At 46.5% G+C, this 57,671-nt stretch carries 50 protein-coding genes and 2 pseudogenes (2 of these 52 cut by a window edge); 20 read left to right on the forward strand and 32 right to left on the reverse strand.

All coding sequences use genetic code 11. The features are described from left to right. The 3 genes from E5358_RS01290 to E5358_RS01300 form a co-directional block, all read left to right on the forward strand. Positions 1-1,085: the 3' end of an InlB B-repeat-containing protein gene (locus E5358_RS01290; RefSeq protein ID WP_135938668.1), read on the forward strand. It extends 1,174 nt beyond the left edge of the window; the window shows 1,085 of its 2,259 coding nt (coding positions 1,175-2,259); its start codon lies beyond the left edge, outside the window; it ends in the stop codon at positions 1,083-1,085. A 3-nt stretch (positions 1,086-1,088) separates the two neighbouring features. Then, positions 1,089-1,298: a hypothetical protein gene (locus E5358_RS01295; RefSeq protein ID WP_135938567.1), complete on the forward strand. Its 210-nt coding sequence runs from the start codon at positions 1,089-1,091 to the stop codon at positions 1,296-1,298. Positions 1,299-1,672: 374 nt separating this feature from the next. After that, entirely contained in the window at positions 1,673-2,251 is a 579-nt protein-coding gene (locus tag E5358_RS01300) for an NAD(P)H-dependent oxidoreductase (protein ID WP_135938568.1), read from the forward strand. Positions 2,252-2,471: 220 nt separating this feature from the next. On the opposite strand, the gene E5358_RS01305 is transcribed toward E5358_RS01300, so the two are convergent. The 3 genes from E5358_RS01305 to mnmE all read right to left on the reverse strand — a co-directional run bounded on the left by E5358_RS01305 (position 2,472) and on the right by mnmE (position 5,225). Then, positions 2,472-2,978 carry a DUF4143 domain-containing protein gene (locus E5358_RS01305; protein ID WP_135938569.1) on the reverse strand — a complete coding sequence of 169 codons (507 nt, stop codon included), beginning with the start codon at positions 2,976-2,978 and terminating at the stop codon, positions 2,472-2,474. A gap of 43 nt (positions 2,979-3,021) precedes the next feature. Continuing rightward, the gene (locus E5358_RS01310; RefSeq protein ID WP_338400486.1) at positions 3,022-3,438 is read right to left on the reverse strand and encodes an ATP-binding protein; all 417 of its coding nucleotides are present in this window, start codon (positions 3,436-3,438) and stop codon (positions 3,022-3,024) included. Between the two features lie 506 nt (positions 3,439-3,944). Continuing rightward, a complete protein-coding gene (mnmE, locus tag E5358_RS01315; protein ID WP_135938571.1) occupies positions 3,945-5,225 on the reverse strand; it encodes a tRNA uridine-5-carboxymethylaminomethyl(34) synthesis GTPase MnmE in 1,281 nt (426 codons plus the stop codon). Between the two features lie 273 nt (positions 5,226-5,498). Here mnmE and E5358_RS01320 point away from each other — a divergent pair, with 273 nt between their 5' ends. Beyond that, the gene (locus tag E5358_RS01320; protein ID WP_135938572.1) at positions 5,499-5,726 is read left to right on the forward strand and encodes a DUF3791 domain-containing protein; all 228 of its coding nucleotides are present in this window, start codon (positions 5,499-5,501) and stop codon (positions 5,724-5,726) included. Between the two features lie 452 nt (positions 5,727-6,178). Here the strand turns inward: E5358_RS01320 and E5358_RS01325 are convergent, their stop codons facing one another. From E5358_RS01325 to E5358_RS01350, 5 genes are all read right to left on the reverse strand, one after another. Continuing rightward, entirely contained in the window at positions 6,179-7,621 is a 1,443-nt protein-coding gene (locus E5358_RS01325) for a DNA recombination protein RmuC (RefSeq protein WP_135938573.1), read from the reverse strand. A 399-nt stretch (positions 7,622-8,020) separates the two neighbouring features. Then, a complete protein-coding gene (locus tag E5358_RS01330) occupies positions 8,021-9,037 on the reverse strand; it encodes a lysylphosphatidylglycerol synthase transmembrane domain-containing protein (protein ID WP_135938574.1) in 1,017 nt (338 codons plus the stop codon). Between the two features lie 64 nt (positions 9,038-9,101). Next, positions 9,102-9,626: an NUDIX hydrolase gene (locus E5358_RS01335; RefSeq protein WP_135938575.1), complete on the reverse strand. Its 525-nt coding sequence runs from the start codon at positions 9,624-9,626 to the stop codon at positions 9,102-9,104. A gap of 801 nt (positions 9,627-10,427) precedes the next feature. Next, positions 10,428-10,622, reverse strand: a complete 195-nt coding sequence (locus tag E5358_RS01345; RefSeq protein ID WP_135938577.1) for a hypothetical protein — start codon at positions 10,620-10,622, stop codon at positions 10,428-10,430. Between the two features lie 18 nt (positions 10,623-10,640). Beyond that, complete coding sequence (locus E5358_RS01350; protein ID WP_135938578.1) at positions 10,641-14,564, reverse strand: hypothetical protein; 3,924 nt, start codon at positions 14,562-14,564, stop codon at positions 10,641-10,643. 426 nt (positions 14,565-14,990) lie between these two features. Between E5358_RS01350 and E5358_RS01355 the strand changes: the two genes are divergently transcribed. Together E5358_RS01355 and E5358_RS01360 are read left to right on the forward strand one after the other, a co-directional pair. Next, on the forward strand, positions 14,991-16,130 hold the full coding sequence (locus E5358_RS01355) for a sensor histidine kinase (RefSeq protein ID WP_135938579.1): 1,140 nt from the start codon (positions 14,991-14,993) through the stop codon (positions 16,128-16,130). Positions 16,131-16,234: 104 nt separating this feature from the next. Then, a complete protein-coding gene (locus tag E5358_RS01360; RefSeq protein ID WP_135938580.1) occupies positions 16,235-18,418 on the forward strand; it encodes a DUF5703 domain-containing protein in 2,184 nt (727 codons plus the stop codon). Between the two features lie 155 nt (positions 18,419-18,573). Here the strand turns inward: E5358_RS01360 and E5358_RS01365 are convergent, their stop codons facing one another. Next, positions 18,574-19,776, reverse strand: coding sequence for an MFS transporter (locus E5358_RS01365; protein WP_135938581.1), 1,203 nt, complete (start codon positions 19,774-19,776; stop codon positions 18,574-18,576). Between the two features lie 206 nt (positions 19,777-19,982). Here E5358_RS01365 and E5358_RS01370 point away from each other — a divergent pair, with 206 nt between their 5' ends. Continuing rightward, positions 19,983-20,687, forward strand: coding sequence for a DUF554 domain-containing protein (locus E5358_RS01370; RefSeq protein ID WP_135938582.1), 705 nt, complete (start codon positions 19,983-19,985; stop codon positions 20,685-20,687). A 205-nt stretch (positions 20,688-20,892) separates the two neighbouring features. Next, the gene (locus E5358_RS01375; protein WP_135938583.1) at positions 20,893-21,060 is read left to right on the forward strand and encodes a DUF362 domain-containing protein; all 168 of its coding nucleotides are present in this window, start codon (positions 20,893-20,895) and stop codon (positions 21,058-21,060) included. Positions 21,061-21,142: 82 nt separating this feature from the next. On the opposite strand, the gene E5358_RS01380 is transcribed toward E5358_RS01375, so the two are convergent. From E5358_RS01380 to holA, 6 genes are all read right to left on the reverse strand, one after another. Then, positions 21,143-21,658 carry a DUF805 domain-containing protein gene (locus E5358_RS01380; RefSeq protein ID WP_135938584.1) on the reverse strand — a complete coding sequence of 172 codons (516 nt, stop codon included), beginning with the start codon at positions 21,656-21,658 and terminating at the stop codon, positions 21,143-21,145. 70 nt (positions 21,659-21,728) lie between these two features. Then, positions 21,729-22,373 (reverse strand): hypothetical protein, encoded by a 645-nt coding sequence (locus tag E5358_RS01385; RefSeq protein WP_135938585.1) that lies wholly within the window; start codon positions 22,371-22,373, stop codon positions 21,729-21,731. A 27-nt stretch (positions 22,374-22,400) separates the two neighbouring features. Further along, positions 22,401-22,985, reverse strand: coding sequence for a hypothetical protein (locus tag E5358_RS01390; RefSeq protein ID WP_135938586.1), 585 nt, complete (start codon positions 22,983-22,985; stop codon positions 22,401-22,403). A 1,050-nt stretch (positions 22,986-24,035) separates the two neighbouring features. Next, positions 24,036-25,064, reverse strand: coding sequence for an endonuclease/exonuclease/phosphatase family protein (locus tag E5358_RS01395; RefSeq protein WP_168354557.1), 1,029 nt, complete (start codon positions 25,062-25,064; stop codon positions 24,036-24,038). Between the two features lie 77 nt (positions 25,065-25,141). Then, entirely contained in the window at positions 25,142-25,627 is a 486-nt protein-coding gene (locus E5358_RS01400) for a helix-turn-helix domain-containing protein (RefSeq protein ID WP_135938587.1), read from the reverse strand. Between the two features lie 1,258 nt (positions 25,628-26,885). Continuing rightward, positions 26,886-27,917 carry a DNA polymerase III subunit delta gene (gene holA / locus E5358_RS01405; protein ID WP_135938588.1) on the reverse strand — a complete coding sequence of 344 codons (1,032 nt, stop codon included), beginning with the start codon at positions 27,915-27,917 and terminating at the stop codon, positions 26,886-26,888. Between the two features lie 158 nt (positions 27,918-28,075). Between holA and E5358_RS01410 the strand changes: the two genes are divergently transcribed. After that, positions 28,076-28,537, forward strand: coding sequence for a type I restriction enzyme HsdR N-terminal domain-containing protein (locus E5358_RS01410; RefSeq protein ID WP_135938589.1), 462 nt, complete (start codon positions 28,076-28,078; stop codon positions 28,535-28,537). A 333-nt stretch (positions 28,538-28,870) separates the two neighbouring features. Here E5358_RS01410 and E5358_RS01415 read toward each other — a convergent pair whose 3' ends face one another. Then, entirely contained in the window at positions 28,871-29,188 is a 318-nt protein-coding gene (locus E5358_RS01415) for a hypothetical protein (protein ID WP_135938590.1), read from the reverse strand. 234 nt (positions 29,189-29,422) lie between these two features. Beyond that, positions 29,423-30,445, reverse strand: a complete 1,023-nt coding sequence (locus E5358_RS01420) for a porin (protein WP_135938591.1) — start codon at positions 30,443-30,445, stop codon at positions 29,423-29,425. A 187-nt stretch (positions 30,446-30,632) separates the two neighbouring features. Between E5358_RS01420 and E5358_RS15000 the strand changes: the two genes are divergently transcribed. Continuing rightward, on the forward strand, positions 30,633-32,666 hold the full coding sequence (locus E5358_RS15000; RefSeq protein WP_168354558.1) for a DUF3843 family protein: 2,034 nt from the start codon (positions 30,633-30,635) through the stop codon (positions 32,664-32,666). Positions 32,667-32,812: 146 nt separating this feature from the next. On the opposite strand, the gene E5358_RS01430 is transcribed toward E5358_RS15000, so the two are convergent. From E5358_RS01430 to E5358_RS01460, 7 genes are all read right to left on the reverse strand, one after another. Then, a complete protein-coding gene (locus tag E5358_RS01430; RefSeq protein ID WP_135938592.1) occupies positions 32,813-34,183 on the reverse strand; it encodes a PCMD domain-containing protein in 1,371 nt (456 codons plus the stop codon). A gap of 38 nt (positions 34,184-34,221) precedes the next feature. Next, positions 34,222-34,974, reverse strand: coding sequence for a porin family protein (locus E5358_RS01435; RefSeq protein WP_277821119.1), 753 nt, complete (start codon positions 34,972-34,974; stop codon positions 34,222-34,224). A gap of 7 nt (positions 34,975-34,981) precedes the next feature. Continuing rightward, positions 34,982-36,163, reverse strand: coding sequence for a PCMD domain-containing protein (locus tag E5358_RS01440; protein WP_135938593.1), 1,182 nt, complete (start codon positions 36,161-36,163; stop codon positions 34,982-34,984). A gap of 316 nt (positions 36,164-36,479) precedes the next feature. After that, positions 36,480-37,298, reverse strand: a complete 819-nt coding sequence (locus tag E5358_RS01445; RefSeq protein ID WP_135938594.1) for a zinc ribbon domain-containing protein — start codon at positions 37,296-37,298, stop codon at positions 36,480-36,482. 71 nt (positions 37,299-37,369) lie between these two features. Then, the gene (locus E5358_RS01450; RefSeq protein ID WP_135938595.1) at positions 37,370-38,131 is read right to left on the reverse strand and encodes a Nif3-like dinuclear metal center hexameric protein; all 762 of its coding nucleotides are present in this window, start codon (positions 38,129-38,131) and stop codon (positions 37,370-37,372) included. 858 nt (positions 38,132-38,989) lie between these two features. Continuing rightward, positions 38,990-39,514 carry a septal ring lytic transglycosylase RlpA family protein gene (locus E5358_RS15480; protein WP_135938596.1) on the reverse strand — a complete coding sequence of 175 codons (525 nt, stop codon included), beginning with the start codon at positions 39,512-39,514 and terminating at the stop codon, positions 38,990-38,992. Next, entirely contained in the window at positions 39,498-40,526 is a 1,029-nt protein-coding gene (locus tag E5358_RS01460; RefSeq protein ID WP_135938597.1) for a glycoside hydrolase family 43 protein, read from the reverse strand. Before E5358_RS01460 ends, E5358_RS15480 begins: the two co-directional genes overlap by 17 nt. Positions 40,527-40,658: 132 nt before the next feature. Here E5358_RS01460 and E5358_RS01465 point away from each other — a divergent pair, with 132 nt between their 5' ends. The 3 genes and pseudogenes from E5358_RS01465 (at position 40,659) to E5358_RS01475 (ending at position 43,399) form a co-directional block, all read left to right on the forward strand. After that, the gene (locus E5358_RS01465; RefSeq protein ID WP_135938598.1) at positions 40,659-42,368 is read left to right on the forward strand and encodes a DUF349 domain-containing protein; all 1,710 of its coding nucleotides are present in this window, start codon (positions 40,659-40,661) and stop codon (positions 42,366-42,368) included. A gap of 199 nt (positions 42,369-42,567) precedes the next feature. Next, positions 42,568-43,175, forward strand: a pseudogene (locus E5358_RS01470) (DUF1848 family protein); the annotation flags it as partial. After that, positions 43,157-43,399, forward strand: a complete 243-nt coding sequence (locus E5358_RS01475) for a hypothetical protein (RefSeq protein WP_168354559.1) — start codon at positions 43,157-43,159, stop codon at positions 43,397-43,399. The pseudogene E5358_RS01470 and the gene E5358_RS01475, both read left to right, overlap by 19 nt. 779 nt (positions 43,400-44,178) lie before the next feature. On the opposite strand, the gene mnmA is transcribed toward E5358_RS01475, so the two are convergent. From mnmA to E5358_RS01505, 6 genes are all read right to left on the reverse strand, one after another. Continuing rightward, positions 44,179-45,258, reverse strand: coding sequence for a tRNA 2-thiouridine(34) synthase MnmA (mnmA, locus tag E5358_RS01480; RefSeq protein ID WP_135938600.1), 1,080 nt, complete (start codon positions 45,256-45,258; stop codon positions 44,179-44,181). Between the two features lie 21 nt (positions 45,259-45,279). Further along, positions 45,280-46,650, reverse strand: coding sequence for an alpha/beta hydrolase family protein (locus tag E5358_RS01485; protein ID WP_135938601.1), 1,371 nt, complete (start codon positions 46,648-46,650; stop codon positions 45,280-45,282). 136 nt (positions 46,651-46,786) lie between these two features. Then, complete coding sequence (gene rsgA / locus E5358_RS01490; RefSeq protein ID WP_135938602.1) at positions 46,787-47,758, reverse strand: ribosome small subunit-dependent GTPase A; 972 nt, start codon at positions 47,756-47,758, stop codon at positions 46,787-46,789. Beyond that, positions 47,758-48,318, reverse strand: coding sequence for a ribosome recycling factor (gene frr, locus E5358_RS01495; protein ID WP_135938603.1), 561 nt, complete (start codon positions 48,316-48,318; stop codon positions 47,758-47,760). Before frr ends, rsgA begins: the two co-directional genes overlap by 1 nt. A 21-nt stretch (positions 48,319-48,339) precedes the next feature. Next, the gene (gene secG, locus E5358_RS01500; protein WP_135938604.1) at positions 48,340-48,699 is read right to left on the reverse strand and encodes a preprotein translocase subunit SecG; all 360 of its coding nucleotides are present in this window, start codon (positions 48,697-48,699) and stop codon (positions 48,340-48,342) included. Between the two features lie 3 nt (positions 48,700-48,702). Beyond that, a complete protein-coding gene (locus E5358_RS01505) occupies positions 48,703-49,497 on the reverse strand; it encodes a tetratricopeptide repeat protein (RefSeq protein ID WP_135938605.1) in 795 nt (264 codons plus the stop codon). 192 nt (positions 49,498-49,689) lie between these two features. On the opposite strand from E5358_RS01505, the gene E5358_RS01510 reads away from it, so the two are divergent. After that, complete coding sequence (locus E5358_RS01510) at positions 49,690-50,982, forward strand: MFS transporter (protein ID WP_277821120.1); 1,293 nt, start codon at positions 49,690-49,692, stop codon at positions 50,980-50,982. A gap of 120 nt (positions 50,983-51,102) precedes the next feature. After that, positions 51,103-51,297 (forward strand): annotated as a pseudogene (locus E5358_RS01515) (IS982 family transposase); the annotation flags it as partial. 462 nt (positions 51,298-51,759) lie between these two features. Here the strand turns inward: E5358_RS01515 and prmA are convergent. Continuing rightward, complete coding sequence (prmA, locus tag E5358_RS01520; RefSeq protein ID WP_135938606.1) at positions 51,760-52,626, reverse strand: 50S ribosomal protein L11 methyltransferase; 867 nt, start codon at positions 52,624-52,626, stop codon at positions 51,760-51,762. A 169-nt stretch (positions 52,627-52,795) separates the two neighbouring features. Between prmA and E5358_RS01525 the strand changes: the two genes are divergently transcribed. From E5358_RS01525 to E5358_RS01545, 5 genes are all read left to right on the forward strand, one after another. Further along, complete coding sequence (locus E5358_RS01525; RefSeq protein ID WP_135938607.1) at positions 52,796-53,797, forward strand: Slp family lipoprotein; 1,002 nt, start codon at positions 52,796-52,798, stop codon at positions 53,795-53,797. Positions 53,798-53,851: 54 nt separating this feature from the next. Next, a complete protein-coding gene (locus E5358_RS01530) occupies positions 53,852-55,450 on the forward strand; it encodes an OmpP1/FadL family transporter (RefSeq protein ID WP_135938608.1) in 1,599 nt (532 codons plus the stop codon). A gap of 225 nt (positions 55,451-55,675) precedes the next feature. Further along, on the forward strand, positions 55,676-56,284 hold the full coding sequence (recR, locus tag E5358_RS01535; protein ID WP_135938609.1) for a recombination mediator RecR: 609 nt from the start codon (positions 55,676-55,678) through the stop codon (positions 56,282-56,284). Further along, positions 56,281-56,694, forward strand: a complete 414-nt coding sequence (locus E5358_RS01540; protein WP_135938610.1) for a hypothetical protein — start codon at positions 56,281-56,283, stop codon at positions 56,692-56,694. Before recR ends, E5358_RS01540 begins: the two co-directional genes overlap by 4 nt. Further along, on the forward strand, positions 56,676-57,188 hold the full coding sequence (locus tag E5358_RS01545; RefSeq protein ID WP_135938611.1) for a GNAT family N-acetyltransferase: 513 nt from the start codon (positions 56,676-56,678) through the stop codon (positions 57,186-57,188). Before E5358_RS01540 ends, E5358_RS01545 begins: the two co-directional genes overlap by 19 nt. 153 nt (positions 57,189-57,341) lie before the next feature. Here the strand turns inward: E5358_RS01545 and E5358_RS01550 are convergent, their stop codons facing one another. Beyond that, on the reverse strand, positions 57,342-57,671 hold the final stretch of the coding sequence (locus E5358_RS01550) for a PTS sugar transporter subunit IIC (RefSeq protein ID WP_135938612.1). 684 nt of this gene lie beyond the right edge of the window; only the last 330 of its 1,014 coding nucleotides appear in the window; its start codon lies beyond the right edge, outside the window; the stop codon is at positions 57,342-57,344.

Here is a 57,671-nt window from a genome sequence, read left to right on the forward strand (position 1 = left end):
GTTTCGGCAAACTTGCAGAGAATGCTTGTTCGGTGACAATGTCTGACGGCGCAACTGTGGGCAGCAGTTATCCTTTCGGCACAAAACTCAAACTGAAGGCTGTACCGGCATACGGATATACCTTTGAGCGGTGGGCAATAAATGGAACAACGCTCTCCACAAGCGACGAACTGGAGTACCGGTTGACATCATCCAAAGAGGTTGAATTATGGCAGAAGCCTGACAACTATGACATTGCGGTAAGCAGTTCCAATGGTGGTTCTATAAACGGAGGTTCAGGGCGTTATGAGTATCTTGAGGAGATAGAACTTGTTGCTACCCCTGCCGACGGTTATGACTTTGTTGGGTGGTATGCAAAGAGTGCACAGACAAGCAGCAGTAAGAAGCTGCGTGCTCCTGACAGTGCGACACTACTTGGCAAGGAAATGACACTGCGTTATACCGTTGTCGGTGAAGCTACCATATATCCGGAATTTGCCAAACAGCAGACAGTCATCGACTGTACGATAGCAAGCATAAGATGCGGCACGCTGATACTGCCATTCGACAGTGACATTCCGGAAGGTATGAGCGTTTACTCATGCTCCGGCATTGGCGATGAAAACATTGTCGAGCTTGTTGAGGAGACGAGCATAAAGGCGAACACTCCTTATATAATAGCCGGTACACCTGGAACATATCATTTCTACGGAAACAGGATTATCGAGGAGTACGTTTGGACAAGCGACTATCTGACAGGCACATTTGAGACAATGTATGTTCCGAAAGATGCTTATGTGCTGCAGAACCAGAAGGAATACGGAGTGGGCTTCTATCGTGTAAAGGACGATAACTCTGTGAGAATAACACCGTATCATTGTTATTTCAATGCCTTAAACGGAAGTGGTGCAAAATTCTTCAAGATGTCTTTCGGTTCTATGACAAGTATCAGCAATGTGACAGACAACACAGCCAAGCCTGTGCGAGTGTACAACATTAATGGTCAAATGGTACGCACTGCGGAAAGCATTGGTAAAGCCCTACGTGAACTTCCTGCCGGCATATACATTATAAACAACCGAAAATATTCAATAAACAACAAATAAAAAATGGGAAAGAAAGAATATGTAGCACCGAAAATAGAAATAATAAAGTGTAGCAGCGATGAAGCTTTCCTTGCAGCTTCAATGCCGCGAATACCTATTATTGAAGACCCGGATGACCCAGACAACCCTATATATGCCGACCCGGACGAGGATGTTTTCTCAAAAAGACATGATATTTGGGATAACGACTGGTTGGACGATGAAAAAAAATGACTGCTTTTGAATGATTATGGCTCCATGGTTCACGTAACCATGGAGTTTTTTCATACTAACCAAATGGCATCTGGCGTAATGTCGCAGTTTGCTGTCAAAGTTTTGTCCCATAAAGATTCCTCGGATTCATGTAGGCTATCTTCTATTAATCCGTTACCATATAAATCCGCATGAAGATTAAACAACAAATGGCAAAGTTTGAGTTTTTTCATCCTATCATGTGTTGATTATCAAAAAAAATACATTACCTTTGCATAAGATATGCTGCATCTCGGCTATTTCAAGTAAACTTGATTGCGCTCGATTTGCATTATCTTTGCAACTGTAACCTGTTTAGAAAAAAAACATAAGACAAACATAAAATACAAGAAAATATGAAAAAACTTATAGTCATCGACGCATGTATGCGTGACGGAGAATCACGTACAAGAAGGATTCTTGAACCTTTGGTGAAGGAACTTGGCAAGAAATATGAGATAGAGGCCATCGTGCTTGACGGTGAAGACTACCAGTCGGTGGGCAGAAAAGTGCTTGCTGAACGCAGCAACGGCTATGTGCTGGAAGAGATTGCAGAGCAGGCAAGGCGTATCGCCGAAGCGGACAGAATAGTCATTGCTGCTCCGTTCTGGGACATGAGTTTCCCTGCAATACTTAAGGTTTTCATCGAGAATATGTCCCTGTTCAACATCACGTTCAAGGACAACGGCACATATTTCGAGGGACTTTGCCGTTGCGAGAAAGTCCTCTACATCACCACACGCGGCATGAATGTCCGCACAGGCGACCCTATCGAGGCTGCCACTCCTTACATCAAGGCCATCAGCGCCTTATGGGGACTTGGCGAACTCTTCACCGTCGCTGCCGAGAACCTTGATTACAGCACACCCGAAGAGACAGACGCGCGCATCAACACCGCCATCGCCGAAGGTCTGGAAATCTGCAAAGATTTCTGAGAAATCTGCAATTAGGGATGTGTAGCATTGTAACAAGGTAGGTTGTGTTGTTATGCTCCTTTTGATTGTTCTATAATAAATGAAATCATGCTGAAATGGTTGCATTGGTATAATCATTCCAGCATGATTTTGAAATATTTCAATGACTTGGCTTTGAAGCAACAATGATTAAAGAGTTATGCATTTAATATAGAAGTGCAATTTTCTTGACTGTATACTTTTACAACTTGTCCATCATCAAAAAAGTTCTGAGTCCAAGGTGCGTTAGTCCATTGTTATCACTCTTGGTCACGAGCGGTGTCATTGAGATAACGTACTTCGGGTAATTGTCCTTGATAGATGCCAGATTGCCGAACTCACGTTTATATGTTTCTTCGTCTGCAATTATGTAGGAAGTTTGTACATAAAAACGCTTGCCACCTTTCTTTGAGCAGACAAAGTCGATTTCTCCTGCCTGAAGCTGGCCAACCGTCACCTCATACCCCATTCTTATTAGTTGCTGATAGATGATGTTCTCAAGAATCTTCTCGATATCACCTTCACGATTGCCACCAACAAGTGCATTACGAAGACCATGGTCCTCAAAGTAGAATTTGCCATTGCTGTCAAACAGTTTCTTTCCATGAATATCATAGCGATTGACCTTATGGAGGATATACGCCTCTGAGATGTACTTGATATATTCGATGATGGTCGATGCCGTAATCGACTGTCCTTGCGACTTCATGTACTTTGCTATGCTCGTGGCAGAGATTATCTTGCCGATATTGTCAGCAAGGAAGCGTGCTTAGATCGCTACTCAACATCTTGGCATTAGAGCCTGTTACAATGACTTCGGCATCAGGTTCGGTACAGAAGCTGCGAACTATACGTTCAAACATCTCGATATCTTGAATCTCATCCACGAGAATGTAGTTCATCTTGCCCTTCACCCATTTGCTCTTGATGTACTCGTTCAAATCTTGATAGTTATGAATGAAATCAAACTGTTCCTTCTCCTTATCCACATAGATGATATTGTTGTTATCATCTTCCTCCTTGATAGAACGAATCATCTTCAGCATGTAGCTTTTACCCACACGTCTCTGACCGACAAGAACTATTATGTAGTCCTCTTGCCAAGATACTTCTCTATCTGATTGATGTATTGCTGTCTTGGGAGTATATTCATATCTCTTATACTTAATGTTTTATGCAAAACTACCATTTTTATTCAATATAAAAGATAAAAACATGTTTTTTATTTGTTTCGTACGTTATATTTAACACTTTACACAAACTTTGGATGCCAAAGTTGAATAAAATCATGTTGTAAGTGTTGGTAACAAATTATGTAGATGCCAAATTTATCATTTAATGTTATTCATCTGAATTATTATCTATGGTTTTACGTTTCCCATATAGTCGCTGACCTTATACCATGTACTTATTGATTATGCGTAACAAGTAGATACAGTACTGAAAAATGCTCACTTTCACAATGTCACCAATACAAGAATCATATTGCACATCAACATGCAATTTTCTCTATAATGATTCACTTCCCGATGCAATACATAAGGTTGTAAGTGTATTATATTGATATACAATTATTTGTGGTTTTATTACCTCGTTTTATGCAACAGATTTACAACAGATTTTGCGTAACTGGTGAAAAGTGAGATTTTTATCCTTACTTTCCCACGCAGAATGTTTATTTTCCGATGCAGAAATGTGCAAAGATGTTTCCCAACACCTCGTCGGGAGTGATTTCTCCGCCGACGATTTCGGAAAGGTGGGTGATACATTGGCGGAGGTCCTCCGAAACAAGGTCGCCACTTATGCCGATGGAAAGGGAGTCAAGGGCACGGCAAATGTCTTCTGAAGCGAGGTCAAGGGCAACCTTATGACGCTGGTTGGTAATCAAAAGGGAATCGGAAGTACTGTTCTCCGTGCTGCGGACGGTGGCGACAAGTTGGCGTTCCAACTGCTCGATGCCTACCCCACTAAGCGCGGAGAACTCGTCTGTCTTGTTGACTATGCGGATGATGTGCCGGCCTTCCAAAGGAGAAATGTCGGCAAACGGCACTCCGGGCTCTGTCAGAAGGATGACAATCCGGGCTTTCTCTGATGCTTTCAGTGAACGCTCTATGCCCATTTTCTCTATTGTGTCCTCTGTCTTGCGTATGCCTGCGGTGTCGATAAAGCGGAACAGATGCCCGTCAATGGTGATGGTGTCCTCGATGATGTCGCGTGTCGTTCCCTGTACATCCGAGACGATGGCGCGGTCATCACGCAGAAGAGCATTGAGCAAGGTTGACTTTCCTACATTCGGCGCGCCGATGATAGCGACAGGAGTACCGTTCTTTATCGCATTGCCTTGCTCAAAACTACCTGACAAGCGACTTATTTCCCTGCTTATCTGCCGTGCTATCTCCACCAGTTCCCCTCTGTCCGCAAACTCCAAATCCTCATGGTCAGAGAAATCAAGTTCGAGTTCAAGCAAAGAGGTAAGGTGCAGCAACCTGTCGCGAAGCTCACGCAATTTCTGTGAGATGCCGCCACGCATCTGCTGCATCGCCACACGATGCTGTGCCGCATTCTGTGAAGCGATGAGGTCAGCGACAGCCTCCGCCTGCGACAAATCCATCTTTCCATTGAGGAAAGCACGCTGTGTGAACTCGCCGGGCCCGGCAAGTTCGCAGCCATTATCGACAAGCAACTGCAGGATTTGCTTAAGGATATAGCTCGAACCATGGCACGAAATCTCCACAGTGTCCTCGCCCGTATAGCTCCGTGGCGCACGGCAGACAGAGACAATGACATCATCAATGTCCGTTATCCGGCCATAATGCATCGTATAACCTCCTGCAGAAGAAATATCCTTGCTGAAGATTCTGTTTACTATATTTATAGCCTCAGAGCCTGAAACCCTGACAATTCCGACCGCACCACCTTGTGCCGTCGCTATCGCGCAAATTGTTTTCATTGACATATCAGCTGCTTATCTTTTATTTTTTCTGCTCGCTGCAATCCTCGGCAAACAGGCGACAAAGTTACGAAAATTTTCTCAGATTATGAATTTTTGCTTGTGTTTTTTACTTTTTAGTACTGCGTGTGTAGAGATAAAAATCAAGTATTCCCTCATGAAATGTGTATGATTTGCTTCACATTCCCTCATGAAATGTGTATAAAATCCTTTGCATTCCCACTTAAAATGTGTATCTTTGCACAGCCATTCCCTAATGACAAGTAATAAATCACAGCCATGGACAAGAAAGAAACATTTGACCGAATAGAATACGTGGTGGCGTGCGTTGGAGCGTTTGCCCAACGCTACAAACTATCCAACCAACAAGCTTACGCCTATTTGCGCCGTTTCTCGGGCATAGATTTCCTTCTTGATTGCTATGTTGCCGAACACACTCTCTCCATTGACGATGCGGTCTCTGACCTACAAGTGCTCTGCAGACGGAAAGGAGGCAAAATAAGCTGAACAATTAGAAAACTCACGCTGTTTTTGCCCTCTGAGAATTGCGTGTAGATTTCTTTCATGACACTGAAAGCAGAAAATCGCAGGAATTTTATATTTTATTAGTACATTGAGAATCAATAAATTATAATTGCAATTACATTCACACGTACCAAAAACACTGCAATTCGTTACCTTTTACAGCGTTTTTGGTAACTAATTGCAGTGCTTTTAGTATTGCTTTGCATCATGAAAGGTAACCTTTCACAGTGTTATACGTAACCTTTCGCATGGCGCAAGGTCACGATTGGCATTGTAAAGAGTGTTTTTTCGCCTTGAAAAGCCATGTTTTGCCAATTATGACAAACAAAGCATTAGAAAACTCATGCACATTTTTCGGGCGGAAACATGCCGTCATTACCATGTTGCACCAATGTCCTTTGAGTGCCATAAAAACAGTGTTGCCATGTCACAGATTATTCCTCCTCGTCCTGTTCAAGGAGCTGCGGGTCGGCAGACTTAAGCTGATATTTGCGTTTCGGACTGCTCTGCGCACCGTACTTTATGAGTTTCCTTGCAGCAACCTCTATGCACTGGCCTGACGAAGCAGTCACATTCTTTACATCGTCAAAAGCCTTGCGAGTCCTGTCGAGCTGCTCTTCGACTTTCAGGAAACGCTCATAGAACAGCTGGACACGGTCGATGACGGTGTTGGCAGCCTTGACCATATTCTCCTGATTCTCAACCTGACGCACCTGACGCCATGTCATCTCCAGCACGCGCAGCATCATGTAGAGGTTCTGGCTGCCGGCTATGATGACACCTTTGTCATAAGCCTCTTTCCAAAGTGACGCATCGCTGCCGAGAGCAAGCTGCAAGGCACTTTCCGAAAAGACATACATGAGTACGAAATCCAACTTTCCACGCCCCTCACGGATATAGGAACTGTAATTCTTCTGCGACAGTTCCGTGACATGCTGCCTTACGGAAGCGATATGCCTTGCCAATGCATCCTGACGCGCGGCGTCAGTCTCGGCATTGTGATAATCCTCGAAAGCCTTCAATGACATCTTCGAATCGATGATGACATCCCTTGCATCCGGAAAGTGGAGAATCACATCCGGCACCATCCTGTGACCGTCCTCCTCACTGTAGATGGCTCTTCCCTTGGCATCCTTCATGGTCGTCTGCTCCTCAAACTGAGTGCCTTCCTCCAGTCCCATGTCCTCAAGAAGCTGCTTCAGGCGCAGCTCTCCGAAGTTGCCCTGTGTCTTGTTCTTGCCTGTAAGTGCCTCGGCAAGTTTGTCAGCACGCTCTCCGACCTCACGGCTCTGCGCTATGCTTGTCTTGATTGTCGCATCAAGGCGCACCATTGTCTCGGCATGCTCCTTGCCGCTCTTCTCGACCACCTCACGCATCTGCGTGATGCCGTCCTTCAGAGGATTGAGGATTGCACTGAGCTGCTCCTTGTTATGGATGCTCAACTGCTCGGAACGCTCCTTCAGAATCTTCTCCGAAGCGGTGTTGATTTGCTCCTTGATGAGCGTCATTTGCTGCTCCATCTGCTTCTCATACATGGCTTTCTGCTCCGCAAGACGCTCTGCGGACTCCTGCTTCAGGCGGAGATTGTCTTCCTCGAGCCTCTTTGTCTGTGCCGTCAGTTGCTCCGTGCGCTCCTGCAAAAGATTGCGTGCAGCAGTGTCCATCTGCTCTTTGACAAGCGCAAGCTGCTGCTCCGCCTGCCGTTCATAGAGGGCTTTCTGTTCCGCAATGCGTGCTTCCGCCGATTGGTTGAGCCGCGAAAGTTCGTCTTCAAGAGCAGTGATTTTGGTGTGTTCCCTGTTGTACCTGTTTCTCAAAACAATCCAACCGATTATGAAACCTTTCAGTATACCGACGAGTAAGTAGATTATTTCCATTGTTAATAGAGTGTATCTGAATTGATTAATGTTATATTTTCTTTGATTTTTTCTTATTGAAGCTATTAGCCCATAGCATAAATAATTGTGGCAGCGCCACAGTCCTTACGGTAACCGCCGGCTTTAGCCGTGCGGATAACCAAGACGCACTCTGCTATGTGTGGTGGAACCACACTCCTTTATTCATACTATCAAACCATTTGCAGCATAAAAGAGTGTGGCACTGCCACACAAGTTATTTATGGATTATTGATTATCCCCATGACAAAAGTCTGAGGTTACCATAAGGGTTGTGGCTCCGCCACACTCTCAGAGTATTCTCTGCACGACTTGCAACACTATTACGAACGATGTGTTTTTTCATACGGACATCCCTGTTTTCCACATCACCCGGCAGCGTCAGTCACCCGGCTTCCGAGAATGTTCCTTCATGATGAACAGCATGCCTATGGCTGCCCAGAAGAGCTCGCGCACACGGCAGATGATAGAGATGAACATGCCAACCTCGGTGGTCATGCCCATTTGCGCCGAAGACATCACGAATCCGCCTTCCCTTCCTCCAAGTTGCAGAGGGAAAATGAACAGAAGGTTCGCGAAGAGCGATGTGAATGAGAGTATCAGGAACGAGTGGACGAAGGTCAGCAGACTGGCTTCCCTGCCGAAAACCTGCAGGATGAGGAATATCTCGATGCACTGCAACACTCTTCCGATGTACTCCAGCAGCAGCGAGACATAAAAGCTCTTCCTGTTCTGCCCATGCAGTTCCGCTATCTGGCGGTCTATCTTGTGCAAGTCCTCGCTACGTGCAGAGTAGAATTTCTCTGCCCGTTTGCCAAGGAATGGCAGTCTGCCGAGGATGCGGACAATCTTTGCCACCATACCTGTGCGATAGCCTTTCATGAAGAAATAGACTCCCGCGAGGCAGAACAACGCCATGGGAATAATGACGAGATATGCTGCCGGAGAGAGAAGAATGCCGGGCTCTATGGCAACATAAAGCACCAAAGAGGTGAGCCAAAACAGGAAATGCGAGAACACATGCATCATGGAAAACAGCACCACGGATGATGTAGCCCTCTGCCCACCGATATGCGGCGTCATGGCAAGAATCTTGTACGGCTCTCCTCCAAGCAGCCCGACAGGCGTCGAATAGTTCAGGGCAAAGCCGGTGACGGTGAGCCTCAACAGCCGGAAGAACGACACAGGGCAGTCGCCGGAGCCACGGATGATGACGCGCCACGACATGGTGTTCATCGCATACAGTCCGCCCCATAAGGCAAGGATTGCCACAAGACGGATGCCTGTGCGCTGCATGTCACGGTAGAGTTCGGCGAGGGAAACGTCGAAGGTCAGGCACATGACGATAATGGCTGCTATGCCTATGGTCAGGAATATGTACTTTATCTTGTCGGACATGCTGTTCGGCTGATTGTTTTCCGGTTGTCAGAGAGTGTTCAAAGGATTGCCAAGCAACTGCTTTTCAGACGGAAGTGCCTTGCTTGTCGAGGAAATATCTTCTGTATTCCTCCTCGAAATTCGGTGTGAAGACATCGTGCCCAAGGTTGCTTTCTATGTCCTCTTTCGTCCAGAACCGTCCGCCGTCAAGCTCCCCTTTGTCAGGACAGACATCACCGTCATAGACCGTTGTGTGGACATAGACCAGTTCGCGCTCTATGTCGTTTTCATGCACGTACATGTCAATGCGCTTTGGAACATAGGCCGTCACACCCAGTTCCTCACGCACTTCACGCAGCAGAGCCTCCTCCGGAGTCTCTCCGTAGTCAATATGCCCACCACATGCCGTGTCCCATTTGCCGGGTTGTATGTCCTTCCATTCCGGGCGTTTCTGCAGAAACAGCTCGCCCTTGCTGTTGAAAAGGTGCAGATGGACCACCGGATGCAGCGCCTTGCTGCCATTGTGCGCCTCACCACGTGAGATGCTGCCGAGGACGTTTCCTGCAGCATCCACTATGGGAAAGAGTTCTTTATGGTTGTCTTTGTTCATACATTTATTCATGCTTTCGTTGTTACATCGCAGCTTGTCTTTTGCAAAGATAATGCAAACCGAGTGCATCAAGAGCTTGCTCTTATTGCAGAGGTGCAGCTTATCTTATGCAAAGATAATGCAAACTGAGTACAATAGAGCTTGCTCAAAACTGCCGAGGTGCTGCTTATCTTTTGCAAAGATACGGATTTTTTCTGACAAATATAGAGTAAGGATAAGTATTTTTTTCGTTATTGGTATGTAAAACAACGTGGGTTCGACGAATTTGCAACTATCCGGCAGGATGAAGAAAAACGCTATCAAAGCACCGTGAAACGGTGACTCTTCGTTAACCGCGTATGGAGGCGTAGCCGAACATGGGCGGCAACATCAGTGCGTCAACCTGCACCGTAAGACGGTGCCTCATGGCATAAAAATACGCCAATAACAATCCCTTTCTGTGTGATAAGGGTGTGCCAAAACTCAAACCGATGTTTTCAAAGGTTGCAATTTGCAAGTTTAGTACTACAAACTACCGCATAGCGGTAGAGGCTGAATGTTCGATTGTTTGAGAATTGTTTCTTTTCTATATTGCAGAGGCTGTACTTACAAATTGAAAGTTGGATTTTTGAAAATGGTCATTTTGACACACCCTCTAACGAAGAGTCACCGTTTCACGGTGCTTTTATAGCATTTTGCTTTTTATCAGACACAGCAAATTCGTTGAACTCACGCAAAATAAGAAGTGACCTTTCACTGATGCAAAAGGCCACTTCGGCAAAGATTGTGTTTGTTTTATGGTATTGTATATGCTGCTTCAGCTTATTCTATGAAACCATCATCCCAGATTCCGTCCTTTGACAAAGACTCGAACTCGTCGCCATCGCCAGTATCAGTGTCGCCACCGAAACCCGGACCATTCTCTGTATCATAGCCACCTTTGCCTGATGCGGCAAGAATGGTTGATGGCTCCATAGGTATGATATGAATGGCAGGTGCTATATATTCTTTCTTCATATTGACTCTTGTTTTCTGTTATTTTACTATATATTTCTTTCCGTTTGCCACATAGATGCCCTTTGGCAGGTTGTCCGTGCGTGTTCCCACAAATCTACCATCCAAGCTGTAGACACCCCTCTTGGCATTCTCCTGCGGAACAGATGTGTAGTCCGTGATTCCTGTAGTGCCACCGTGCTCTTCCGCAAAGTCCATTGCAAGGATTGTCTTCTTGCTGTTGCCGTTGATGTCCTCGAAAGCATCATTATCACATTGGAAATCAACATAGACATTGGTCATGTCACCTTCGTTTCTGCTCAGATTCATGTACTGTGCGCTGGAGTTTCCACCTATGATGCTTGTCAAGGCGTTCCACTTGACTCCATCAGTCATGGTTCTGTAAAGCAGGTGACGCGGGTTGCTCTTTGTCTTGGATATGAAGAAACTGTACATTGGCATCTCCTTATACTGCAAGGCTACGCTTTCCACACCAGAATCACTCATATCATGGAAGCCGTAGGTTCCGATGAAATGATAATGATAAAGATCTTCTCCGTCTTTGGCGTACATTTCCTTATCTTCAGTGGAATTGTCAACATCTATGGCATAGACTTGATGTTTTATATATGGGACGCTGACCTTCGCACCGGTTGCTTCGTTAACGACAATGGAGTGACCGCCACCGAGCTCATCCGAACTTTGTGCCGGGATGAAATGCACATCATCATTGACCTTGCCAACAGGAATGTAAGGTCTTATGATATATGGATAGCCTCCCTTTACAATGATAGGGTCGTTGTCAAACAATTCTTCATCTGTTGCTGTCTTAGCATCTACATAATTCCATGGCTTAGTATCCTTTGTCATGTAGCGGTCACCATTCTCTGCCGTCTGGATTTTATCGGAACTTATCTCTACATCCATGCCACCATCCTCTGTAATAAGGTTGTTGCTGAATACGAATGTGATAAGTCCTCCCTCTTTAGAGTAATTGCGGTGTCTCTTCACCTCAACAAGCGTACGTACATCAGGATAGATGTCTTTCTCTGCAGCCACTTCCCTGTCGCCGTCATTGTATGTTTCACCTTGAGACACACCGAAATACTTCAGCAACTGGCTTCGTGTCAGGTTGTAAGGGAAGCAAATGGTGTACCAATCTTGCTCCTTAAACTTGCTGTAATCAGGCGTGATTTCACCCTCGCTTGCCTTACGGTAATAGCTGTTGGCAAGGACAAACTCATGCCAACCGGCATAGTCAAGATTGTATGTATTATCCATGGTCAGTTCACCTTCGAGTATCACTCCATCACCCTCAGACCCTATCAGGTCGCCATTAGCATCATATTCTTTCCACGCGCCCCAGTTGCATCCTCGTTGTTCACCATTAACTTCAACTGTGCATATCGCTTGACGATATGAGCGTCCAAACTCAGAGTGTGTAGGCCATACGAACAGCTCGCCTTTGCCGTTCAATGCTCCCGTTTCGTCGATAAGGGTATATTTGCGTGTGACGTCAGTATAGTTTTTCTCCTCGTCCGTTCCTACTATAACACGCGGATAATGGAGCATGCCGATGACTTTGCCTTCATTGATATAGTTCATGCGCTTGGATGGATGGACATTCGTGAATCCGTTGTTTCCATACAGCATAGCAGCGTCAAAGGCTCCGGATTCACATTTCGGCGCTTTCTCTGCAAGGAGATACACATCGTATATTTTGTTTATTCCCCAGAAAGCATTTTCGCATATATGCCTGAGGTTGGCGGAGAGCACGATGGTCCCTTCTCCACGGTCGGTTATGATTTCAGGGTCATTGTCGGTGGTGGTTATCTTTTTCGCACCTAATTGCCTGAATGCATCTCTGCCGATTTCCTCATAGTTTGCCGGAATACAAAGTTCAGTAACTTTATCAAACAGATTCATGCAACCATCAGGAATGATTGTCATATACGGCGATGTCGGGAGTTTGAAACGTTCGCAATTGCTGCTGTACATGCCGGCAGCACTGAACCTCATGTCGTTCTGTACAGGAAACACTGCATTGGAGAAATCACAGTCATGCAACTCAGTGGCAACCGCTGTAAAACCAGGCACTTGTGGTGTTTCATTGTTACTGCCGTCGGAATAATGTCCTTCAGCATTACATTGTTGGAGGTTTTTGGTTATGTCATAGAAGTTCAGGTTACCGGTCATTGTCAGTTTCTTCACAGGATTATCATTAGAAATCCTATCTCCGTCATTACACAGCATCATGGCGACATGTGCCACAGCACCGCCTTTCTCTGCATAAGACTGTAAAGTAAGGGACTTGTCATCATCATCAAATGTACCGATGGCAAGAAGACTCGGACAATTTTTCTTGAACGCTTGCAAATCCTCCGGGATGGCTGTTCCTACAGGCAGTGCGAGATACTTAACAAATTCATTGTTAATCTTTGACATGTCTTTGTCCGGATGGTCTGTAACCATGTCAAGGGAGAACTCGTTAGGTTTCTTATTCTCGTCCTTTTCATCATTGTACTTGACAACTCTTACGTCTGTCATGTCACAATAAATGTTTGAGTTGTTGACCAACAGATGCTCAACGTCATGCATATTGAACAGTCCACGGTAGCGTATGTGCTCATGTTTACGCATCTCCGTACTGCGATAGCCGACCATCTTGTTCAATGTGCCGGGCACACGCTGATAGCATACGGCAATGTCTTGACAGAACGCTGTGCCCGGAGTGTATTCACTTTTCTTTATACGTGCTATGGCTCCGAATGTTGTGCCGTCATAGTGGGCTATATCAAAATTAATATTGTCCGGCAGTTTCACATACATCACGGTTCCTTCTGTCACATTTTTGAGAATAGCATCACTGCCGTTTGGGAAATTCATGTCAGACAAATCCACACTGACACAGCGCTTTGTGCCGTTCAATGCTTTGATGATGTTGTCATCTACCGTACCACCGCTCAGCACGGCAATTCGGGAATCTACCGTTGCGAAGCGTGCGATGTCGAATGTCTTTGTATTTATGATTCTCACAGTCAGTGTACGTCCGTTGTCTCCGGCAGACAGACTATAGATGTTTCCAATCTTCCATGAATCTCCAATTTTTTCATATATGGTTTTGACATTAAATCCAGGTGGCAATATAAATCCGGTAGGATCTGAATTGCTTCCTAATGTCTTGCTTCCCAAACCTTCAAAATCTGCTTCTGAAAGTCCTTCAGCATTGTAGAAATTCCATATACGTGCATTATTCAAAGGAGAGGCGGAATTATCCGACTGGGTAGAGACAAGACTGTTGACATCATCTAAATTGATGGGGCCTACAAAAGCCACTTCAAGTCTTTTTCCTGTCTCAGCAGTGTTATTGATTCCTTCTGGCAGGATGGAAGCTATGTTATCTATATTATTTTTAATATAACCAGCAGCAGTGCTTACAACCCATATTTTCTCCAATCCGCCACCGACGGCATATCTGAGATTACCGTATTTAGTAAAATTAGGTCTTATTTTCGTACCTTTCGGCAATATCAGAAACTGCCATTGAACAGACTTATCCGCCACATTGTCACCAAGGCGCACATTGTCCGGGAGTGTTGCATCAGCAAGGTTTATGGTTACCGCATTCTTTAGGTCTGTTGCAAGGAAATCAAATTCTTCCTGTGTGATTATATGGTCTTGGATGATTAGAGTTGTTATGTCGCCGAAGGATTCTTCTGGAACTTGTGTCATGATGAGCGTCTTCAGTTCACCTTCTCCACTGACCGTAATTGGGTTGTCAGCAGGTATGTCAGCTGCCGCTTTATTTATTGTACTGCCAGACAAAGTACCATTATCTACCATATCGGAGACTACAGTGCCATTAGTTGGGTAACTCTGTTCTGCAAATGACATTCCGTTGTCCTTCGCAGAGTGTACGATGAGCGCAGGCAATAACGCCACCACCGTAATGAAAAGTTTTTGCATCCTCAATTTATTTTGTTTATAGTGTGTACGGAAGCTGTGCTTATAACAATAACAGCAAGATGGCATGCAAGAAATTTGCACAACAGTTTAGTTATTCACAAGCATTGATGATGAAGGTCTCTCGCTTCTTATTTTTCTTTTATAACGCAAAGGTATATAATAATAGTGACATATATTTTTTCGGGGGGGGGGATTTAGTAATATTTAACCTTTACAGAAAGTATATTAACAAACATATTCTTTACTATGTTAAAAATAGTATACATTATAGGCTTTTACCCACAATCTGATATGCTTGAGATGCAAAACGACATTGTAAACACATAAAACCACAGGCGAACCCTATGCGAACAACTTTGCGTATTATCGATTTTGTCGGGTTATTTTCTTGCATTATTGGGAACTTAATGTTAACTTTGCAGAAGAATGGTGTTGTTCAATCAGATACGTCAGGTTAAGATAGTGCTTGTCGCTATGGCGGTGCTCATTGCAGGAGCATCGCTGGTGGTCTCACATTTCCTTGTCCGCGACCTTGCCATGGAGGAGCAGAAGAAGATGGAGGTGTGGGCGGAGGCGATGCGCTCACTGAACAATGCCGACGAGGAGACCGACCTTAACCTTGTACTGCAGGTCATTGACGGGAACAACACGATTCCGGTCATTGTGGTGGACGCCAAGGGGGAGGTGCAGACTTCGAGGAACACGGATTGTGACGACTCGGCAAGCCTGAGGGCTCTTGCCAAGCGTTGGAAGCAGGCGGGGCAGGTGATACGCATCGACCTTGACAGTGGGGACTATCTGGAAGTTTGCTATGACGATTCGGTGATGATAAAGCGTCTTTCCACCTACCCTTATGTGCAGCTCGGCGTTGTGCTGCTGTTTGTGGTGATAGCCATTTTTGCCCTTCTGACCTCAAAGAAGGCAGAGCAGAACAAGGTGTGGGTGGGACTTTCAAAGGAGACAGCCCACCAGCTTGGCACTCCGATTTCGTCGCTTATGGCGTGGGTGGAGATACTTAAGGAGTCGTATCCTGACGACACTCTGATACCGGAGATGGACAAGGACGTGAAGCGTCTGCAGCTCATAGCCGACAGATTCTCAAAGATAGGTTCTTTGCCGGAGCCTGTGGACTCTTCGCTGAAGGAGGTCATGGAGCATGTCATCTCGTACATGGAGCGCAGGACATCGCGCAAGGTGGTCATGGTGAGGGACTTTCCTGAGGAGGACATTGTGGTGAAGCTCAACCAGTCCCTCTTTGAGTGGGTGATTGAGAACCTCTGCAAGAATGCTGTCGACGCCATGGAGGGCAGCGGAACGATAACCATCCGCATGGAGAAAGCAGGGCAAAAAGCCGTCATCGAGGTGTCGGACACTGGCAAGGGGATAAGGAAGAAGGACATCAGGGATGTCTTCCGCCCCGGTTTCACGACAAAGAAGCGTGGCTGGGGACTCGGGCTTTCGCTTGCCAAGCGCATTGTCGAGGAGTACCACAATGGGCAGATTTATGTGAAACACTCCGAGGTTGGTGTTGGCACTACGTTCAGAATTGAGCTGCGGACGGGGTGATTGATTCGCTGGAAATTGGGTCAGTACTGACAATTTGATCAATACTGACAGGACAGACAACACTGAAAATAAAAAACTTAACAATAACAATAACTAACTGAAAAATGAAAAGAATCTTTAATTTATGCTTTCTTGCGCTTTGTGCCGTAACCTGTTTTGCGGACTATGTTCCGCAACCCTACACATGGACGACACAGAGCAAGAATTCCTCAGAGTCGATGCCATGCGGTGGCGGAGACATAGGCATGAATGTGTGGGTGGAGAACGGCGATGTGCTTGTCTATATGTCGCGCAGCGGCTTTTTTGACGAGAACAACACACTCCTGAAAGCCGGCAGGCTGCGTCTTCGTATGGACAATGCCAAGGAAATCTTTGCCAACGATTTCTCACAGACGCTTGTGCTTAACGAGGGGGCTGTATATATAAAAGGTGGAGGAGTGACCATCCGTCTGTGGGCTGACACCGGTTCACCTGTCATCTTTGCCGACATAAAGTCTGCAAAGCCGGTGAAGGCAACCCTGAGCTATGAATCATGGCGTCACCATGACCGCCTTGTGCCGAAAGATGCGTCACAGCAGTTCTCCTACAAATGGCTGACAAAGGGTGAGCATGCCACTTTTGCCGACTCCATACGCCCCCGGCAGCATGCCATAACCTTCGAGCATCGCAACAGAAAGGCGACAGTCTACGACTTCACTGTCGCTTTTGAGCAGCTTGAAGCGGTGAAGAGCGAGATACCCGACCCTATCGGCGACCTGTCGTTCGGTGGCAGGATGACTTGCCCGGACTTCACTTTCGCCGGCACATCGGAGGGCGTTTATACTTCTACAGACTACCGTGCATGGAACTTCGTGTCAAAGCCTTTCAAGCAGACCACGGTCGCTGTCGAACTGTTGTACAACAAGGGTGCTTTGAACTATCCTAAACTATTCCTCGGAAAATATGCCTCTCCCGCCCGGGCGGCTAAGGAAAGCCGTAAGAAGTCTGCCGCTTGGTGGCACAACTACTGGCAGCGGTCGTACATAACAAGCACGAATGCCGAGGCAGCGCACATACTCCGCAACTACGAGCTGTTCAGGTACATGCTTGGCTGCAACGCCTACGGTGAGTGGCCCTCAAAGTTCAACGGCGGATTGTTCACCTTTGACCCTGTCCATGTCGACAAGAACCGCACGTTCACTCCTGACTACCGCTGTTGGGGAGGTGGCACGATGACGGCACAGAATCAGCGTCTGGTCTATTGGCCTATGCTGAAATCGGGCGATACGGACATGATGAGGTCGCAGTTTGACACGTATCTCCGCATGCTTGACGGCGCAATGGTGCGCACACGCCACTATTGGGGGCACGGCGGAGCATGCTTTGAGGAGCAGATAGAGAATTTCGGTTTGCCGAACCCTGCCGAATATGGCAAGCACAAGGAGGGGCAGGATCCGGGCTGGATGAAGAACAAGTGGCTGGAATACCAGTATGACACTGTCCTGGAGTTCTGCCAAATGATTCTTCTGGCTAAGGAATATGCCGGCATGGACATTGAGAAATACCGTCCGCTGATAGCCGAGAGCATCCGTTTCTTTGACGAGCATTACCGTTATCGTGCCAAGAAGCGTGGCGCAACGGAACTCACGGAGGACGGAAAGCTGGTGCTCTACCCTTCTTCCGGTTGCGAGACGTACAAGATGGCGTACAACCCGAGCAGTGTGGTGGCAGCGTTGAAGGCCGTCATCGAGACAATCAACGAGCACCATGGAGGCCTTGCAGCGTTCGGACTTGACACGGCAATCACCAACCGCATACCGGAGATTCCTGTCCGTTATATCGACGGAAAGCGTTGCATAGCACCTGCGGAGGCGTGGATGCGCATCAACAATGTGGAGACGCCTCAGCTTTATCCTGTGTTCCCATGGCGCATTTATGGCTTGGGCAGGGAGGATTTGGACGTTGCTGTGAACACATACCTGTATGATGATTATGCCTTGAAGATGCGTTCCTCCAGAGGTTGGAAGCAGGATAATATCTGGGCGGCGTGTCTCGGGCAGAAAGAGGACGCCGTGCGCCTGCTGAAAGAGAAGTTTGCCGATGGTCCTTACCGTTTCCCGGCGTTCTGGGAACAAGGGTTCGACTGGGCTCCCGACCTCAACCGTGGTGGCAGTGCGATGATTGGTTTGCAGGAGATGCTGCTGCAGGAGAAGCCTGACGGCACGGTGATGGAGCTTCCTTGCTGGCCTGAAGAGTGGGATGTGCATTTCCGTCTCCATGCCACCGGCGGCAGGATCATTGAAAGGTAAAGGAGTTGATGGTTGTTTTTTGGGGTTAATTATGCTTTCTCATGATGCATCATGTCTTATCATGTCACATCATGAGAAACCATGAAGACATCATGACAAATACGATTCAGGGCTGACATTCTCGTTTGGAATGTCAGCCCTGAATCGTTGGATTTCTATCCTTTCCGCTTGCGCTCTATGTCAGGCAGCAGCCCTGCCACGACTCCCAGCAGCGGCAGCAATGTGCTCACTTGGAAAATAAACTCCACGCTTGTCCTGTCGGCAAGCCAACCGAAAAAGGCTGAACCTATGCCACCAAGACCGAAATTAAGCCCAAAGAACAGTCCTGCCATCATGCCTATCTTGTCAGGTTTCAGTTCGGTGGCGTAGACAAGTATGGCGGAAAAGGCGGACGAGATGACAAGACCAATGATTATGGCAAGCACAACCGTCGCCGTGAATCCCACATAAGGCAGGGCAAGAGTGAAAGGAGCAGCGCCGAGGATAGAGCCCCATATCACATACTTTCGCCCATATCTGTCGCCTATGCTGCCACCGACAAGTGTGCCGATTGCCACAGATGCAAGGAAAGCGAACAGGCATAGCTGGGATGTCTGTATGCTAACACCGAACTTGTCGATGAGGAAAAACGTGAAATAGCTTGTCATACTCGCCATGTAGAAGTACTTCGAGAAGGTCAGGACGCACAGTATCAGCAGCGCCATATGCACTCGGCGGCGGGACAATGCCTGCACAGCGGGATTGGGGACAATGGCTTTCGCCTTTATCCTGTGAAGCTGTCGCTTGTACCAACTGCCGACAGGGAACAACGTAGAGCCTGCGACAAGTGCCGCAATGGCAAACCAAACTATCGACCGCTGCCCCAAAGGAAGGATGATGATTGCGGCAAGCAACGGACCTATGGCACTGCCGCCGTTGCCTCCCACCTGGAAGATGGACTGCGCAAGACCTCGCCTCTGACCGCCCGCCATCTGCGCAATGCGTGACGATTCCGGGTGGAATATGGACGAACCCATGCCTATCACCGCCACCGCAAGTACGATTGTGCCAAAGCTTTCGGCAAAGGACAGCAGGACAATGCCGGTGAACGTGAACATCATGCCCGTAGACAGCGAATACGGATGAGGGTGCTTGTCGGAATAAAGCCCCACAAGCGGCTGCAGGAGCGACGAGGTCATCTGAAACACGAGTGTCATCAGACCAATCTGACCGAACGTAAGACCGTACTTGTCCTTCAGCATCGGATAGATCGAGGGCACGATGGACTGCATCATATCGTTCAGGAAATGGGCGAAACTTATGGCGAACAAGACCGGAAACACTGTTTCCCCGACATCTTTTACATGGATTTTCTTCATTCTGTTGTGACTGTTATACCAAAAACGCCTGCAAAGCTACAAAAAACATTCTATTCCACCAAACATTCCAAACAAAAAAGAGAAAAAGCCCTAAACCTTTGGACAACTGTACGGAAAAAGAGATTTTTCATGCCTTGTATGGGCTTTTTACTTATTTTTTAGTACCTTTGCACACCGTAAAAAAAAACATAAAACACATTTCAACAATGATTGGAACAATAATGAATGTCGTGTGCATAATTGCCGGCACAGCGATAGGAAGCCTGTTGAAAAGAGGCATCGGTGAGAAATACCAAGAAGTTCTGTTCACGGCACTTGGGATGTGCGCAGTGCTGCTGGGTACAAACGCCTTTGTGCATAATCTGCCGAAGAGCGAATATCCTGTACTGTTCATCATCGCCATGGCAATAGGCAGCATCATCGGCGTGGCAACAAGACTGGAACGTCTGAAAGAAATCGGAAAGAAAAAAGGCACAGGAGAAGACAAAGGCAACCGCCCTTCCCTTGCCGACGGACTGACAACGGGGTGCCTGCTCTACTGCATCGGCACATTCTCCATGCTCGGCCCGGTCATGGAAGCACTGCAAGAGGACCACACATATTTGTTCACAAACGCCACCCTCGACCTTGTATCAAGCGCCGTCCTTGCCGCCACTTACGGCATAGGCATGATGTGGGCTGCGCCGATACTATTCCTGTGGCAGGGCATGTTCTACTGTATGGCAAAGATGTCGGCATCGGCAATATCTCCGGAGCTGATGACAGAGCTTAACATCATCGGAGGAATACTCATCACAGCCTCAGGCATTGACCTCCTGAAGCTGCGCAACTGCCATACTCTGCAGATGCTTCCGGCATTGCTTGTGCCACCACTGTTCTTCCTCGCAAAATATCTCATATCATCACTTTGACCACAGCTCATGCCTCACAGCATGACAGAAAGGCTGCGGATTATAACCTATGGAAGCGAAAGAAATTGTTAAATCTAATTAAAAAAGGAAAGATTCACATCCCCATTATTAGGTATTTCAATAATTCTCTGTAATTTTGCAGTACTGAAAAGTCAGTACAAAGAATACAAACAATATCATTAATAAACTTAAATTTAACAAAATCATGGCATACGTAATTAGCAACGACTGCATCGCTTGCGGTACATGTATCAGCGAGTGCCCACAGGAAGCTATCTCTGAGGGCGATATCTATTCAATTGACCCGGAGAAGTGTGTGGACTGTGGTTCATGTGCTGATGTTTGTCCTAACGAGGCAATCAGCCAGGCTTAAGCGCCACATCTGCAAAAAGGCTAAAAGGGCTGCACCATCCTTTCATGGTGCAGCCCTTTTTCCGTAACATGGGAAGGACAACCTACATTCCCGAATCATCACCGCCATCATCCATGACATATTTCGGCGAGCCCCCATACTCGTTCTCATACGGGTCACCGTCCTTGCACATGAAGAAAAGCATAAGCAGCTCGTAGGCGACTATCAGCAAGTTCCATACAACGTATTTCGTGATGACAGCGAAAACCAAGCCCACACCATAACCACCGAAGTCATGGCTGGCAGTGCTTATGGACATCGCGGCAATGTCATAAATGACGGACATGACCAAGCCTGCCTTCAGCATTGCCCCCGCACCCCACCACCATCCGCTCTTGCCGATGTCATGAAGCCTGCGGAACACCAAAGGGATTGTCAGCACACTGAGCACAAAGCCGACAACCGGCGTGAGGACAAAGCCGGCAATCCACACAACAAGCATCGTCCACCAATACTCGGAACGGCGTGCCCGCCCGTCAAACTGCGCCACCCTGCTCGTCGACAGCTTCAAGGCTGCCACGAAATCAAGTGTAGGAATTGTTTCTTTATTCTCATTCATATTCAATAGGTATTTTTACAAATCGTCTTTTGCGTGCTGGCGCATAATATAAAAATGTACACTACATGATTTACAAATCGAAGGATTCTTCAAAAGTTTCTTCTCCGCGCAGACGTTGATAGATCAACATTACTGCCTTATATTCATCAGTACCAGTATCGTACTCTCCCATTACTTGTTTCATGTCCTTATCAAACACAAACAGTGCTTCGCCACCCACCATTTGCCCAGCATTGTTTTTGGCATTGTAATTGTGGAAAGCTTTGAAACCTATGAACTGCGGCTTCTTCTCTACTTCTTTTTTGAGCTCAGAAAACAATTCTTGGACTTTTTGCAGTACTCTTTCTTTCTCCGATACGTATTCCTGGTATTCTTCGGTAGCCTGATTCAACTTCTCTTGGTCAGCATTACTGAAGCTGATTCTCAGAAAGTCTTTGTACATCGCGATATCCCTTTTTGCATCTTTTATTTTCTTTTCGTAGTTTACTAATGTAAAAATAAGTTTGCTAATGCGCAGAGTCCTTTCATAAAATACAGGATCATCATACGGCGCAAATGCACTATCAATAGTCGTGCTGACAGGCTTGTACGACTCAGGGAAGAACAATGTATTTGTCAAACTTTCCTTTATCATGGCATTAGCCTTATCCTCTGGAGAGGGGACACAAGCGGCAAACAGGATTATCGCCACTATTGCGATGAGTATATTTCTCATAGTCAAGGTGAATTAGGTTAAAGATTATCAGATGTCGTCCATCGCTTTTGAGTCAGAGGCATTACTGTTAGCAGCATCAACATAAAGGAGTCGTACAAAACAAGAATACCTGCCATTATGAGATATATTTAGCTCGATGCTCCCATTTACCGTATCGAAGACACTGAGATATTTGCACCTGTCCATCTTAACATCATGCATCTTGCTGGAATCATCATCAGGCTGTAAATTCCCCTGAAATTTTTCCTCACAGAAAGCCGGCTCGCCATATTTGGCAGTAAGCATGTCTTTCAACCGTGCATAATTATTATACAATGTCCCCCATGTATCTTTGTCAGGACATATAACCAATACACGCTCCAACGGGCAGTTTGCTTTTGGAGCAGCAACAACTATTGTACAGTTCTTTTCTGTGGCGAAATCACCTTTCATTGATACATTTCCTTCATGGCTGTCAACATACGTGCAGCCCTTTTGCTTCAGCTTTGCGACAAATTCGCTTACAGTCCCGTCAATCGGGATACCCTTGAACTTGAGATGTTCCTGCGCTTCTTGCGCTGACATTCCTATCGCCATGCAAGCGAACAGGAGGATTGAAATGATTTTTTTCATAATGTGTTGGATGTGAAAAAGGCGTAAACCATTCTTAGACTTGCTATCCTTTAGGTTACCGCCAAGTGACCTTACATCCAACAAGCACAGAATGGTCCACGCCTTAGCAGCGTGAACCTTCAGTCTGCTTGTCCTCGGATGTAGAATATTGGCGGTATTCAAAGGATGAGAACAAGAGCTAAAAGCTCAATATTTTGTTATTTGTTCATTTCAAGTTGTGGAATGGAGACGCTGTTTTTGGTTATTATTTTTTATTTTCCAGACTTTACTTTCCGAAATACAGCTTTGCTGAACTTCTTTCCAGTTTTGCGTTCCATCTTCTTTTGTTGTGCAGACCTCCTTTTTTAGTTTTTACACTTCATCTTACTGTTTTTTTGCCGTTTCTTGCGGCAAAGGATGATTTCTGTCAGCAAAGGTAATGATTTTTTTATTATTATCAACGGTTTCCGTGATTTTTTTGATGATGAAATCATTGATTTGGTCATTTTTTTTCCAATGTACCAAAAATAAGAAAGATTCGTATGTTGCATAACCATGCAGAAATATCTTTGCAAATTTTCCATATCTTTATGTCATATCTCCAAAAACACACTTTTCTACAATAATGAAAAGAAAAGTCATGGAATTGCTGCAAACAGAAACAGCATGAGTTTTCCTATGCTCTATTTATCATAATAAGAAAAAATGACTTTTCTTAGCGAAAAAAACATGCCTCATGACGCCAGCCGCAGCCTTTCATCACATGAAAAGCTACGGTTTACCTTACAAAAGGCAACCTTCTGCACAGTAAAAAGATACGAAAAAGCACTGCAGCTCATTACCACGCAAGTGCCAAAAGTAACGAATTGCAGTGCTTTTTGGCTTACAATAACTTACAAGAAAAGCCAACAAACTGATTAACAAAGTATTACAGGTGATGCGGAATTTTACGATTTTTCAAACTTTCTGACAATAATTTTTCTGCAAACGATTCTCGGAGGGCAAAAATGGCGTGAGTTTTCTTATTCCACACCCATTTCTCATGGTAGTCCCAAAAAACACAAACACAATTCAGAAAACAAAGTCGGCAATCAGCGGAAGATGGTCGCTGAAACCGTTGCGCGATACCGGTCCGAGGAAGAAACGGCGAGGCTTCACACCGCCATATTTCTTGTCAGGTTCCAGTAAATCGGGATGGGCACCTATCCGGGAGGCACGGAAACATGGCTGTAATGCGTCAGAAACAAGGATGTGGTCAAGGCTGCCCCATTCACCTTTATAGCGGTAGGTGCCGCCAATTTCCCGCGTTCCAGCCCCTGCAGTGACATCAATGAAACCATGCTCCGAAAGATAAGCAAGAGAGGCTGAGGACGTGTAATCATTAAAATCACCCATGATGATGATGCGGGAACGAGGCTCCAATGACCGTACAGAGTCAACGCTGTGCATAAGACGGCGCGCGACAGTCATGCGGTACTCCCTCGTCGCCGGCTCTCCTCCTCTCCTGCTCGGCGCATGCACCACAAAGACATGCAGCGGCAAGATGCCGTCAGGAAACTCCATGAGCATCGAATCGGAAGAACAAAGTGCCGCACCACGGACATAAAGCATGTCACGTGTGGGGCGCATCCCTGCTATCGTATCGACACGGATGCTGTAACTCGTATCGACACGGAAAGCCGATGGCTGGTACATCAGTGCCACATCGATGCCGCGGAGGTCAGGGGAATCGGTCATCACATACTCATATCCTGCCCCGCGAAGCAATGACCTGCGTGTCAATCCATGCATCACACTGTCGTTTTCCACCTCGCAAAGTCCGATAATGGCAGGTAGGACAAATTTGCTATCCTCAGTGCTTGAGAGAGTAATGCCGCGCGCCACGGCATTCAACTTCCGCCAATACTTGCTGCGAGTCCATTTGTACGTCCCTTCAGGCAAGTAGTCCGTGTCATTCTTCAGACTGTCATGGCATGTGTCAAAGAGATTTTCCACGTTATACGCCATCACCCTGAAGCGAGTTTCCTTACCTTTTTCTTGGGCTGACAAGTCACTTACCACAATGGAAAATAGCAGTATTAGTATGAAATTATTTGACATATAGCGACTATATAAAGACAACATCACAAGGCAATACATCGGCACTCGTACAGAAAATACCATAATACGCAAAGGCATCATTTCTTTGGTACGAACGACTCCCATGTCTGGTCATCGTAGAATACACGTATCTCCGTTATGCGGCGTGTAACTTTATCAATATTTTTCGCATCAACGGCAAATGATGTAGCTCCCTGGTGCTGCTGACGGGAAGTGTGCTGCGAAGCATTCGTCCCTGCCGAAGAGCGTGCCGGTTGCTGGCTGCCGCCAAAGTCAAAAGCCTTTGAGTCTGTTCCGGCCAAAGGGTCATCGCCAAAAAGACTTCCAGGTTCCTTGACCGCATCATTGCTTCCCGGCTGGAACATCTCGCCTTCGCCCCACATCAGCCAGTCAGTGTTCAGGTTAGGCATTTTGCTCCTTATTGCCTCCACTATGTTAAGGGTAGGGCGGGTACGCTCCTGAAGGATGCTGCTGAGTGAGGCAGGAGAGACTCCTATGAAATTTGCAAAACTCTGCTGGTTCATTTGCTGAGATTCCATCAGCTGTCGGATTCTGTCTTTCATATATGATATAAATGTGTTTACTTACAATTCGAAAGTCGGCCTGCAATGACCGGTATGCCGGCAAAGGACGACATACAGATTGTTAAATCCATAGTCGTCAGTCCTCCGATGCACCGAGACTATACGCCCATAGGTGACAAATGTGGAGAATCATGCCGCTTTTTAAGACTTTACAAAGTTATACATAAAAATTGACATGTACAACATTTTTAAATGTTATTATACTATTTGTATATTTTAGATTTGTATATTCAGATTTAAAACGTTACAGTTAGAAGTTTACAGTTTTGTAATTTATATTTGTAAATATGGATTTTGGCCAATAATATCGTATTTTAGAGTAAAAACAACGTATCTTATTATCTTTCTGAGTTTTTAGTGATTATAATACAGTGGTTTACGTATATTATGAATAACAAATGTCGTTTATTTTCATTTTTGCCTAATTTTACTATTTGATTTTGTGTATTTCACACACAAACCATTGGATTTTAGGTTGTTAATACATATTTATATTGATGTATATTCATACATTTGTGTTTCTGAATGTTTTGATTTATAAATTCACACGGTTTGGTTTAATTTTCTAAATTGTTCGGGTTTTATTTGGATTTACATATTGATTTGTATTTGTATATCAAGATTTGTGTATTGGATTTGTATCTTCCGTATTTCTGCATGCTAACAAACCTTAATGCTAAATTGCCAGTCCGCACATTCAATCCATTTCGTGCAAATTTTGCAATTTCAGAGTCCCTATGCGCTTTCATTGCACACACGCCATGAATTACACACCGAAAACAGCATGAAACGCCGATAAACAAAGGGCGGAAGGCACATTTCATTCCTCCACGGACACACCTGTTTTTCTATGGATTTATACCAAAAACAGCCATTAAAGCACCCTTCGGACATGGTCATATAGAGCTTTGGCACGGTAAAACAGCCATATTTAAGGCATAATACACTGTGAAAAATAGTTAATCAGCCTATAACCCCAAAAACAACAGAATAGAACAGAGGAGCACACAAGACGCCCATACCATATAACGAAAGGATTGCAAGCCTCCACAGGCTTACAATCCGCACAACGATATAATACTATAAAAAGATAGGGCAAATAAGAAAACTCACTCCTTATTATATATATACCAATAAGGCTCGATACACCCTGAAACGAATTTATCCACGCTTACCCATTATGATAAATAGAACACTTGGTAAAGTTGGAGAAAATTTGAAAATCTCCAACTGCCTATCAATGCAGAATAAAATAAATCATCTCCTGCATAAGCTCATGCTCCGATGCGCTACGGTTATCCAAGCCATTGCTCTTCGCTGCAATGGTACGGAGCTTCTGGATAATCTGCATTGTCTTCATCGCATTGTACCCCTTCATGGCTGCTATATAGTCACGGGCAGCCCACCCTCCCCTGAGCCCCAGCCAGGTAGCGAGTTCGTCTTGGTTCTGCCTGTTAGGGCAATAGAAAGCAAGCATAAGATTTTGGAAGAAACCGAACAGTTGCGGCACTATGGAATGGAGATTTCCTGCTTTGGGATTATTGTCAAAATATTTCACAATACGGTTAGCATTCACAACATCCTTCTTCACAATGGCATCACGCAACTCAAAGACATTGAAATCCTTGCTTATACCTATCTGTTCCTCCACAAACTGTGGAACGATACGTGTCTCACCTTTTGGCAAAGTAAGAAAAAGTTTGTCAAGCTCTGTCACTACCCTACTCAGGTCTGTCCCGATTGACTCCGCTATCATCATGCATGCTTTTTCCTCAATGGTGACACCTTTTGTTTTCAAGTAACCATTGATGAATCCCGGAAGCTGATAATCGCGCATTTTCTTGCTTTCAAAAAGAACACCGTTTCGTTCAGCTTCCCCTATCCAACCCTTGGAGGACTTAGGGGATTCCTTCTTATAACAGATAACAAGGATTGTTGAAGCAATAGGAGATTTTAAATATTTCTCCAACTGCTCGATGCCCTTCAAGAGCTGTGCTTCACGCACAATGATGACCTGATGCTCGGACATCATCGGGGCTGCATGGGCTGCATCCATAATCTGCGACGGAGTTGTGTCAAGTCCGTAAAGAGTGACCTGGTTGAAGTCACGCTCCTCAGGCTTGATAGCATTGTCGGATATGTAATCGGAAATCTTATCAATAAAGTAAGGTTCTTCACCCATAAGAAGATAGACCGGAGAGAATTTCCCGGCTTTCATATCTTTCATTATATTCTCGAATGTGGCACCCGAGGAACGTTTTTCTGCCATTTTGTTTTGAATTTAAGAATAAATACATTAACTTTGTCTCGCAAATTCACTTCCTATCCGGCAAGAAGGTGTGTCAATGCCCTTCTCCCTGAAGCAGACTTTGTCTTGCAAATTTACGGTTATTCCAGCAAACATCAAAATAAATTCAGATATTTTAAATGGATTCTTTGTGCCTTCCACAATACGAAATCAAAGTGAAAAAGGATAACGGGAAAACGATGATTCTCGATGTCCTGAGGAGAAAATATGTCATTATTACCCCTGAGGAGTGGGTCAGGCAGCATTTCGTGCATTTCCTCGTGGAGCATCTCGGCTACCCTTCCGCCCTGCTCCAAAACGAAGTGGAACTGAGATGCGGCGACAAAAAGCTACGCTGCGACAGCATCCTTTATGGCACGGACACACGCCCACGCATGATTATAGAGTACAAAGCACCGCACATTGCAATCACGCAGAAAGTCTTTGATCAGATTTCCGCCTACAATCTGCTGCTGCATGTTGACTATCTGATTGTCTCAAACGGAAAAAAGCACTACTGCTGCAAAATGGACTACACAAACAATTCTTACCATTTCCTGCGCGAGATTCCGCCTTACGAGCAGTTGAAAGCAGAACCTTGACAACCATAACCAACTGATAGCCAAACAGAACAGGAGGTGGACAACTTTATAAAAGCGTCCAACTCCTGTTCTGCAAATTACGTCCATCGCGGCAATATGTGCAAAGTCTATCTTGAATAAAGATGAATAAGCTTTGCGTCATTTCTAAAAACAAAATCTTTCATACGCCATACTCCTTTACCCATTTTGTATGCCTGCTGCATTGCCGGATGGTTGTCTATGTCGCCACGGTTACGAGCACCGTTGTGAACAAGGCGGTGATGATGGCATATACTGTCTTCTTCATATTGTATATTATTTGATTATTGTATCTTTGTATAAACTTCAGCATTGCTAATTAAAGATTTTTACCGAAAAACTCTGAAAGCTTGCCAACAGCCTTGTCCACATATTCAGGCACATAGTCGCCTTTATGTATGCCTCACGGCTCATATAGTCGGAATCTGATTTGCCACCCGACATAATCAGGTAGAGCGTGCCAGGAGTCAGTTTGCTCATAGCCTCACGCACTTGTTCCACGGACTGCGTGCCTGCCGCACCTTCGTACACGACCTCACCCGTTGCCACATACCTCCCACGCGCTTCCGATGCACGCTTCAACCGCTCCAGAACAGTTGTCATCTGCGAGTCCTGATAACCGAGACGACGCACACGCCCGGTGTTGAACAGGCTTAGTGTTGCAGCCGCCTTGATACGCCTGTCAGACTGGCCTCTCTAAAAAAGGGGCTTGTCTTGGGAACCGCATTAGCGGTTCTCTGCACAGAAATATCCTGACATTGCGTACACAATCAGAGATGTGTTTGCGCTTTCCATGATACCAATAATAGCGAAACTCAGACATGATACTTTTAGGGGGCTTCTTCACCAACAAATCTTAAACCATAATCAGAAGCGGCACATCAGTTCCACTACAATCTTGTCGCGCTCCGACATGCTCGGCGTGACAGACTGCTTGTAGAAGTATTTCTCATAGTTCACTCTCAGGTCGGCAAACAATTTCTTTGTGCCGAAATGGAGCGTCGTACCAAACGTGAGACGGTGACGTTCCTTGTCGTTGGCTGTGAGAGAGCCGTTCTCGTCCTTTATGCCGTCGGAATGGTCGGACATATAGTCGTAGCGGGCAAGCACGGAGATGCCATTGGCATATTTCCTTACAAGAAACCTCCGACATGCAAAAGCGTCTATGGCATTCACGCCTGAGAAAGCTCCTCCCGAATAGTTCTTGCGGAGATATTCTGCCTCAATATGCCAGTGGGGCGTGTGGTAGTATGCGCCGGCATTCCACATTATTATATTAATATCCTCGGGTCTTGTCTTCTGCACACTGCCGACAGCCGTAAAGCGTTCAAGGAACTTTACAGTTGTCTTCACAGAGAAATTATAGCTTTTCGTCCAATAATCCTTTTGGTTCGTCAGCCCAGAACCGTTGAATATGCCGCCCTCCACAGTCACCGGGACAGTCTCGCCAAAGCTATATGCCGCAGCCACACCGACATCGCGGACATTGCCCACCTGCTTGGCTATGAACGAGCGGTTGGCAAAATACTGCTGGTGGGGCGAACGATGGGCATCGATAGTGAACGGGACACGCATCTGCCCCAATGTTATGCTTGCCGGAGCATTCGTTGGTGAGAACCGCGCATAAGCGTCAAGCATCTTTATTTTGCCCTCATCAGAGAGGTCTATCTCCGCTTTGTAGGTTATCTGCGGAATGATTTTACCGTTTACGCTCAATCGTGCGTTCCTGACTTCCGAGCGTCCACGGTTGATTTGCGGTGCATATTCGTATTTCGCGCGTATTGTGCCATGAAGCTCAGGCAGATAGGAAGACTTGTCTTGCGCATTGCAGACAGCTATAGCTCCTTTGGCGAGGAGCAGAAACAGAAGGAGCAGCTTTGATTTCTTCATGATAGTCCATTCAGTTTGTTTTGCCTGCAAAATTATGCACAACATATTTCAATACGATTACAATTGTGTTGAAATGCTATTTCTCTCCGGCAATATATATTCAAAAAAGATTTCATTTGGATATTACATTGATTTTTTGTAACTTTGAAAAATATTCAACCAAGTCACTAATCACACAAACAAGAAGATGGCTTATCAGCTGAAAATCAAACTGCTTAACGTAAGCAAGCCACCGGTATGGCGAAGAATACTCATTCCTGCCGACTACACATTCGACCAGTTGCACTTGGCGATACAAGAAGTTATGGGCTGGGAGAATGCGCATTTGTACCAATTTAAGGACAAAATATATGACGGGACATTCAAAATCGGCACTCTGCAGGAAGATGATTTCCTTGGAGTAAATGAAAACATAATCGATTCCGGTAAGACAAAGATAAAGGACTACATCCATGAAAAGCGCAAAAAACTGAAATACACTTACGATTTCGGTGACGATTGGCACCATGATGTTGAACTGGAAGAGACAAGAAACGAGAACCTGCTGTTCCCACTGTGTCTCGCCGGCAAAGGAGCATGCCCTCCCGAGGACTGTGGCGGACCGTGGGGCTATGAAATGCTGAAGGAACAATTGGCAGAAGGTGAAGGCGATGAAGAATACGACTGGCTCATCGAGGATATGGACTTCGACCCGAAAAAGTTTGACACAGAAGAAGCTAATGCAAGACTTGTCATGGCATTCCGCAAAACTGCAACTAAACCGACTGCGAAAGGCAAGGCGCAAAATGGTAAGAGAAAGAAGGTTATCTTTCCGAAGGATTTCATAAATTTCCGTCCTGACGGCAAGCCTTATGCCACAGACTCCGAATATGCGGACATTGCGAACAGAGTCTACTATATTTTATTTGGAACAAATGATGGTAGAAGAATAGTCACCGCCGAAGAGTGTTTTGAGATGGCAATGATTCTCACATTGTATTATGAGGACTGTATCTCCGGGCTTGGATTATGGCAGGCTTTTGTCAACAAGCACCGCGAACTGTATGGCAAATGGCTTCCATTCTATGACATTGACGAAGCGGAATATTATCCGGACGAAGTAAATCTTCCTGACGTGAAATTCCTTTTGTGGCTCTATTTGACATCCAATAACGAACTTACATTGACAAATCCGTTCCTGCCATGGATAGAAGAACAAGCTACGGAAATCCACGCTTTGTTTGAAAGCGAGTTTGAAAAGACAGCGATGAACGAACCACTTGTGGAGCAGTTCTACGAAATGGCAGGCAGCAATGATTTCTTTGTCGTAAAGGAATTGCTGACGTGGCTATGCGAGAAAGCATATCTGCTCTACTATTCCGGCGGTATTGAAGCATATATCAATCTATTTGAAGAAAAACTCAATGACAGATTTGAGCAAGCATTCCCATACTCATTCCTGCATTACGCAACAATGTCCATGGTAGCCGTAAGCACGCCGATTGGACCGTTGGCACTGAAACCAAAGGAGTGGCTTTGCGAAATGTGCAAAGCTACGGGAAATGACAAGAATCTCGAAACGCTCAGCAACATGGACTACCGTGACTTTACACTCTACCGGATTGTCGGCATCACGCCTGAAACCCTCAAAGTCCTTTCACCGAAAGACGAAACAATGGAAATAGCGATTGACAGTATCAACCCGACAGAGCAAAAAAGTGTGAAGAACTGCACTTACCTAACCACGTCTTTGGTGCATTTTAACGGTCTTTGGAATGTCAACGGATTATGCTCAATGGTGAAGAAAAGCGATGACAGCAATGCAAAAGAGCACTATGACGAGATTTGCCAAGGAGTTGCAGACAACAAGAAAACAACTGCCAAAAACAAGGAAATGTGCGAGGACATGATGAGCAAAAATCATGGCAAGCGCATCATTTTCAATGATAATCGCGTAGTGATTATTGCAGAGGACAATTCTATCCTTGAAATGAAAACATACCATAACACATTGAAATCTCCGGACAATCCTTATTACGACAAGGAGGCTGCCCAGAATGATGGTGTGAAACTGATTCTTAACCGGGAATCGATGCCGGCTGCGCATCTGCGAATGCTTATTGACACAGGATGCTTTGCTGACGCAATGATACCTTACCCCGGAGATGAGACTCGCGGGAAACGTCTCTTGCAAGAGAATATGCGGTTCCTTGCAAGATGCCTCAGAAGAGAGGAACTCTAAAACACATCGCGACAAAGTGAATACAGAACATTGGGCGCAATTTTCCACTGCTAAGCAAAAACCATGAAACAGCAAAAGGGCAGGAATCCCAAAAGCGGATTCCTGCCCTTTACATGTTATTCTGTTAAAAGAATTACTGCTTATTCTTACTTGATGACCTTCACGGTCTTGCCGTCAGCCTTACGCACGATATAGACATTGCCCGGCTGCATAGTAGCTGCCTTCTTGCCATCAAGAGTGTATACTGATGTTGGCTGCTCTACCACGCCCGGAACGATGCAGTCAATGCCGGTTGAAATCTTCTCGCCGAATGTTACAAAGATATCGAATACCCATGAAATTGTAATCTTCGCAAACAGCTTTTCACCCTTCATCTCTGCATAGAGAGTTACAGGGAGTGGACTAAGACCTGGACCAATCCACCCTATGCTTTCATCATCACCAGGAGCGATTGTGATAGTCTGTTTTGTGGAAAGCACAACGACACCGTCTTCCTCAGTTCCCTCAACATTCTCAAGATTAATTGTTCCTACGCTCATAGCTTCAGGACCTTCTCCAAGCATGAAATTTGGAAGAGTCAAAGTATATTTGCCATCACCATTGTCAGTAACGAAAATAGAGGCAGACAGAGGATCCATTGGTTCACCATCGCCAAGCTGGACAACCAACTTATCTGTGAATTCCTTTGCAGAAGACTCCTCACCCTCACATACAAGCTCAACCTTGTCAACATACAGTGTGCTACCTACCGCACCAATGAATGATGCACCTTCTACGCTTGAGGTGAACACAACAGTGAGGCTGTAACCACCGGCTTTCAGGATTTCCTCGTCAATGACATTTTTCTTATAATCGAACGCAACCTCAAACTTTGTCCATTCTGCAACGTCTGTGATTTCACCTGCATCGGCAATAGCGACAATGTTCTCATTTGTAAGCACATCAGTACCATTGAGGACAACATCATTGCCCTGCGCATCCTTGTTCTTGTAGAGTACAGAATAAATCTGTCCTTTATCGACTTTGCCTGCAATCTCCTTGCCATTTTTATCTGTAACCTTCTCACCAGCCTTGTACTTGTAATAGCCGAAGAATTTAAGCGGTTTTTTGTCAAATACCTTTCCAAAATTTGTCGCTTTCATTGCACTTGACATTGCAGCAGAAGAATCAAAAGAGCCTATAAATAAGTTTCCCGCTGCAATCGGCATCTTCACAAGACCGCCAAGGAAACCTGTGGACTTTGTTTCAAGTTTCACACACGCACCATCATATCCTTCTGCAATGGCAACAGAAGGGTAATCTGCAGCTGGAGCATTCCCTGCTGTCATTGCGAATCCAGCATTTCCTGTAGCCCAAAGATTGTTCTCGGTATCGTCAGCGTTCTTCTCAAACCACTCATAATACTTGCCTTTTGAGTCAAGCTTATAGTTCTCGAAATCATACTTTACCGTAACGGTATTGTCTGCCATTGCCGTCAATCCCATTGCAGCAAAGAGAAGAGTAAATAGTTTCTTCATAATTTTCTTTTTAAGTGAATTAATATTTTAATAGGGTCTTATTTCAATTTGTACATCACACCGAAGGTGCCGAATATCGGGTACAAGGTCTGCTCAATCGTTTTGAAAGAACTTTTATGGATGCCGTTGAGTCCCCACTGCAGGTCGGCGTATGCCCCCCAGCGGCGGCTGAACTGCCAGTCAGCACCGACATCGATGCCCACCTGTATGCGGCGCATGTGCTCACTGAAGTCATACGTTCCGCGTGACTCTTCCGTGTTGCCCATCTCTATTTTCTCACCGACAGGCACCATACGGCGCAGATAGCCGTCATAGACATATCCCTTGAACACACGCGTGGAGACATAAGATACATATGGACCCGCCTTCAGCATGACATTCTTATGCACCCTGTAAGTCGCCAGGACAGGAAGGGTAAGCATCCATTCCTCACACTCCGTGACAAGATTACCAGTATAGTAGCCTTCAATTTCGTCGCCACCCTTGGTCATCACCATGTGATAGTTCTTTACGGTAGCGTCCACTTTCATGCCCTTGTTCTCACTATGCAAGCCTATCATCACGCCCCAATTACCTTTCAGAGGTTTGCTGACATCAAGTCCGAGGGTGAAATTTGGCTGCAACTTATAACTGTTCATGCTGCGGATTGTAGCTGGTATTCCAACAGGAGCAGTACCACCAATGTTATATCCGAGACGTGCGTAATAATCCCATCCTGTCAGAAGGTTTTCTGCATGTGCAGTGGCGGTTGCTGCCGCCATCATTAACACTGTAATTGCTTTACGTATCATCTGGATATTATTGTTTTGATGTTTCACAAATAACGCTCACCTTATCTATATATAGCGTACTGCCTATCGCTCCATGGAAGTACGCCCCATCCTTGCTGGAAGAGAAGACCACTGCAAGATTATAGCCAAAAGAGTTAAGCAGGTCATAGTCGACATCCGCCCCATAGTAATCGAAATCAACCTCAAAGCGTGTCCACTCTTCTACCGGGCGGACTTCTGGAAGGATTGCCTTCGCAACAATATTCTCAGATTCCTCCTTTTTCTGCGCGTAATCACCATGAAGCATTACAGGATTACCGTCCTTGTCATGGTTCTTGTACAGGATTGCATATATAGCACCCTCATCCTTACGGCCCTCATCAACACGACCATCTTCGTACATAAACGTAGGTCCTGGCTTATACTTATAGTAACCGGTGAACTTAAGAGGCTTTTTGTCAAATGGCAAGCCGAAATGTGTGCTTCCCAAGGCGTCTTTCAAGGCGTTTTCTGTAATGAATTTTCCGAGGAACAGGTTACCTGCTGCCATCAGCTTCTTCATCGCCTGTGCTATCGCTCCGGTGGCTTTTGTCTCAAGTTTCACAGCCTTACCGTCGAATCCGTCCTCAACAGGGACTGTCGGATATTCATCAAGCTTTGCTGAGGGGTTGCTGATGGAGAAGCCGCCGTTGGCGGAAGCCCAGTTGTTAGCATCTGTTCCGTCCTCTTTCAAATCGTTCCACTTGTAGTACTGCTTCTTTGTGAATTCATCCGTGAAGACTTCAACACGCTCAAAATCAAACTCAATGATGTCTCGGACGGTCCTGCGCTCCTCTATGACAGAGACATGATAAATGCGCTGCCAGTTGCCGTCCTGTGAGGTAGTCGTATAGGCTACCGGACCATTTGCGAAATTCTGCACGCTTCCGTTTTCAGGAAAGAGTGTTGCTCCTTCTGTGACGACAAACTGTGGGGCGAGACTGCTTCTGTCCGTCCCAGGCTTAACCTTGAACGTGATAGTGCTCTCGCCTGTATAAACCTTTTCTATGATGGTGTCGCTGAGATTCCAAGTGCACAGTTCCGGCTCGTCATAATGCACCCAAGCCTTCTCGATGTCACACTCAGAGTTCAGCGGTTCATCCTTAAAACAAGCGGTGAGTCCGGAACATACCGTCACCGCTACGCATACCTTTACTAATATCTTAAACATAATTATGGAACATATCTGTTTATTCCTGCGTGCGAAATTACAGAAAAATAGTGGTATTCACACATTTTAACCGTGAATAATATGCAATCGAAAGCGATTTTAATGACATGTATCAAGATTTTATCCGTTTGTTCAACGTTATTGCCTCTATTTCCATTTCTTTGCACAATAAGAAGAAAAGCCATACCACACTCTGCATTTCTTGAGTAATGATATGGCTTTTCATATACCAATAAAGGCAGTTTTGTCATAAGGAACGGCTGCCATTGTTTCCCATCAGGGATGCTGCCTGTTCCTCCGGAGTGACAGGAACGGACTAATCCTCTGCTGATGTCTTTGTACGAGTGGCGCGCTTGCGCTTTGGCTTGTCTTCGACAGTGACAACAGGTTTCACACCTGCCAGCTCAGAATCAACAAGGATTCTGCCGCAATATTCGCAGACGATGATTTTCTTGTGCATCTTGATGTCCAGCTGTCGCTGTGGCGGGATTTTGTTGAAGCAGCCTCCGCAGGCGTCACGCTGCACATAGACTACTCCGAGTCCGTTGCGTGCATTCTTGCGGATGCGCTTGAAGCTCTGCAGGAGACGCGGCTCTATGCGCATTTCGAGATCTTCGGCTCTTTCGCGGAGCTGTTCCTCTTCGGCGCGTGTCTCCTCCATGATTTCATCAAGTTCGGCACGCTTGGAGTCAAGGTCTGCCTTACGGCTCTCCATCTGTGCCTGTGCGCGCTCACCATCCTGAGTGCGTTCTTCTATCTTAACCTGTGCATCCCTGATCTTCTTCTCACAGAGCTGGATTTCCAGATTCTGGAACTCTATCTCTTTTGTCAGGACATCATACTCACGATTGTTGCGCACGTCGTTTATCTGTGCTTTGTAACGCTCAAGGCTTTCTTTCGCACGCACGATGTCGTCACGCTTAGTGACAATAGCCTGACGGAATGACTCCACTTCGTCAGAAAGGTTGTTGATGCGTGTTTCCAGACCAGCAATCTCATCCTCAAGGTCCTCCACCTCAAGAGGAAGTTCGCCGCGGAGGGCACGCTTTTCATCAATGCCTGAGAGAGTTGTCTGCAACTGGTAAAGAGTCTTGAGCTTCTCTTCAACAGTCATTTCCTTTACTTTCTTTGCCATATTATATGATAATTGTATTATTTTGAAAGTTTTTCCAGACATCGAACAGTCTGGAAATCATTAACCGTTTCCTACCAATAGCGCACGGGGTTTGTGCTGCCGTACATTTCCGTCTTTATCTCCGGGAACTTGTCTGTCATGATTTTGCGCAGGACTTCTGTGGTGTATTGCTCGGACTCATAATGACCGATTACCATAATCTGTATCTGCTGTTCTGCCCCGAAGAACTCGTGGTAGTGCATCTCGCCAGTGATGAAGGCATCAGCCCCTTGCTCCAAGGCTTTCCCCAAAAGGAAAGAGCCTGCGCCTCCGCAGACAGCGACCTTTCTTACCGGACGCTCCAGAAGAGCGTTCGTCATGCAGCACTCCACTCCGAACAGTTCCTTCACGCGCTGTATGAAGCGTACCGGCTCAACAGGTTCTGCAAGCATTCCTACTGCACCGCTGCCGCCCTCGGCAAGAGGGGTGACCTCATGCAACCCCAAAAGCTCGGCGATTTTGTAGTTCACACCACCTTCGGCATTGTCGAGGTTTGTATGCATAGAAACCACGCAGACATCATTCTTTATGGCTTTCATCACAGCACGCTGCACATAGTCACCGCCACTGATGCGCTTCAGTCCGCGAAACAGCAAAGGATGGTGGGACACAACCAGATTACAGCCACGGCGGACAGCCTCATCGACCACATCCTCCGTGACGTCCAGACACAATAATGCCCCTGAGACATCCGCTTCTGTCAATCCTACTTGCAAGCCGGCATTATCGTAGCTTTCCTGCAAGGGCAGAGGCGCGAACTGTTCAAGGGCGTCAACGACTTCCTGTATTTTCACGCTAATTATTCCTTGTTTGGATAAATAATAAGTGCAAAATTAATCATTTCGACTGAAAAATACGAACTTGCACCTACAGAATTAGCATTTTTTAAGGAGATTGGCATCAATGGGGCAACAAGCCCCTGCCGATGATGGCATGCCAACAATCTTTTCACCTTTATCCTGTACCATTATTCACTATGGCGCCATCTCTCCCAATTCCCCGAACCCAGGTTTGATCCTTGTGTTTGTCTATTGAAGTAAGAGCGTTTCCTGACGTGACGGAATGATGTCCGTACAGTCTGTATTTTCCGAGTGCAAAATTAATCATTTTTGGAACAAACATCACATTTTTCCTTTCAAAAATCACACTTCGACACTTTATTTTTGACAGATGTCAATACCATGCGTACGAAATGGGGTACAAATGACAATAATTACCCTGTCATTCCCCTATCACCCGCACATGGTTACGGCATGTCCCGGCATGCAGCAACCATGTCATCACTCGATGCTGGCATATCCTCCTAACACATTAATACTGTTACACATGCAAACCAAAATCCACCCTAACCGCATCGCAGATTACCAACACCGGACACAGGCTGTATGGGAGCGTTTTACGGAAGGTAACACTTTACCGTGGGAAAGGTAACGGTTGACCATGCGAAAGGTGACACTTTATATAATAAAAGGTAACACTTTGTTCCGGCAAAGAAAACGTCCCGAAAAACATTTGCCGTCACCTCACAAGAAAAGCCTTGCACACAGGCAAAAAAGAATTCGGCGGTCAGGCATCTTGGGATGCCTGACCACCGAATCCGTGTTCCATGTAATTGTCTGCCGGAAAAGTCCGCTGCCATGCCGGCAGCATGCCTATTGCTTTTGCCATGCCGGCACTTTCCCGTCATAAAACTCGCCGCTCTCGATGTCAAACTCTATGCTGTCCGTCTGCTCTTTCAGCTTGTACGGAGTATGCACTTCATCCTTGACAACAGAAACCATGACCATTGCCACGCCCTGGTTTATCATGTCGATTTCTTTCGCAGCACGCCAAGAGAGGTCTATTACACAACCACGGCGGAAAGGACCGCGGTCAATGACCTTGACGATTACCGACTTGCTGTTGCGCAGGTTCGTCACTTTCAGGCGCGTTCCAAAGGGATGAGTCTTGTGAGCGCACACCAGACTGTCGTGATGCAGACGCGCACCGCTTGCCGTCCTTGCTCCTGTGGCGCGTTTAGAGTAGTATGTCGCCTTGCCCTTTTGCTGCTTCCCTGTGCCCGCAACATTCTTACCCACAGCCTTTTTCTGCTGTGTGGCATTGCTCTCCTTGACTCCATTGGCGGAAAATACAGAAAGCGACAGTGCGAGAAGGAATATGTTAGCGAGATGCAGCATACTTCAAGAGATTGTCAAGAATGGCACGGCTTACCTTTACTATCGTGCCGTGCTTATGGTCGGCAGGCACCTTTATGCGCTCCGGAATTGGCGTGAAAGTCTTGAAATCAACGGTTGATACAGCCTCAAACTTTTGCGCAGGACGGTACTGGTCGTAGTATATGACCCACTCAGCCTTTTGCTTCTTGCCCTTTCCACTGCCAATCTTTACCGCACACGGTCCCTCGCTGTAGGACGGCGAGAACACTTCTGTCGGCGAATGGAAAGGTCCGTGTGGAGAATCACTGAAGACGCAGAAGAGGTTTGAATAGCCCGGCTTGCGGTTGTCCTTCACAACGAGCACATAGTCCTTGGAGGCGCGCTTCAACAGGAATCCGTCGATGCTGTTGAATCCCGGGTCATAGTAAGGTTTGGCAGGCGAGAAGCTCTTCCAGTCCTTTGTCGTGCAGTACCACATGCGGTGGCATCCGTTTGTACCCTTCATATCCTCCGCCGTGCGGTTCTTTGGGTCTATCTGTGACGACCAAATAATGAAATATTCCTTCAGTTCATCGTCATAGAACACTTCAGGTGCCCACACATTGTTGGTGGGATGGTTTTTCATCACAGGAATCTCTACCTGTCTTGACCAGTGGATAAGGTCTTTGGAGTGTGCATAGCCAAACCCTCGGCTGCCACGCCATTGTGTTGTCCACACGAGGTGGAATGTCCCGTCAGGGCCTTGGGTGATGGAAGGGTCGCGGAGCACACGCTCATCGGGAGCGAAAGTAGGTATTACACTTTCACCGGTGAAGGCATCTACGAAAGCCTCCGTATTGCCTATTTCCGGACGCATGAACACCCCCGGGATGCTGTCCCATTGCAGACCGTCATAGCTGTAGAGATAACGCATGCCGTCCGTGGATGGTTCATGGAATGATGTGAAGATGTAGGCGTCGTTCCTGTCGTTGCCGAATGACGGGCTTGCAGCCGATGCGAAAAGAAATAAAAGCGGAATTATTAACTTCTTCATTATGTTATCAGTTAGATTAGGCTACAAAGATACGAAAAATTATCGAATTATTTGCAAGTATAGAATATTTTTTGTAATTTCGCACAAAATTATATAGTGAATTAAACATCGATTCAAACTAAAACAAAAGTTATGATGGACTCTGAAGAGAAGCGTTATGAGACAATGGCGCAGGTTATCGAACGTGTAAAGGAACTTGCTCAAAGTGAAGAAACTCCCGAGAAGGAAGAGGTTGAACTCCTTAAGAGCTTGTTCTACAAGCTGCATTTCCAAGAGCGTGAGCAAAAGTTGAAGACATACCTTGACGAGGGTGGCGACCCTGAGAAATATGTCATACAGGCTGACGACTCAGAGGAGGCTTTCAAGTCGGCAATGGCTGTCATCCGCGAAAAACGCCAGAAAGTCTTTGCCGAGCAGGAGGCTGAGAAACAGGCAAATCTTGTGAAAAAGCAGTCCATCATAGAAAAGATAAAGACGATGGTGACATCTCCGGAGGAGGCGAACAAGTCTTATCAGGATTTCAAGGACTTGCAGGCTCAGTGGAAGGAGATAGGTCAGGTGCCGGCGGAGAATGCTACCGAGATGTGGCGTTCTTATCAATTGTATGTCGAACAGTTCTACGACCTGCTGAAACTCAACTCCGAAGCGCGCGAGTATGATTTCAAGAAGAACCTTGAGGCTAAGACACGCCTCTGCGAGCTGGCAGAGAAACTTGCCGACGAGGAGGATATAATCAGTGCTTTCCACCAGTTGCAGGACCTGCATCAGGAGTACCGTGAGGTTGGACCTGTGGCAAAAGACCTGAGGGAACAGGTGTGGACCCGCTTCAAGGCGGCAAGCACTGTCATCAACAAGCGTCATCAGCAGCATTTCGAGGACATACGTGCAAAAGAGGAAGAGAATCTCACAAAGAAGACTGCTCTCTGCGAACAGGCAGAAGAACTGTCAAAGCGCGAATGCCAGAACTCTGCCGAATGGGAGGAAGTGACAAAGCTTGTCCTCGCGCTTCAGGCGGAATGGAAGACAATAGGCTTCGCCCCGCAGAAGATGAACGTGAAGATTTTCGAGCGTTTCCGTGTCGCTTGCGACCGGTTCTTCCAGCGCAAGACACAGTATTTCAAGGAGATGAAAGAACGTTTTGCTGCGAATGCAGAGAAGAAGCAGGCTCTTGTCGACAAAGCCAAGGAACTCATGGATAGCACAGACTGGAAGCAGACAGCAGAAAAGATGATGCAGTTGCAGAAGGAATGGAAAGAGATTGGCATGGTGCCAAAGAAAGTAGGAGACCAACTTTGGCAGGAGTTCCTCGGTGCTTGCAACCATTTCTTTGAGGCGCGTAATGCTGCCAATTCAGGAACACGCAATGCTGAGAAAGAGAATCTTCAGAAGAAGAAAGACATTGTTGTGGAACTTGAGCGTCTTGCCGAAGAGGCTGGTGACGACCTGCAGCAGCGTATGCGCGAGCTTATTGATAAGTTCAATGAGGTTGGTCATGTGCCATTCAAGGAGAAAGACAAGATTTATGACGACTACCATGCTGCCCTTGACAAGATTCACAAGGTGCTTAACGCCAACAGCCAGCGTCGCCGCATGGACAATTTCAAGCAGAACATCAAGGCTGCCGCTAAGCGTGGCGAGCAGGCTGTCGACAATGAGCGTACTCGCCTGCAGCGCCGTCTGGAGCAGATGAAGGGCGACCTTAAGACTTATGAGAACAATCTCGGTTTCCTTTCAATCTCTTCAAAGAAGGGCAACTCATTGCTTGACGAGATGAACCGCCGCGTGGAGAAGCTCAAAGAAGAGATAGAACTTGTGAAAAAGCAGATAAAGGAGATTGACTAAAAGACTCCCTGCAAAAAAGTTTTCAACTCCTCCTTGACTGAATCCCTTTGGGTATGTTGAAGGTTAAAATGGAAAAAATACAGCTTTTTCGATGCATAAAGTTGTATTTTTTCCATTTTAACAAAAACTATTTGCGTGTATTTCATTTTTTTGCATTTATGTATTGGGAACAAATTTAGCTGTTTTTACAGCGCGACTTCTGGCTTGGAAGAAGATAAAAATTCAGCGTGAGAATGGAGAATGGGTTGAAGCTCAGGCTCCAGAGATTGTTTCTGCAAGTAGAAGCACTGACATTCCGGCCTTTTATGCCGACTGGTTTTTCCACAGATTGGAGATTGGATATTCTGCGTGGCGCAACCCTTTCAATGGAGTGTACAGCTATGTTTCTTATAAAGATACACGATTTATCGTGTTTTGGTCCAAAAACCCGAAACCTCTATTACAGCATTTGGTAACATTGGAATCCCATTCTCCCAAAATAGAGTTTTATATTCAACGCTGAATGATTATGAGACAGAAAGATTAGAAAAAGGCGTACCGCCATTGGATGAGCGTATTAAGACATTCAAGGCACTTGTTGATAAATTAGGAAAGGGAAGAGTTATTTGGAGGTTTGACCCATTAATCCTTACTGACAGAATATCGCAGGAAGACTTGCTTCACAAAATAGAATATATTGGTGACAGACTGCTCGGCTACACAGAACAGCTTGTGTTCAGTTTTGCCGACATTGTTTCTTACAGGAAGGTAAAAACAAACTTGGAACGAAACGGCATAAACTACCATGAGTGGACAGAGACAGAATTGTCTTGACAAATGAAGAGGAAAGAGAGTTGATACCGGCTGGCGCAACATGGTACTTATTTGGATCCTCGTTGCCTATTACTCGCGTAAAGAATATTTATTTCACGGAGGAGCAGCAGAAAAACAAGACCCTGACTAACATTAGAATGGGAACAGCATTCGTGCCTGATTCAATTGTTGGTGCAGTTTGTACTTTCGAAGATGTTTCTGTTAAAGAAACAAACTAAGGCACCAAAAGATTGTTATGTCAAAAACCAAGCGAAAGAGATTGAACTATATGACCGTATCCTTGGAGCTTTAATTATAATGAGATTAGCAAGGGAAAAGTATATGAATTTCTCAGAGACATACATTGAAACCTTTAAGAACAGTATGCAAGAAAATTGATGATGTTAGTTCAAATGACATCGGCATTATAAGAAACAACATTGTAGTGAATCTTTTCTCAAACCTACTTGACATAGACGATTATTCTACACCGCATCTTCTTTCGCTGATGAATAGAATAAAGAAAGCAGAAAACTATTATGTCTGTGTATCCCCACATATCAATGACATAAAAACGAATAAAAGTGACAATTTCAGACGCTATTTCCAAACCATGAGGGGATATGTAGAATTCCATAGCATTAACAACACAAAACAAGGTGAATTTTGGATGTGCAACAATGTATTTAAATCAGGGATTATTGATCACGGACTGCAATATGGCTGCTCTCCATACCACAATGAAAATGGATGCGCAAAAAAATGGACAAGAGTATTGAGAGTCTTTAAAGTGGCAAATTGTAACTGAACGATTCTGTTTCAAGGATTTGCCTGAAAATATGGTGCAAAATAAAAAGTACAACTTTATGCATCGTAAAGTTGTACTTTATGAAAGGCAAGTGACTACTATTGTTTTTCTCGGTTTCCTTATTGCTTTTATATCGTTTCCTTATTGGTTTTGGGAAACCTACTGATTGATTGTTTCGCAACTTTCATGTCCGGTAGGGAAATATGCCTGTCATAATGTGATCTCACCGGAACCGAAGCAGCGGTGGTGGTCACTGTCGTAGATGACGCAGAACTGTCCGGGGGCGACGCCGTGGATAGGTTTTTCGGAGGAAATGCGGTAACGTCCGTTGCCGAGGGCTTCCATGACGGCTTTGTTAATGTCCGCTGTGTGGCGTATCTTGAAAGTGATTTTACGCTCCGGCATGATATTGTCCGTGAGCAGGTGCAAGTCGTGTATGATGAATTCCGATGCGTATGCGTCGGCAGGGTCATAACCATGCGAAAGATAGATGATGTTCTCTGCAATGTCTTTTTTTATGACAAACCAAGGACCTCCGCCAAAACCGAGCCCCTTGCGCTGCCCGATTGTGTGGAACCAGTGTCCTTTGTGCTTGCCTATGAGTTTGCCGGTTTCTAGTTCTATTGCGTTGCCCTCCTGCTCTCCAAGATACTTGCGGAGATAGTCATTGTAGTTTATTTTGCCGAGAAAGCATATCCCCTGCGAGTCCTTGCGCCTGGCATTGATGAGGTGGTTCTCTTCCGCTATGCGCCGCACCTCCTCCTTATGAAGCCCGCCGATAGGGAAAATCGCCTTTTTCAGTTGCCAATCGTAGATTTGCGCAAGGAAGTCCGTCTGGTCCTTCACAGGGTCAGGCGATGTGCAAAGCCATTTCCTGCCGTCGATAATCTCCGTGCGGGCATAGTGACCGGTAGCAATCAGGTCGTAGGAGTGACCTCTTTTTTCATGGAAAGCACCAAACTTTATGAGTCTGTTGCACATGACGTCAGGGTTTGGAGTGAACCCATTGCGCACCTTGTCCATGGTGTATGCCGTCACCTTGTCCCAATATTCGCGGTGGCAGTCAACCACTTCAAGGCGGCATTTGTATTTGTGGCACAATGCAGTTGCCATTTCAAGGTCCTCCTCCGATGTGCAGTCGTAGCCCTCCTCCTCGTCAGGACCTATCTTTATGTAGAAGCAGTCCGGATGCAATCCCTGCTCACACAGGAGATGAAGCACCACAGCGGAGTCCACGCCGCCTGACAGCAGGACTGCAATTTTCTTATCCTTTATCTCGTCAATGTTCATGAAAAAAACAAGCGTAAATAATTATTTTTTCAGGGAATTTATCCAGTTAGCAATGTCGTTAAGCACCTCTTCCGAGATTGTCTCTTCTATTTTCCCGTATTCGGAGACAGCCCCTGTTGTGGCATGTTGGAAAAGATGGTTGAGTCCGTGATACTCTTTCACGACATTATGCTTGCCTTTCGGGAGCAGTCTCTTTATCTCCGGCAGGTTGTCCTTTGACAGAACCTGCATGTCAAGGTCACCGTTGAGAGCAAGAACCGGGCATGAAATCCGTCGGATGTCTTCTGCCGGATTGTAGGAAACGAAATGGGTCATCCATGCATTGTCCATTTTCATAATTGTCAGAAGATTCTTTTTCGCACCTTCCGGAAGAGAGAAACCATTGTCACTAAGGAATTTCTCCAATATGTTTTCCGGCGATTCTTGCTTCTTTCCGTCACGCTTCCGACCGTATATCATCTCCAATGCAGCGCAATAAGCTGCCACTTCCGCCTCCGACAAACCTGCGCCGGCAAATGCTGCGCGGTTCTGTTCGATGATGATTTTATCGCCTCTGAGTGCTGTTCCTGCAAGACAGACAATGAAATCAGCCGTTTTTTCTGCACCGAGGATAAACGCTATCGTGCCACCCTCGCTATGTCCGAGCACACCGATTTTGCCGAACTCTTTCATTGAGCGCAGGTAATCAAGACCCGCTTTGGCATCGTTCTTGAATGTTTCCGTAGTCGCATTCTTAGAATCTCCTGTCGATTTGCCGAATCCACGGTCATCATATCGCAATGAGGCGATACCGTTACGCGCAAGGAAATCCGCTATGACAAGGAACGGCTTATGGCCGAAAGCCTCCTCATTCCTGTCCTGCAGACCGCTGCCGGTGACCATCAGCACGACAGGGATGGAGTTCTTTTGCTTTGTCCGGTCATATCCGACAGGATAAGTCAGCGTACCTGAGAATACCGCTCCGTCAGCATTATTCATGAATTCCACATCTTTTGTCGCATAAGGATACGGCGGAACCGGTGTCTGTGGGCGGTTCAGCTTAACAGTCCCTTGCTTCAGTGACAAAGAGAATTTGTACGTTCCCTGTGTGAAAACACCTTTTATTGTGCCGTTGCCAAGATGTCCTCTGTACAAGACACCAAGAGAAGGCACGGACACAGCCAATGAATCAGCAGAGAGGTATTCCACTTCTGCCTTTATATCCTTTGCCCCTTGGTCGGGACTGTCCATTGTGCAAACAGGCTTTTCACCTTCCTTTTGGATGTTGAAGACAATATTCAGTTTTGTCATGCCCAAGCTAAGTTTGCCTTTCCAAGAGCCGGAAATCTCTTGTCCGCTAATGGATTGTGGCATAAGGCATGCAAGACAGATGAATGGGATTATTCTTTTCATTGGCGAGAATGGGGTTGATTGCTGTTGTTTTGGTTAAGGGTGGCAGGATGAATCATGATGCAACATGTTGTCTCATGATAGAACATGATACCCTCATGATAAACCATGATTCATCATGATGTAAGAAAAAATCCCATCAGAACGCCTCGCGATACTTTCCGTCCTCCTTATCATTGAGCATGCTAAGGTAGGAATTGTACCTGCTTTCAGAGATGTAATGCTCCTCCAAAGCCTTTCTGACGGCACATCCCGGCTCATGAGTATGTGTGCAGTTGTTGAAGCGGCAGTCCTTGGAAAAGTGGAAAATCTCCTTGAAATACGAGCAAATCTCTTCCGGTTCCATGTCGAAAGTGCCGAAACCTTTGATTCCCGGAGTATCAATCAGCCATCCTCCCCCATCAGGAAGAGGAAGCATTTCCGAGAAAGTCGTGGTGTGCATGCCGGTGTTATGGGCATCGGAAATCTCCGCTGTCCGCAGATTGACTCCAGGCAGCAAAGCATTGAGAATTGTCGATTTCCCCACTCCACTGTTACCGCTGAAGAGTGTAACCTTGTCTTTCAGCAATGCCGACAGTTCGTTTATGTCCTCGTTCTGCAGGGCTGAGAGGGCAAGACACTTGTATCCTACTGTCTCGTACAGTGTCATCATCATCTCCTGATAATGCAGTTCGTCCTCCGAAAGCAAGTCTCGCTTGTTGAAAGCAAGGATCACCGGCACGGAATAAGCCTCTGCCGAGGCAAGGAAACGGTCAATGAACGTTGTGCTGGTCTGTGGATGGTTTATCGTGACGACAAGCACAGCCTGGTCAACATTGGCAGCAAGAATATGGCTTGCCTTGGAGAGATTCTGCGACTTGCGTATGATATAGTTCCTCCGGTCGGCAATCTCCGTGATGAAAGCCGTCATGTCCCCTGTTGAATGTGTCTTGTCCGCAATAGTGTTCTGTGTAGGTTCGGTGATTGTCACACGGTCACCGACAGCCACAGGATTGGTGCTGCGGATGCCTTTCAGCCGGAAACTGCCCTTTATTTTACAGTCCACGGTGCTCCCCTCATCGGTGAGCACCGTGTACCAGTATCCTGTATTTTTAATTACGAGTCCTTGCATCAGACAGTCATTATTTCCTGATTCTTCTCGGCAAGGATGTCCTCTATCTTCTTGACATACTTGTCGTGCAGTTTCTGCAGTTTCTCTTCCGCATCCTTCTGTTCGTCCTCAGCGAGTCCGTCCTTCACAGCCTTCTTGAAGGTCTCCTTGTATTCGGCACGAGCCTTGCGTACAGAGACTTTCGCCTTCTCACCAATGCCGTTGCACTGCTTTGCCAGTTCGCGGCGGCGTTCCTCTGTCGGAACAGGGATGCAGAGGCGTACTATCTCACCATTATTGTCCGGAGTGATGCCGAGCGTAGAGTTCACGATGGCTTTCTCGATTTCGCGGATAGCCTTCTTGTCCCATGGGCGGATAGCGATTGTGCGCGGGTCAGGAGTTGAGATGTTTGCTATTTGATTGAGAGGCACCATGGAACCATAGGATTCCACTCTGATACCGTCAACAAGAGCAGTGTTTGCCCTTCCGGCACGGACATGTAATAATTGTTCGGAGAGGAATGTGCATGCCATTTCCATCTCTTCCTCAGCTTTCCTGAGGGTCTCTTTTACATCAATCATAGTATTATGTTTTGGGGTTGGTTACTTTGCCTTTTCCGGTGCGGCAGGTGCAGGTGCAGCCTGCTTTGTCTGGCTTGCGCCGAAGCCCGGCAGGTTGTTAGGGTTTGTTGTCTGCTGCTCTGTAGCGGCTTTCTCTATGACACTCTCCTCTGTAACTGCCTTTGGAGCGACGTATGCGCAGAAAACGCTCAGCACTACCATTGCGGCAGCGAGTCCCCATGTTGTCTTCTCGATGAAGTCAGTTGTCTTGCGGACGCCAAGCATGGCATTGCCGCTTGAGAATCCTGTTGAAAGACCGCCACCCTTAGACTCCTGGATGAGCACGATGCCAATCATGAAAAGTGCTACAATGACGATAAGAATTACGAATAATGTGTACATTGGTTATTTTGTTTTTTTGTTATTATTATTCACTATCAGTTTCTCAAGGAAACGTATCTGGTCTGCAAAGTAAGCATTTTTTTTCGGATTTTCCAAATTTAAACGCTTAATAATCTCTAATGCCTGTGAATATCTTCGCTGATGCACGTATATTTGTGCCATTGTCTCCGTGTAGATAGTCACTTGCGGCGGTGTGTCGTCCTGAGACGGCGGGACATAACCACGCGGTTCTTCCGTGCTTTCCTCATCACGGAAGTCCGGCAGTGTGAACGGATTCCTCTCATGCGAGATGAAGTCGTCGATAAGGCTCTGCCCCTTCATCTGCGGAGCTTCCACCTCCGGTTCGTCCTCTGCCAACATGCTGCTTTCCAGAAGATACGCCACATAGTCCACCGTAGCGTCCGCCGGAGTAGGCTTCCTTCGTGTGGCAGGCTTCTCTTCCTGTTTCTCCTCAGGCAAGGAGTCAAGGAAGTTGTCTATAAGTTCCGATGTCCTGCTTACGGCATTTCCACCGTCCTTGCGTGCCGTTTTCTTTTGTTCGGCATCAGGACCTTCAGGTTTCCGCAACTTGTAATGCGCCGCTTCGACAAGCTGGAACAGCACTTTCCTGTCAGTGATGTACACCGAAGCCTTCCTCAGTTCCTCATCGAACGTGGCGTCATGCAGCAGGTAGAGGTTCCGGAGCATCAGCAGTCTGGCAGTCTGGTGGTACGGATACAGTGCTATGAGACTCCTCAGGTCATAAAGAGTCTCACGGTCCATCCTTTCAGGGTGTTGTATCAGTTCTGTCAGATTCATTCGTTGCGGAATAGTCGTTAAGGAGTGCAAAGTTACGAAAAAAAAGGCAAACACAGTGCTCTTTATTTAGAAATGTGTGCCAAAGGTCTTTTTTTTCTGTCAAGATGCCGAAATTTAGTAGTTTTTTCGTATCTTTGCAATAATATTTTCATGAAGTATTCCATATTTCAGAACAAATCCGACACCAACAGAATGAACTTGAAATCTTCCCCATGGGCATGGGTGCCCTCACTTTATTTCGCCGAAGGACTGCCTTATGTGGCAGTAATGACCATATCGCTCATACTCTACAAGCAGCTTGGCCTGAGCAATGCTGACATCACTTTCTACACCTCGTGGCTTTACCTGCCATGGGTGATAAAGCCTCTTTGGAGTCCTTTCGTGGACATAATCAAGAGCAAACGCTGGTGGATAACTGCCATGCAGCTGCTCATCGGCGCGGCATTCGGCGGCATAGCATTCACCATTCCGACATCAATATGGCTTCAGGGAACGCTCTGCTTTTTCTGGCTTATGGCATTCTCAAGCGCCACACATGACATTGCAGCCGACGGATTCTACATGCTCGGACTGGACCAGCACGACCAGGCCTGCTTTGTAGGCATACGCTCGACTTTCTACCGCCTTGCTATGATTATGGGACAAGGCTTCCTGGTGATGATAGCAGGCAATCTGCAGGTGGTGTTCCGAGGGAGCATAGCTTTCTCGTGGAGCCTCACTTTCTATGGGCTTCTCGGACTGTTTGTAGCTTTTTGGCTATGGCATAACTACATACTGCCGCGCCCGAAGGAAGACGATGAGCGCGGCATGTCAGGCGAGAAAGGCACACTGAGCATAAAGGCGATGTTCGCAGAGCTTGGCGAGACCGTCATCTCGTTCTTCAAGAAGCCGCAGGTGGTGGCGGGAATACTGTTCATGCTGCTCTACCGCATGCCTGAAGGACTGCTTGTGAAGGTGTCGTCGCTGTTCCTTCTTGACCCGCAAAGTGCCGGCGGACTGGGACTTTCGCCCATGGAATACGGACTTGTGCAGGGCACGGTGGGCGTTGTCGGGCTGACCATCGGCGGCATAATCGGCGGCATCTGTGCAGGAAAGGACGGTCTGAAACGGTGGCTGTGGCCTATGGTGTGCGCCATAACGCTGCCGGATGCAGTATACATATACCTCAGCTATGCCCTGCCCTCCTCTCTCTTCATCGTCAACCTTTGCGTCTTCGTGGAACAGTTCGGCTATGGCTTCGGATTCACAGCGTATATGCTCTACCTTATTTATTATAGCCAAGGGAAATACAAGACCTCCCACTATGCCTTGTGCACAGCCTTCATGGCTCTCTCGATGATGATTCCGGGCTTGTATGCCGGCGCACTGCAGGAGTTGGTAGGCTACCGCAATTTCTTCATAATCGTCATGTGCACCTGTGCCGTCACGTTCCTTGTCACCGCTCTGCTGAAGATAGACCCAAAGTTCGGAAAGAAGGAGAAATAATGGCTGTCCTCATTTTTTTCATAGGACATACAAAGCAAAAACAGCCATAATTCTCAAACAATCGAACATTCAGCCCCTACCGCGTAGCGGTTTAAGAAAGTAGCCGTGGGTCGCAACCCACGGAATATGTATGTCATCGAATGCATCAATGACCTGCTGAAGAACAAGGCGGAGATTGTACATTCAAGGCACAGGTCTGTGCACAACTTCATAATGAACATCTGCTCCGCACTGACAGCATACTGCTTCTTTGACAACAAGCCAGAGGCTATGCCCGTGCATGTGGAGAAATCAAGGCAGATGGAGCTATTTTAAATGATTGCTTATCCCGAACTCGCGTATTTTACAGCAAAGCAATTAAAAAACTCACGCGCTTTCGTGGAGAATAATTTCCGTTATTTTTCACATTCCAAGTCTATTGCAAAACAAATGTTAAAAACATCAGATTACTACGTTTTTTGTTCTGCATTTTAGAAGGATTATCATCGAAAAAGTGTAGGGTTTGCTTGTTTTTATCATCGAAAAAAATGTAAGTTTGCAAAACAAAATAAAAATCATGAGCTATGAAAAGACAGATTTACAAACAGTTAACGGACTGAAAAGCAAGCAAAAGCAGAAAACCACTGATATCTGTCTTTCCATGAATGGCTATGTTGAGCAAAAACATTCCACTATATGCAGTGGGCACAATGTAGGTTGAAAAAAAGCATTAATGAACAAAAGAAGCACCCGAAGGCAGACCGGCACATAACCAGGCAAGCCTTCGGGCGTTTTTCACTATCTGCCGAGAACAAGCATTGTCCAGTCGTTCGTGACGCAGCGTTCCACCTCGTGAAGCCCCAATTCATCAGCCTTTTCAAGGAGCATCGGGACATCCTCCTCGTAGAAACCGCTGAGAATCACCGTGCCACCCATGTTCAGTGTCTCCACAATCGCAGGCAGGTCGGCAAGGAGGATGTTACGGTTGATGTTCGCCACGATGACATCAAAGACCCCGTCGACATGGCTCAGCACGGAGACATCGCCAAGAAGAATCTCGTCGATGGTAACATTGTTGAGCGCAGCATTATGGTGTGTGTTGTCCACACTCCATTCGTCTATGTCGTAAGCCGTCACATGCTCCGCCCCGCAACACTTTGCCACAATGGACAGAATGCCCGTGCCGCATCCGCAGTCGAGGACGCGCTTGCCGGCGAAGTCAAACTGCAGGAGCTTCCCTACAATCATCTTCGTTGTCTCGTGGGCACCGTTGCCGAACGCCATCTTTTGGTCTATGGCGATTGAAATGGGAGCCTCCGTGGCGAGAGTCTCCGCCTCCGGGCTTGCAGCGTCATAGATGACGCACTCGCTGCCGACACGTATAGGGTCAAAAACTTCCTTCTCGTAGGTCTCGTTCCAGTTCTGGGACTCCACCTCCTCGGTATGGAAACTGATGGCTGCCGTCTCTATCGGGAAATCGAGAATATGCGCGAGGGTATGCTCCTCACTGTAGTACTGCGTCTGGATATAGCCATCAATGCCATCGTCCGTATCTACAAACGACTCATAACCGGCCTCACAAACACTGTCGGCAAGAAGCTCGCGACACACCTGCATCAGTTCCTCTGACACCTCTATCTTAAAGTGGGTTACGCTGTAATCCATAATTCTAATGTAGACTATTTGTTAAAATACTGTGCAAAATTATAAAAAATAGGGGAAATCCCCATACGTTTTAGGAAAATTCCGTATATTTGCATAGTTATTTTTCCATAATTTTGCGTCAGGAAACAGATAATGATGCTTACAGATTAACGATGAAAGGATGAACAATATGAAAAAGACAATCTTTACAACACTCGCCGCAATGCTCCTGCCACTCACAATGACGGCGCAGGATGACATGTATTTCACACCGACAAAAGCCGAGGTGAAGGCTGCAAAGGAAGCTCGCAAGAAGGAGCGTGAGGCGGAGATTGCACGCAGAAAGGCGTATGAGCAAGCTCGCGGGGTATACTATAGCGGACTGAACAAGACCGATGACGAGTACAACCGTCGCGTAAGCCACAAGGATTTCAAGCCGGTAGCCCTCAATGACACTATCCTTGCAAGCACGGACTCCATAGCAAGTGACATCATAGAGTTCCCTGCCGGCAACGCTTCGCGCATGGAAAAGGGTGTCTACCCTACCGAAGACGAGGCACGTGTGGACACTGTTTATAAATACATCGTCATGGACGATGACGACTACCGTTATTCCCGACTGCTCTCACGCTATGACGATTTCTATTTCTGGCATGCCTTCCACGACCCGTTCTACAACCCATGGTACTACAATCCTTGGTACTACGGACCGCGCTGGAGCTACAACTACTATGCTTGGAGCGGCTGGTATGACCCGTGGTATGGTCCGGGCTGGGACTGGTACGACCCATGGTATCATCCGTGGCACAACATGGGATGGGTGATTCCTGTCTATCCGAGCTACAGACCGGCAGGCAACGCGCCTACAAGATATGCCGGAGTGCACCGCCGTGGCACACTGAACACTGCACGCGGCCATAACAGGAACTCAAGCTATGCTGTGGCAAACAGGAACGGTGACAGGACAGGAAGATACCATTTCAACCGCAACACGTCAGGAAGGTATGACAACAATTCCTTCAACAACCGCAACAACTGGAACAACAATAACAACCGTCCGGCAAACCGACCGACTTATTCAAACGGCAACATGGGAGGCGGTTCTCATGGCAGCAGCATCGGAGGCGGCAGCCATAGCGGCGGTTCACGCAGTGCCGGAGGCTTCGGAGGACGTGGCGGAGGACGCCGATAATGGCATTGGCTTCCTAAAACATTATAAAAAGAACAATATAAAAAGGACAGATATATGAAGAAAATCATTACAATGGCAGCTATGGCAGTGACTCTCTCTACAGCTGCACAGGACACATACCAGAGCGCACAGTTGGCAGGCGATGACCTCAACGGCACGGCACGCTATGTCGGTATGGGCGGAGCGATGGAAGCACTCGGTGCAGACCTTTCGACTATGGGCACCAACCCTGCCGGCATAGGTATGTTCCGCAAGTCTCAGGCATCTGTCTCCGGAGGTCTGCAGGTGTTCGGAGGTAACTACGAGAGCAACACTCTCAACAGTTATCTTGACGGCAAAAAGACCACAGGCAGCTTTGACCAGATTGGTTTTGTGCTGACAACAAAGGCGGGACATGACTCTTATCTTAACTTCGGATTCAATTTCCACAAGTCAAAGAATTTCAATCAGTTGCTTTCCGCCGCAAATTCCTTGAACGGTGCGTCATTGAACAAAGTGTCGTTCAATAAATGGAAGGATGTAGACACTGACCACGATTTCTACGAGCCAAGCTACTCCACTGTGGATTGGTTGAATGACCAACTGGTGAATCCTTACACTGTTGATGGCGATGACAAATACGTAAGTTCATTCAATTCATATTTTCACGCCAAGGATTTCACACAACATCAGGTGCAGAGTGGCTACATTGGTGACTATGATTTCAACATAAGTGGCAACATTCATAACCGTATTTACCTCGGACTGACCTTCGGAATCAAGGATGTCAACTACGAAAGCCGCAGCCTTTATACAGAGACTCTGCTGTTTGAGAATGACATAGATGAAATGGGAAAAATGTATCTTGATGATTCTCGCAGAATAACAGGTACAGGATTCAATGTCAAGTTCGGTGCCATTGTACGCCCAGTGGATGACTCACCATTCCGCATTGGTGCTTATGTCCACACTCCGACATGGTACAAACTGACGACATCCAACTACACGGAGATGGCAACAGAGGACTTTGAAACAGGCAAAATCACTAGCATTTCGTCAGAAGACCATCTTGATTTCAGACTTAACACGCCTTGGCTCTTCGGTGTTTCATTAGGCCATACGATAGGCAATGTTGCAGCTATCGGCGCAACTTACGAGTACAGCGACTATGGTTCTTTGGACAACCGTGTGATTGATGAGGACTATTATTACGACAGCTGGTATGACGATTATTACTACGGAGGTGACCGCTCTACATCGGACAAAGCCATGAAGCGTAACACAGAGAAGAGCCTTCAGGGAGTGCACACTCTCCGTTTGGGTGCCGAACTAAAGCTATGTCCTGAGGTAGCACTGCGCTTCGGATACAACTATGTCTCTCCGAAATACTCTGAGTTTGGCTGCCGTGACACAGATATTCCTTCACAGGGCGTGGAGTTTGCATCTACAGCAGCATACACAAACTGGAAAGATACTAACCGTTTCACGTGCGGCATAGGGTATGCAAAAGGCCCGTTCTCTATCGATGTGGCTTACAAGTACAGCCAGACAAACGGCGATTTCTACCCATTCTATGACGGAATTGGCAAGGGTGAGTACACCAACAATCCGGGAGCGACAAGCGTAAGTGACAAGCGTCACCAGCTGCTGATGACACTTGGTTTCCGTTTCTAATGCCATATTTAAGAGTTTGATAACTGATTCAGGTTTTGCAAACAGCATATTGCGTGGACAAAAAAAACCGCACCAACGGTGACAACATGGAGCTTTGCCTCAGCATCGAGTGTGAGAACCCTATGCAAAAGAACCGCATTAGCGGTTCATTCTGACGCATGGAGCCACTTGCAAAATCTGAATCGAATATTTTTAATACACACCCCTGAAAACAACAGGAGACTTTTGATAGAACAATATCCATCACAACTGTTGGAGCGCGCCGTGGGCGAGTTCTCCAAACTACCGGGCATCGGTCGCAAGACATCCTTGCGACTGATGCTTCATTTATTGCGTCAGGACAAGGATGCTGCCGAGAACCTTGCCAATGCCGTGGCGCAACTGCGGCGTGAAGTGCGCTATTGCAGCGTCTGTCACAACATTTCCGATACAGAACTGTGCCCTATCTGTGCCAATCCGCAGAGGGACAGGAGTACAATCTGTGTCGTGGAGAACATCCAAGATGTCATGGCGGTGGAGCGCACCGGGCAGTTCCGCGGACTTTACCATGTCCTCGGAGGCATCATCTCGCCAATGGACGGCATCGGACCGAGTGACCTTGAGATAGAAAGCCTTGTGGAACGTGTCAAGGAAGGCGGTGTGGAGGAAGTCATTTTCGCCCTTGCCTCGACAATGGAGGGCGACACAACCAACTTCTACATCTCGCGCAAGCTGCAGCCGTTGGGCGTAAAACTGTCAGTCATCGCACGCGGAATCTCCGTCGGTGACGAACTTGAATACACTGACGAGGTGACCCTCGGACGGTCAATCGTCAACAGAACAGAACTAAAATGAAAGAGACAAGCAGAAAACTTATGATACCATACATCGGCAGCATCATCCTTGCTGCCGGCATGGTTGTGCTCTATGAGACACAAATAATCCTCGAAGGCGGACTCGCCGGCGATGTGCAGGGCGAGTTTCTCACAGCCACCGTTATGGAACTCCTGACCATTTGCTCCATACCGCTCGCATTGCGCCTGTTCAAATTCCGCAAGGTACGTAGCATTATCGAGAAGGAAAAGGAAGACGGACTGTTCCGCATGGCACTCATCCGCATGGCTTTGATATGCCTGCCGATGCTTGTAAACACATTATTATATTATCTTTACATGGCTCCTGCTTTCGGCTATATGGCAATGGTGGGATTCATTTCCATGGCATTCATCACACCAACTGTCAAACGATGCGACTCAGAGCTTTAGAACCGGAGGACCTCGAACTGCTCTACACCATTGAGAATGACCGCTCTTTATGGTGGTTGGGAACACAGACGGCACCGCTGTCAAGGTACCGCCTGAAGGAATACATTGCCACCTGCGAGTCGGATATATATAAAGATGAACAGGTGCGCTTCGTCATCGAGACAGAGACAGGGGACGGACAATCACCGCAAGCGGTAGGACTTATCGACCTTTTCAACTTCTCCGCAAGAAACAACCGTGCGGAATTAGGTGTCGCTATCACAAAATCCGCACAGGGAAAAGGCATCGCTCAGGAAGCAATAAAGGCGGTTATGGCTTACGCCCGCGACATTGCAGGCATTCATCAGATATACGCCATCGTCCCTTCCTCCAACCTTGCGTCAGAGAAAATGCTCCTTAACATTGGTTTTCATCGACAGACGGTGCTTAAGGACTGGCTCATTCACAACAGCAATTATGAAGATGCGCTGCTCATGCAGTGCTTTTTAAGCTGAGATTACTTGTCTTTTGTCCTAAAAGAGAACTCTTTACAAGCAAATAGAGAAAAACGAAACATTTGGCAATCGGGTAGAAAGAAACCACCTAATGACAGTGCTGTCCTTATACCCGATTGCCAAATGTTTCTATAAAGAGAGTTGTATTATTGACTACGCATCAAGTTTCATGTCTCCGGTCTTTATCCAACCAATCCTTTCAAGCAGGCAACGGAAAAGCGGAGCGAGGATTGCCGGCAGGATAAAGGATATGAGCAACAAGCCTGTCCAGTCCATTGCTGTGATGGCAGCCTTGCTTCCTGACGCAACATCTGACACCCATCCGGTGTAGACCCCTATCTGACCGACCAAGCCGCAAGTGCCCATTCCCGATGAAATTGCAGGACCGTTCATCTCAAGGTGGAACAGACAGGTGGCAAGCGGACCTGTCACCGCACCGGCAAGGATTGCAGGCAGCCATATACGAGGGTTCTTCACAATATT

This window comes from Palleniella muris (assembly GCF_004792655.1).
GTDB classification, from domain to species: Bacteria; Bacteroidota; Bacteroidia; order Bacteroidales; family Bacteroidaceae; genus Prevotella; species Prevotella muris_A.

Bases quoted from the DNA above. Each gene is read 5' to 3' on its own strand.
- E5358_RS01295 (WP_135938567.1), top strand. From the start codon at position 1,089: ATGGGAAAGAAAGAATATGTAGCACCGAAAATAGAAATAATAAAGTGT.
- E5358_RS01300 (WP_135938568.1), top strand. From the start codon at position 1,673: ATGAAAAAACTTATAGTCATCGACGCATGTATGCGTGACGGAGAATCA.
- E5358_RS01305 (WP_135938569.1), bottom strand. From the start codon at position 2,978: ATGAAGTCGCAAGGACAGTCGATTACGGCATCGACCATCATCGAATAT.
- mnmE (WP_135938571.1), bottom strand. From the start codon at position 5,225: ATGTCAATGAAAACAATTTGCGCGATAGCGACGGCACAAGGTGGTGCG.
- E5358_RS01320 (WP_135938572.1), top strand. From the start codon at position 5,499: ATGGACAAGAAAGAAACATTTGACCGAATAGAATACGTGGTGGCGTGC.
- E5358_RS01325 (WP_135938573.1), bottom strand. From the start codon at position 7,621: ATGGAAATAATCTACTTACTCGTCGGTATACTGAAAGGTTTCATAATC.
- E5358_RS01330 (WP_135938574.1), bottom strand. From the start codon at position 9,037: ATGTCCGACAAGATAAAGTACATATTCCTGACCATAGGCATAGCAGCC.
- E5358_RS01335 (WP_135938575.1), bottom strand. From the start codon at position 9,626: ATGAACAAAGACAACCATAAAGAACTCTTTCCCATAGTGGATGCTGCA.
- E5358_RS01345 (WP_135938577.1), bottom strand. From the start codon at position 10,622: ATGAAGAAAGAATATATAGCACCTGCCATTCATATCATACCTATGGAG.
- E5358_RS01350 (WP_135938578.1), bottom strand. From the start codon at position 14,564: ATGCAAAAACTTTTCATTACGGTGGTGGCGTTATTGCCTGCGCTCATC.
- E5358_RS01355 (WP_135938579.1), top strand. From the start codon at position 14,991: ATGGTGTTGTTCAATCAGATACGTCAGGTTAAGATAGTGCTTGTCGCT.
- E5358_RS01360 (WP_135938580.1), top strand. From the start codon at position 16,235: ATGAAAAGAATCTTTAATTTATGCTTTCTTGCGCTTTGTGCCGTAACC.
- E5358_RS01365 (WP_135938581.1), bottom strand. From the start codon at position 19,776: ATGAAGAAAATCCATGTAAAAGATGTCGGGGAAACAGTGTTTCCGGTC.
- E5358_RS01370 (WP_135938582.1), top strand. From the start codon at position 19,983: ATGATTGGAACAATAATGAATGTCGTGTGCATAATTGCCGGCACAGCG.
- E5358_RS01375 (WP_135938583.1), top strand. From the start codon at position 20,893: ATGGCATACGTAATTAGCAACGACTGCATCGCTTGCGGTACATGTATC.
- E5358_RS01380 (WP_135938584.1), bottom strand. From the start codon at position 21,658: ATGAATGAGAATAAAGAAACAATTCCTACACTTGATTTCGTGGCAGCC.
- E5358_RS01385 (WP_135938585.1), bottom strand. From the start codon at position 22,373: ATGAGAAATATACTCATCGCAATAGTGGCGATAATCCTGTTTGCCGCT.
- E5358_RS01390 (WP_135938586.1), bottom strand. From the start codon at position 22,985: ATGAAAAAAATCATTTCAATCCTCCTGTTCGCTTGCATGGCGATAGGA.
- E5358_RS01395 (WP_168354557.1), bottom strand. From the start codon at position 25,064: ATGTCAAATAATTTCATACTAATACTGCTATTTTCCATTGTGGTAAGT.
- E5358_RS01400 (WP_135938587.1), bottom strand. From the start codon at position 25,627: ATGAAAGACAGAATCCGACAGCTGATGGAATCTCAGCAAATGAACCAG.
- holA (WP_135938588.1), bottom strand. From the start codon at position 27,917: ATGGCAGAAAAACGTTCCTCGGGTGCCACATTCGAGAATATAATGAAA.
- E5358_RS01410 (WP_135938589.1), top strand. From the start codon at position 28,076: ATGGATTCTTTGTGCCTTCCACAATACGAAATCAAAGTGAAAAAGGAT.
- E5358_RS01420 (WP_135938591.1), bottom strand. From the start codon at position 30,445: ATGAAGAAATCAAAGCTGCTCCTTCTGTTTCTGCTCCTCGCCAAAGGA.
- E5358_RS15000 (WP_168354558.1), top strand. From the start codon at position 30,633: ATGGCTTATCAGCTGAAAATCAAACTGCTTAACGTAAGCAAGCCACCG.
- E5358_RS01430 (WP_135938592.1), bottom strand. From the start codon at position 34,183: ATGAAGAAACTATTTACTCTTCTCTTTGCTGCAATGGGATTGACGGCA.
- E5358_RS01435 (WP_277821119.1), bottom strand. From the start codon at position 34,974: ATGATACGTAAAGCAATTACAGTGTTAATGATGGCGGCAGCAACCGCC.
- E5358_RS01440 (WP_135938593.1), bottom strand. From the start codon at position 36,163: ATGTTTAAGATATTAGTAAAGGTATGCGTAGCGGTGACGGTATGTTCC.
- E5358_RS01445 (WP_135938594.1), bottom strand. From the start codon at position 37,298: ATGGCAAAGAAAGTAAAGGAAATGACTGTTGAAGAGAAGCTCAAGACT.
- E5358_RS15480 (WP_135938596.1), bottom strand. From the start codon at position 39,514: ATGCTGCATCTCGCTAACATATTCCTTCTCGCACTGTCGCTTTCTGTA.
- E5358_RS01460 (WP_135938597.1), bottom strand. From the start codon at position 40,526: ATGAAGAAGTTAATAATTCCGCTTTTATTTCTTTTCGCATCGGCTGCA.
- E5358_RS01465 (WP_135938598.1), top strand. From the start codon at position 40,659: ATGATGGACTCTGAAGAGAAGCGTTATGAGACAATGGCGCAGGTTATC.
- mnmA (WP_135938600.1), bottom strand. From the start codon at position 45,258: ATGAACATTGACGAGATAAAGGATAAGAAAATTGCAGTCCTGCTGTCA.
- E5358_RS01485 (WP_135938601.1), bottom strand. From the start codon at position 46,650: ATGAAAAGAATAATCCCATTCATCTGTCTTGCATGCCTTATGCCACAA.
- rsgA (WP_135938602.1), bottom strand. From the start codon at position 47,758: ATGCAAGGACTCGTAATTAAAAATACAGGATACTGGTACACGGTGCTC.
- frr (WP_135938603.1), bottom strand. From the start codon at position 48,318: ATGATTGATGTAAAAGAGACCCTCAGGAAAGCTGAGGAAGAGATGGAA.
- secG (WP_135938604.1), bottom strand. From the start codon at position 48,699: ATGTACACATTATTCGTAATTCTTATCGTCATTGTAGCACTTTTCATG.
- E5358_RS01505 (WP_135938605.1), bottom strand. From the start codon at position 49,497: ATGAATCTGACAGAACTGATACAACACCCTGAAAGGATGGACCGTGAG.
- E5358_RS01510 (WP_277821120.1), top strand. From the start codon at position 49,690: ATGAACTTGAAATCTTCCCCATGGGCATGGGTGCCCTCACTTTATTTC.
- prmA (WP_135938606.1), bottom strand. From the start codon at position 52,626: ATGGATTACAGCGTAACCCACTTTAAGATAGAGGTGTCAGAGGAACTG.
- E5358_RS01525 (WP_135938607.1), top strand. From the start codon at position 52,796: ATGAAAAAGACAATCTTTACAACACTCGCCGCAATGCTCCTGCCACTC.
- E5358_RS01530 (WP_135938608.1), top strand. From the start codon at position 53,852: ATGAAGAAAATCATTACAATGGCAGCTATGGCAGTGACTCTCTCTACA.
- E5358_RS01540 (WP_135938610.1), top strand. From the start codon at position 56,281: ATGAAAGAGACAAGCAGAAAACTTATGATACCATACATCGGCAGCATC.
- E5358_RS01545 (WP_135938611.1), top strand. From the start codon at position 56,676: ATGCGACTCAGAGCTTTAGAACCGGAGGACCTCGAACTGCTCTACACC.